General features: G+C 40.8%; 41 protein-coding genes and 1 pseudogene (1 of these 42 running past the window's edge). 33 read left to right on the plus strand and 9 right to left on the minus strand.

Annotation, left to right across the window (positions count from 1 at the left end; all coding sequences use genetic code 11):
- The first annotated feature begins 527 nt into the window (after positions 1-527).
- The 10 genes from BIZ36_RS14760 to BIZ36_RS14805 all read left to right on the plus strand — a co-directional run bounded on the left by BIZ36_RS14760 (position 528) and on the right by BIZ36_RS14805 (position 15,204).
- A complete protein-coding gene (locus tag BIZ36_RS14760; RefSeq protein ID WP_187458662.1) occupies positions 528-3,635 on the plus strand; it encodes a SusC/RagA family TonB-linked outer membrane protein in 3,108 nt (1,035 codons plus the stop codon).
- A 51-nt stretch (positions 3,636-3,686) separates the two neighbouring features.
- On the plus strand, positions 3,687-5,180 hold the full coding sequence (locus tag BIZ36_RS14765) for a RagB/SusD family nutrient uptake outer membrane protein (RefSeq protein ID WP_187458663.1): 1,494 nt from the start codon (positions 3,687-3,689) through the stop codon (positions 5,178-5,180).
- Positions 5,181-5,233: 53 nt separating this feature from the next.
- Positions 5,234-7,921 (plus strand): c-type cytochrome, encoded by a 2,688-nt coding sequence (locus tag BIZ36_RS14770; RefSeq protein WP_187458664.1) that lies wholly within the window; start codon positions 5,234-5,236, stop codon positions 7,919-7,921.
- Positions 7,922-8,131: 210 nt separating this feature from the next.
- Positions 8,132-8,938 carry a 3-keto-disaccharide hydrolase gene (locus tag BIZ36_RS14775; protein WP_187458665.1) on the plus strand — a complete coding sequence of 269 codons (807 nt, stop codon included), beginning with the start codon at positions 8,132-8,134 and terminating at the stop codon, positions 8,936-8,938.
- A gap of 33 nt (positions 8,939-8,971) precedes the next feature.
- Positions 8,972-10,039, plus strand: coding sequence for an aldose 1-epimerase family protein (locus BIZ36_RS14780; RefSeq protein WP_187458666.1), 1,068 nt, complete (start codon positions 8,972-8,974; stop codon positions 10,037-10,039).
- A 25-nt stretch (positions 10,040-10,064) separates the two neighbouring features.
- Positions 10,065-11,279 (plus strand): class I mannose-6-phosphate isomerase, encoded by a 1,215-nt coding sequence (locus tag BIZ36_RS14785; RefSeq protein WP_187458667.1) that lies wholly within the window; start codon positions 10,065-10,067, stop codon positions 11,277-11,279.
- Positions 11,280-11,310: 31 nt separating this feature from the next.
- Positions 11,311-12,339, plus strand: a complete 1,029-nt coding sequence (locus BIZ36_RS14790) for a sugar phosphate isomerase/epimerase family protein (protein ID WP_187458668.1) — start codon at positions 11,311-11,313, stop codon at positions 12,337-12,339.
- Between the two features lie 37 nt (positions 12,340-12,376).
- A complete protein-coding gene (locus BIZ36_RS14795; protein WP_187458669.1) occupies positions 12,377-13,183 on the plus strand; it encodes an alpha/beta fold hydrolase in 807 nt (268 codons plus the stop codon).
- Between the two features lie 20 nt (positions 13,184-13,203).
- A complete protein-coding gene (locus BIZ36_RS14800; protein WP_187458670.1) occupies positions 13,204-14,016 on the plus strand; it encodes a sugar phosphate isomerase/epimerase family protein in 813 nt (270 codons plus the stop codon).
- A gap of 39 nt (positions 14,017-14,055) precedes the next feature.
- Complete coding sequence (locus tag BIZ36_RS14805) at positions 14,056-15,204, plus strand: Gfo/Idh/MocA family protein (protein WP_187458671.1); 1,149 nt, start codon at positions 14,056-14,058, stop codon at positions 15,202-15,204.
- Between the two features lie 79 nt (positions 15,205-15,283).
- On the opposite strand, the pseudogene BIZ36_RS21325 reads toward BIZ36_RS14805, so the two are convergent.
- Positions 15,284-15,352 (minus strand): annotated as a pseudogene (locus BIZ36_RS21325) (hypothetical protein); the annotation flags it as partial.
- A 248-nt stretch (positions 15,353-15,600) separates the two neighbouring features.
- Between BIZ36_RS21325 and BIZ36_RS14810 the strand changes: the two are divergent.
- Complete coding sequence (locus BIZ36_RS14810) at positions 15,601-15,861, plus strand: hypothetical protein (protein WP_187458672.1); 261 nt, start codon at positions 15,601-15,603, stop codon at positions 15,859-15,861.
- 55 nt (positions 15,862-15,916) lie between these two features.
- On the opposite strand, the gene BIZ36_RS14815 is transcribed toward BIZ36_RS14810, so the two are convergent.
- A complete protein-coding gene (locus BIZ36_RS14815; protein WP_187458673.1) occupies positions 15,917-16,525 on the minus strand; it encodes an NAD(P)H-dependent oxidoreductase in 609 nt (202 codons plus the stop codon).
- 91 nt (positions 16,526-16,616) lie between these two features.
- On the opposite strand from BIZ36_RS14815, the gene BIZ36_RS14820 reads away from it, so the two are divergent.
- Positions 16,617-17,525 carry a LysR family transcriptional regulator gene (locus tag BIZ36_RS14820; protein WP_187458674.1) on the plus strand — a complete coding sequence of 303 codons (909 nt, stop codon included), beginning with the start codon at positions 16,617-16,619 and terminating at the stop codon, positions 17,523-17,525.
- A gap of 87 nt (positions 17,526-17,612) precedes the next feature.
- Here BIZ36_RS14820 and BIZ36_RS14825 read toward each other — a convergent pair whose 3' ends face one another.
- Both BIZ36_RS14825 and BIZ36_RS14830 read right to left on the minus strand, forming a co-directional pair.
- A complete protein-coding gene (locus BIZ36_RS14825) occupies positions 17,613-18,155 on the minus strand; it encodes a DinB family protein (RefSeq protein WP_187458675.1) in 543 nt (180 codons plus the stop codon).
- 56 nt (positions 18,156-18,211) lie between these two features.
- Positions 18,212-19,240 carry a substrate-binding domain-containing protein gene (locus tag BIZ36_RS14830; RefSeq protein ID WP_187458676.1) on the minus strand — a complete coding sequence of 343 codons (1,029 nt, stop codon included), beginning with the start codon at positions 19,238-19,240 and terminating at the stop codon, positions 18,212-18,214.
- Between the two features lie 134 nt (positions 19,241-19,374).
- On the opposite strand from BIZ36_RS14830, the gene BIZ36_RS14835 reads away from it, so the two are divergent.
- The 5 genes from BIZ36_RS14835 to BIZ36_RS14855 are packed head-to-tail and all read left to right on the plus strand — an operon-like array spanning position 19,375 to position 26,268.
- Complete coding sequence (locus BIZ36_RS14835; protein ID WP_187458677.1) at positions 19,375-21,201, plus strand: sodium:solute symporter family protein; 1,827 nt, start codon at positions 19,375-19,377, stop codon at positions 21,199-21,201.
- Positions 21,201-22,154 (plus strand): DUF4434 domain-containing protein, encoded by a 954-nt coding sequence (locus BIZ36_RS14840; protein ID WP_187458678.1) that lies wholly within the window; start codon positions 21,201-21,203, stop codon positions 22,152-22,154. The genes BIZ36_RS14835 and BIZ36_RS14840 overlap by 1 nt, the downstream gene beginning before the upstream one ends.
- Positions 22,141-23,316 (plus strand): n-acyl-d-glucosamine 2-epimerase, encoded by a 1,176-nt coding sequence (locus tag BIZ36_RS14845; RefSeq protein WP_286174817.1) that lies wholly within the window; start codon positions 22,141-22,143, stop codon positions 23,314-23,316. The genes BIZ36_RS14840 and BIZ36_RS14845 overlap by 14 nt, the downstream gene beginning before the upstream one ends.
- A gap of 3 nt (positions 23,317-23,319) precedes the next feature.
- A complete protein-coding gene (locus BIZ36_RS14850) occupies positions 23,320-24,414 on the plus strand; it encodes a glycoside hydrolase family 10-like protein (protein ID WP_222937409.1) in 1,095 nt (364 codons plus the stop codon).
- A 3-nt stretch (positions 24,415-24,417) separates the two neighbouring features.
- Positions 24,418-26,268 (plus strand): FAD-dependent oxidoreductase, encoded by a 1,851-nt coding sequence (locus tag BIZ36_RS14855; RefSeq protein WP_187458679.1) that lies wholly within the window; start codon positions 24,418-24,420, stop codon positions 26,266-26,268.
- On the opposite strand, the gene BIZ36_RS14860 is transcribed toward BIZ36_RS14855, so the two are convergent.
- From BIZ36_RS14860 to BIZ36_RS14875, 4 genes are read right to left on the minus strand one after another with little or no spacing between them, the layout of a single operon-like run.
- Entirely contained in the window at positions 26,269-27,636 is a 1,368-nt protein-coding gene (locus BIZ36_RS14860) for a TolC family protein (protein WP_222937410.1), read from the minus strand.
- Positions 27,637-27,662: 26 nt separating this feature from the next.
- A complete protein-coding gene (locus BIZ36_RS14865) occupies positions 27,663-29,012 on the minus strand; it encodes an HlyD family secretion protein (RefSeq protein ID WP_187458681.1) in 1,350 nt (449 codons plus the stop codon).
- Between the two features lie 6 nt (positions 29,013-29,018).
- Positions 29,019-30,683 (minus strand): peptidase domain-containing ABC transporter, encoded by a 1,665-nt coding sequence (locus tag BIZ36_RS14870; protein WP_187458682.1) that lies wholly within the window; start codon positions 30,681-30,683, stop codon positions 29,019-29,021.
- A gap of 3 nt (positions 30,684-30,686) precedes the next feature.
- The gene (locus tag BIZ36_RS14875; protein WP_187458683.1) at positions 30,687-31,361 is read right to left on the minus strand and encodes a TetR/AcrR family transcriptional regulator; all 675 of its coding nucleotides are present in this window, start codon (positions 31,359-31,361) and stop codon (positions 30,687-30,689) included.
- A gap of 726 nt (positions 31,362-32,087) precedes the next feature.
- Here BIZ36_RS14875 and BIZ36_RS14880 point away from each other — a divergent pair.
- The 6 genes from BIZ36_RS14880 (at position 32,088) to BIZ36_RS14905 (ending at position 44,329) form a co-directional block, all read left to right on the plus strand.
- Positions 32,088-35,069, plus strand: a complete 2,982-nt coding sequence (locus BIZ36_RS14880; protein ID WP_187458684.1) for a SusC/RagA family TonB-linked outer membrane protein — start codon at positions 32,088-32,090, stop codon at positions 35,067-35,069.
- Positions 35,070-35,082: 13 nt separating this feature from the next.
- A complete protein-coding gene (locus BIZ36_RS14885) occupies positions 35,083-36,642 on the plus strand; it encodes a RagB/SusD family nutrient uptake outer membrane protein (protein WP_187458685.1) in 1,560 nt (519 codons plus the stop codon).
- Between the two features lie 11 nt (positions 36,643-36,653).
- The gene (locus BIZ36_RS14890) at positions 36,654-37,967 is read left to right on the plus strand and encodes a SusF/SusE family carbohydrate-binding protein (protein WP_187458686.1); all 1,314 of its coding nucleotides are present in this window, start codon (positions 36,654-36,656) and stop codon (positions 37,965-37,967) included.
- Positions 37,968-37,978: 11 nt separating this feature from the next.
- Positions 37,979-40,264: an alpha-amylase domain-containing protein gene (locus tag BIZ36_RS14895; RefSeq protein ID WP_187458687.1), complete on the plus strand. Its 2,286-nt coding sequence runs from the start codon at positions 37,979-37,981 to the stop codon at positions 40,262-40,264.
- Positions 40,265-40,446: 182 nt separating this feature from the next.
- The gene (locus BIZ36_RS14900) at positions 40,447-42,375 is read left to right on the plus strand and encodes a helix-turn-helix domain-containing protein (protein WP_187458688.1); all 1,929 of its coding nucleotides are present in this window, start codon (positions 40,447-40,449) and stop codon (positions 42,373-42,375) included.
- 115 nt (positions 42,376-42,490) lie between these two features.
- Positions 42,491-44,329 carry a glycoside hydrolase family 13 protein gene (locus tag BIZ36_RS14905; RefSeq protein WP_187458689.1) on the plus strand — a complete coding sequence of 613 codons (1,839 nt, stop codon included), beginning with the start codon at positions 42,491-42,493 and terminating at the stop codon, positions 44,327-44,329.
- Positions 44,330-44,384: 55 nt separating this feature from the next.
- Here BIZ36_RS14905 and BIZ36_RS14910 read toward each other — a convergent pair whose 3' ends face one another.
- Complete coding sequence (locus BIZ36_RS14910) at positions 44,385-45,287, minus strand: helix-turn-helix domain-containing protein (RefSeq protein ID WP_187458690.1); 903 nt, start codon at positions 45,285-45,287, stop codon at positions 44,385-44,387.
- Between the two features lie 143 nt (positions 45,288-45,430).
- Here BIZ36_RS14910 and BIZ36_RS14915 point away from each other — a divergent pair, with 143 nt between their 5' ends.
- From BIZ36_RS14915 to BIZ36_RS14960, 10 genes are all read left to right on the plus strand, one after another.
- Positions 45,431-46,213 (plus strand): hypothetical protein, encoded by a 783-nt coding sequence (locus BIZ36_RS14915; RefSeq protein ID WP_187458691.1) that lies wholly within the window; start codon positions 45,431-45,433, stop codon positions 46,211-46,213.
- Positions 46,210-47,325: an aldo/keto reductase gene (locus BIZ36_RS14920; protein WP_187458692.1), complete on the plus strand. Its 1,116-nt coding sequence runs from the start codon at positions 46,210-46,212 to the stop codon at positions 47,323-47,325. The genes BIZ36_RS14915 and BIZ36_RS14920 overlap by 4 nt, the downstream gene beginning before the upstream one ends.
- Positions 47,326-47,377: 52 nt before the next feature.
- The gene (locus BIZ36_RS14925; RefSeq protein ID WP_286174819.1) at positions 47,378-47,875 is read left to right on the plus strand and encodes a cupin domain-containing protein; all 498 of its coding nucleotides are present in this window, start codon (positions 47,378-47,380) and stop codon (positions 47,873-47,875) included.
- 157 nt (positions 47,876-48,032) lie between these two features.
- Complete coding sequence (locus BIZ36_RS14930) at positions 48,033-48,494, plus strand: (2Fe-2S)-binding protein (RefSeq protein WP_187458693.1); 462 nt, start codon at positions 48,033-48,035, stop codon at positions 48,492-48,494.
- Between the two features lie 21 nt (positions 48,495-48,515).
- Positions 48,516-50,786 (plus strand): xanthine dehydrogenase family protein molybdopterin-binding subunit, encoded by a 2,271-nt coding sequence (locus tag BIZ36_RS14935; RefSeq protein ID WP_187458694.1) that lies wholly within the window; start codon positions 48,516-48,518, stop codon positions 50,784-50,786.
- 48 nt (positions 50,787-50,834) lie between these two features.
- Entirely contained in the window at positions 50,835-51,734 is a 900-nt protein-coding gene (locus BIZ36_RS14940; protein WP_187458695.1) for an alpha/beta hydrolase, read from the plus strand.
- Positions 51,731-52,192 (plus strand): putative quinol monooxygenase, encoded by a 462-nt coding sequence (locus BIZ36_RS14945; RefSeq protein WP_286174821.1) that lies wholly within the window; start codon positions 51,731-51,733, stop codon positions 52,190-52,192. Before BIZ36_RS14940 ends, BIZ36_RS14945 begins: the two co-directional genes overlap by 4 nt.
- Positions 52,193-52,217: 25 nt before the next feature.
- Positions 52,218-54,482, plus strand: coding sequence for a xanthine dehydrogenase family protein molybdopterin-binding subunit (locus tag BIZ36_RS14950; RefSeq protein ID WP_187458696.1), 2,265 nt, complete (start codon positions 52,218-52,220; stop codon positions 54,480-54,482).
- Positions 54,483-54,584: 102 nt separating this feature from the next.
- On the plus strand, positions 54,585-57,326 hold the full coding sequence (locus BIZ36_RS14955) for a right-handed parallel beta-helix repeat-containing protein (RefSeq protein WP_187458697.1): 2,742 nt from the start codon (positions 54,585-54,587) through the stop codon (positions 57,324-57,326).
- Positions 57,323-57,671, plus strand: the 5' end (the start) of a protein-coding gene (locus BIZ36_RS14960) for a hypothetical protein (RefSeq protein WP_187458698.1). It continues 353 nt past the right edge of the window; only the first 349 of its 702 coding nucleotides appear in the window; the start codon lies at positions 57,323-57,325; its stop codon lies off the right edge, out of view. The genes BIZ36_RS14955 and BIZ36_RS14960 overlap by 4 nt, the downstream gene beginning before the upstream one ends.

The raw sequence follows: 57,671 nt of genomic DNA on the forward strand, positions 1-57,671 counted from the left end.
ATTTTATTGATTCCTGCAGTACAAATTGAGTGGGCTTTCTAGAAATGGACTAGGAGAATAAGTTCAGATCAATAGCTATAATTACATAAAGTACTTTTTAATTCTTATAATTTTTTAAAATCTAATAGGCGTCATAGGTAGGTTTATGTAGTTAATTAAAAGTAATTCTTCATCCAATAAAAATTCAACAATTATCGCATAAACTAATGGAATATTGACTTTGCTAATCTAGCTGTTTAAAAGGATGTTTTTTACAAAATACTTGTGAGCCTGCAAAATAAGGGATTTGTCATTGTTCTTTTAACTTCTTTTGATTGATTTACATTTTTTGTGTCATTTTGGTGTGTTTTCAATAATTAAATTATATAAAAACCGGGTTGTTATGAAAATTACATAAGCTAAATTATGATTTTAGCAGGATAGTACAGGATAGCGAAAACGTTTGATAAAGATAAATTTGGTCATAATCATTTACAAGCTGAACGTATTTGATTACTCAACTTTTCACTAACTAACTATTTATTATTATGAAACACAATCGATTTGGGTTAAAAACCTTGTATTTGGTTTTAGCCTTGTTTCTATCTGTTAACTCCTATTCCCAAAGTTCTTCCGTTTCGGGAAATGTAACTTCTGCTGATGATGGCTACGGTCTTCCAGGAGTCAACGTAATTGAAAAAGGTACAACCAACGGTACCGTAACGGATTTTGACGGTAACTACAGTCTTAATGTAGAGGACAGTAATGCAATCCTGGTCTTTTCCTATATAGGCTTCACCACGCAAGAAATACCTATTAATGGGGCTTCCTTAATCAATGCTACCATGACTGAAGACGCTACAGCTTTGGAAGAAGTAGTCTTGGTAGGATATGGTACACAAATTAAAAGAGAGGTTACAGGGTCTGTACAAACGGTAAAAGTCGCAGAATTGGCCGATATACCAGTTACCCAAGTAACCCAGAAACTCCAGGGTCAATTGGCCGGGGTTCAAATCAACCAAACTACGGGTAAGCCAGGCGAAGGTATTAATGTTCGTATTAGGGGACAATTGTCTATTTCAGGGGGAAGTGACCCTCTTTATGTGGTGGATGGTTTCCCTATAGCAGGGAATATCAATACCCTCAATCCGGCAGAAATTGAAAGTATTTCAGTTTTAAAAGATGCTGCATCTACTTCCCTGTATGGTTCAAGGGCGGCAAATGGAGTTGTATTGGTGACCACAAAGCAAGGTGTTCCTGGGCAGACCAATGTGAGTTTTAATGTTTCTACGGGTATTCAAAACGTACCTGAAAGAGGTAGAATAGATATGATGGATGCAGTGGAGTTCGCTCAATTTAAAAAGGAGTACTATGAAGACCAAGGGGATCCTGTTCCCGAAATCTTTCAAAACCCATCACAATATGAGGGCCAAACCAACGATTGGTACGATGCCATGCTTCGTACGGCACCTCAATCCATTTATAGCCTTGCAGTTTCCTCTAGCAATGAAAAATTTCGCAGTTCCATGATAGCCGGATTTACAGATCGTACCGGAGTTGTTTTGGGCAGTGATTGGAGGCAATACACTTTGCGGGCGAATTTAAATTATAATCTATCGGATAAGGTTGAGATAGGTTTGAACGTTGCCCCTAGTTGGGTCATAGATAGAACACCCCGTACCGATGGTACCAGGGGTACAGGTATTTTATTCAATGCCTTACATACTTGGCCCATCATGCCTATTTATAATGAAGATGGTACCAGAACAGAATTCAATAGGTTTCCAGCGGAAACCGGAAATATCTTTGCGTACGCAAACTGGTTAAATTCAGCCGAGCGTATTAAGGATGAGACAAGAAATTTGAATTTGTTGTCCAATGCCTATATGGAATGGCGACCAATTGAGGGTTTAAGTATTAGATCAAGCTTAAATGCGGAGTTCTATCGGGAGCGCTACGAGTATTTTAGCCCTACCAATGCAACTTCTGCTATCAACCGTCCAGTTCCTACCAATAATCAAGGGGTCTGGGACAATAGGGATACCTTCTCTTGGTTGAACGAAAATATTGCCACCTATAACAAATCTTATGGTGACCATAACTTCTCCTTGCTGGGCGGTTTTGCTTATCAAAAGTTCCGTTTGGATAGAAACAGGCTTGAAGCATCCAATTTTGCCGATGATAGGCTTCCTGTTGTTCAAGGTGCAGCAGATATCAATAGAAATGGCACTTTTGACCAAATTGAGGAAAATACGTTAGTTTCTGCCTTTTCAAGGTTGACTTATAACTATATGGGTAAATATTTATTTACCGCATCCATACGTAGCGATGGTTCTTCTAGATTTGGGTCGGAGAATCGTTGGGGAACCTTTCCATCGGTTTCTGCCGGATGGGTAGTATCCGATGAGTCATTCCTGGAAAATTCCGAGACCATATCATTAATGAAAATCCGAGGGAGCTATGGTGTCACCGGTAACAATAATATTGGTAATTATACTCAATATGCCTTGGTAGGTAACGAGCAATTTGGTAGAACGGTAAATGGCGTCTTTGGGGATACTTTTGCCCAAGGTGCCGCGGTAAACTCTTTGTCCAATCCTAATTTGGGATGGGAGACCACCAAACAATTTGATATTGGACTCGATTTAAGTCTTTTTAATGACCGGGTTTCTTTCATCTATGATTATTATACTAAGAATACCACCAATTTATTGTTTAACATTCAGGTGCCTAGAGAATCTGGCTTTTCAAACTTTAGTGACAACATTGGGGAAATTAAGTTTTGGGGACATGAATTTTCTCTAAATACTGTTAATACGACTGGAAAGTTCAGGTGGACAACGAGTGCGAACATATCGTTTAACAGAAATGAGGTGGTAGCCTTGGCCGATGGTATCGATCAGGTATTTGGTCCCAGTGGTTGGCATATTACCCAAGTGGGGCAACCCTTTGCCCAATTTTACGGACACCTATCTGATGGGGTTTACTTGAACCAACAAGATTTGGATAGTTCGCCCCAAGTACCTGGTAGATCTACGGTAGGTAGTATTAAACTTATAGATGTGAATGGTGATGGTGTCATAACTAGGGGAGGTATAGATGACGATCGTGCTATTACCGGTAATCCGTTCCCGGACTTTACTTACGGCATCACGAATAGGGTTACTTATGGTAATTGGGATTTTTCCGTAGTTGGTACAGGTTCACAAGGTAACGAGTTATTGGTGAGGCATTTGTACAGTACAACGAATCTAGATGGTGTGTTCAACCTTTTGGATGATGTGAAATACCGCTTTAGGTCAGAAGAAAATCCTGGAAGAGGATTTTACGGTACCACAGTAGGAGGGGGTAATGTAACCGGAATTGAGCGAGATTGGATCAATGACCGTTTTGTTGCAGATGCATCTTATTTCAACATCAGAAATATCACCTTAGGTTATACCATACCAAGTTTAGATAAATATTTTAAATCGGCCCGGATTTATGGATCGATTCAAAATGTGCACATATTCACCAAATATTGGGGTGGACCCAATCCTGAGATTAGCGTTCAGAACAATGGGCAGGGAGATGGTGGAAACCTAGAACCAGGTGTTGATATCTCAGGATATCCCGTACCTCGCATCTTTAACATAGGTCTCAACCTAAATTTTTGATAGATGCTTCAGAAAATTCATTCAATCCCAGGAAATATAAAAATTGATAAAATGAAAAATATACTTATAATTTTCGGTTTTCTTGGCATCCTTTTGATGGGGTGTGAAGATGAGCTTACGGTCTTTCCGGAAGATTCGTTAAGTGTACCAACCTTTTTTCAAACGGAGGAAGATTTTACGCAGGCGATCAACGCCACTTATGAGCCATTACGAAATATGTATAATCTGTCTAAGAACTACCTAACAGAAATGAGTTCCGATAATACATATTATGCGCGAAACACCGCTTTTGGTGCTACAGAACAGCAGGAAGATATTGCGGATCACGCTATTCCTAGTGACAATGGTATTACTGCCAATGTTCATGTACAAAACGTGTATAGAGACCTTTATTCGATTATTGCCCGCGCCAACCAAATTTTGGTAACTATTGATGAAGCCGATTTTGATGCTGGGGTGAAAGCAAACATTAAAGGGCAAGCACTCTTCTTAAGAGCATTTTCTTACTTTGACTTGGTACAATTATTTGGTTCGGTTCCTATGCACCTTGAGCCAGTGGTAGACCGTGAAGGCGCAGCATTGCCTTTATCTACTTCTGATGCCATTTATGCGCAGATCATAGAGGATGCCCAAGTGTCCATTCCGTTATTGCCCCCAAAATCAACTCAGCAGCCCGGTCGTGTCACCTCAGGGGCCGCACGGACTTTATTGGCGAATATTCATATTGTTCGCCAAGAATGGGCCCAAGCAGAAACGCTATTAAAAGAAGTTGTAAGCAGTAATGAATACATGCTAATGCCCAATTACGAAGACGCTTTTTCCGGCAATAGCGATAATAAGAACAATTCGGAATCAGTTTTTGAAGTTCAGTACAGAGAAGGGTCTGATGGACTACAAAGTTCTTTTATGTATCAATTTCTTCCACGTCCTATTGAGGCGGACGAAGTGGGTGCTTTATTCGGTACCTCAGATGCACAACCTATTAACGGGGAAGGAAACAACATTCCAACACCGGATATCATTGCTGCGTACGAAGATGGTGATTTAAGGGAAGATGCATCTATTATGTACATAGAACTTAGGGAAAGTTTTTGGAATGATGGCGTTTATCCCATTATCAAAAAATATGTAGAACAGCATGCCCTACATTTTAATCACGGTGTAAACTTTCCTGTTTATAGATATGCAGAGGTCTTATTGTTTTTGGCCGAAGCCCTTCATGAGCAAGGTAAGGATGGTGAAGCTATTACGTATCTTAACCAGGTTCGTACACGTGCCGGTTTAGGAGCCCATACAGGTGATTTGGGAGAAGCCATTTTTAACGAAAGAAGAGTGGAGCTTGCTTTTGAGAACAAGCGTTGGTTTGATTTGGTAAGAACTGGAAGAGCTGTAGATGTCATAACGGCCTTTGGCAATCGTGTATTTGCAACCCCAAACGATTATTATTATCCGGTTGGGGCAGAACCTAGGGGCAATGCATTTTCAAATATTAAGGAGCTTTATGCCCTTCCTGCTTCTGAATCTGAACTGAATCCTAATTTTTAGTAACTTCAGAGGCGTAAAAATCCAAACTGGAAATAAATTTTAAAAATTACCAAATGATCAAGAATTCTTTTCTGCTCTTAGCTATGCTGCTACTGGTTGTTTCCTGTGGTACGGAAACTTCAAAAGAGGCAGATTCTACCGAAAATCAGGACCCAAAAATTGCCAAACTAAAACTGCAACCTGGTTTTAAGGCAGAGCTTTTATACAGTCCTGGGGAAGCCGGAACGGGTTCATGGGTTTCCATGGCCTTTGACGATAAGGGAAGGTTAATTACATCTGACCAATACGGCTTTTTGTATCGGATGGAAGTACCTGAAATTGGTTCGGAAAATCTGACTCCAAAGATTGAAAAACTTAAGATTCAGACAGGGGAACAAGTGGCAGATTCCGTGGTGCAAATGGGTTACGCCCAAGGTCTTCTGTATGCTTTTAATAGTTTGTACGTGATGATCAATCACTGGGGCAATGAAGATTTTGAGAAGAGTAGTGGTCTCTATAGGCTTCAGGATACGGATAATGACGATCAATACGATAAAGTGACTCTTCTTCAAAAATTAGAAGGGGCCGGGGAGCATGGGCCACACAGTATTGTGCCCTCTCCGGATGGTAAATCACTGTATGTTATTGCCGGTAACCATACAGACCTGCCGGAGGAAATTGATACCTACAGGTTACCAAAAAACTGGGCAGATGACAACCTTTTTCCTCAAATTAAGGATCCACGTGGTCACGCAAACGATAGAGGTGCACCAGGTGGTTGGGTAGCGAAAATCGATCCTGACGGTAAAAATTGGGAATTGGTCGCTGCCGGTTTTAGAAATCCTTATGACTTGGCGTTTAATGAGCTAGGTGATATGTTTGTGTACGATTCTGATATGGAGTGGGATTTGGGCATGCCGTGGTACCGACCCACGCGTATTTGTCATGTAACCAGTGGAGCGGAATTTGGTTGGAGAACAGGTAATGGGAAATGGGCACCTGCCTATCCTGATAACCTGCCACCATTAATGAACATAGGACAAGGCTCACCTACCAATGTGATGTACGGTAGCAATGCCAAGTTTCCAAGCAAGTACAAGCGTAGCGTTTTTGCATTTGATTGGAGTTTTGGAATCATTTACGGTATTGAATTACAGACCCAAGGTTCTTCTTATAAAGGCGTTCGGGAAGAATTTTTGAGCGGATTGCCTTTGCCTCTTACAGATGGTGTCATTGGTCCTGATGGTGCTATGTACTTTATGACCGGGGGCAGAAGATTGGATTCAGACCTTTACAGAGTGTATTATGATGGAGATACAGATACGGAAAGTGCCGTAGCATTGGAGCAAACGGAGGAAAATAAGATCAGGAAAGAATTGGAAACCTATCATCTAGGTCCCAAAGAAGGTGCGGTAGAGGCCGCTTGGCCACATTTGGACAGCGACGACCGCTTTTTACAATATGCGGCAAGGGTTGCCTTGGAACATCAGCCTGTAAATACTTGGCAGCAAAAGGTATATGATGAAAAAGGTGCCGTTAAAAAGACTCAAGGTGCCATTGCTTTGGCAAGACAAGGTGATGCTACACAACAACGTAAGTTACTCGAATCGTTAACGGGAATAGACTATGTAAATCTTAGTACATCGGAACAGGTAGATTTGGTTCGTGCCATTGAATTGACCCTATCCAGAATGGGCAAACCAAATGCCAGTTCGCAAAAGTTGGTGCGTGATTATTTGGCTTCACATTACCCAACGGAAACAGATGTTCTTAACCAGTTATTAAGTAAGACCTTAGTGTATGTGGGGGAACCAACCGTGGTTTCAAAAACATTGGCGCTTTTGGAAAATCCCCAAGGTGAAAATGCGGATGTGATGGCCAATTCGGCCACGGACGCAGCAGATTTGATTTTGCGTAATCCACAATATGGGATGGATATAGCCGAAACCCTTAAGAATATGCCTCCGGCACAAAACACCTATTATGGTACAGTGTTGAGTGGGGCTACCAATGGGTGGACACCCGAATTAAGGGAGAAATACTTTAAGTGGTTCTATAAGGCATTTTCTTTCAAAGCGGGAAGAAGCTACATTGGATTCATAGATAAAGCAAGGCAAGGGGCCTTGGCCAATGTTTCCAAAAGTCAGTTTGAACTTTACAATGAAATGAGCGGCGATTCTCTTTTGAGTAGTTCTGGTAATGATTTGGTTTCCAATGCCGTACAGCCAAAGGGTCCGAGAAAAAACTGGTCAGAGGAGGATATAGAGCCTCTTTTGGCGGGCGGACTTGAAAATCGGGATTTTGAACAAGGAAGAAATATGTTTTTGGCAACCAATTGCATCACCTGTCATAGTATGAAGGGAGAAGGACAGAGTATTGGTCCGGATTTGACCAATTTAGGTACCCGTTTCTCTCCTGCAGATATGATGAAGGCGATAATTGATCCCAATGACGTAATTTCAGACCAGTACAATTCCACGGTATTTACCCTTAAGGATGGAAATTCTGTTGTGGGTAGGTTGATTAGCGAGAACGGTTCCGAATATAAAATCAGTCAGAATCCTTACGCTCCTGATGTTATTAGAAGCATACCTAAGGGAGATGTAGTGAATACTAAGATGTCAACCATTTCATTGATGCCTCCAGGAACAATTAATAGATTGGGGCCGGATGAGGTGAAGGACCTTTTGGCCTATTTAGTGGCCGGTGGAGATAAGGATAATCCAATTTTTGCCGGTGCAGATGAGGCCGTTGCGGAATAAGTGATGCAGATGGCTCAGAAATGTCAGATTTAATGAGGAACGTATCTAAATTTTCATTGTGCATTAAAGAATTGATAGTAAGGTGTTTAAAGTCTAAAAACCTGTGCGGTTAGCGTACAGGTTTTATGACATTTAAAGGTCAAGAAATAGCTTTTGAGCTTATTAATTGAAAATTAACCTGAACCGAATTATAACTAGTAAATAACCAAAATGAAAGCATACAATATTAAAAAAGTAGTTGGGCTTCTCTTTTTGTCCTTAGTGGTATTGCAGTCCTGTAAGGAGTCCAAAAAAGAGGAAAAAGTAACCGAGGAGACAAAGAGTTCATCCACTGATCAAGAGGGGTTTGTTTCCATTTTTGACGGAAAAACATTGGATGGTTGGGAAGGGGATTCCAATTATTGGAGTGTTAAGAACGGAAACCTGGTTGGTGAAGTTACCCCGGAAACGTTATTGGACAACAACACCTTTATCGTATGGCAAGGTGGCCAACCCAGTGATTTTGAATTGAAGTTGGAATTTAAAATTGCGGAAGCGGGCAACAGCGGAATCAACTATAGAAGTGATAAAATTGATACCATCCCACATGCACTTAGGGGATATCAGGCAGATATTGATGGTAAAATAAGATATACAGGTCAAAATTACGAGGAGAAAAAGCGAGCCACCTTGGCTTATAGAGGGGAGAAAGTTATCATTAATACCCAAGACAATCCGGATGAGGAAGGCTCTCTAAGGGCCAATGTACAAAGAAACTGTTGGCAGAGTAGGGAAGTGGTAGATTCTTTAGGTGAATCTGATTCCCTAAAGACCAAAATAAAATTTGAGGACTGGAACGAAGTACATTTGGTCATAAAGGGAAATCGCTTACAGCATTATGTAAATGGCGTATTGATGAGTGACGTAACCGATGAAGATGAGGTAAACAGAAAAAGCTCGGGGCACTTGGGAGTACAAGTACATGTTGGGCCGCCAATGAAAGTGGAGTATAGGAATATTCGCCTTAAGGAGCTTTAATTTTTTTTAAAATACGGTTACTACAACGTTTTCATGATAGAAAAAAATTCCCTCTTACAAGTTAAAAATAAGGTCGGTAATACGGCTCAAATTGGAGGTATTGAGACTTCCGTTTTAGACAATGGCCTTGGCAGAGGTTCCCGCATTGCCTGGATCAATACCGGTACAGGGTTGCGTTACAAGGTTCTTTTGGACAGGGCTATGGATATTGCAGATGCATTTTTTAACCAGTACAGCCTTTCATGGTTAAGCCATTCCGGTGTCATGCCTGCAGACCGATTTTCTGATCAAGGTATTGGCTGGTTGCGAAATTTTGGTGGCGGATTAGTAACCACTTGTGGACTATCGCATGTAGGTGGCCCAGAAGATGATGAAAATGGACACCGGGGTGTTCATGGTCGCATCAGCAATACACCTGCAGAAATTATTGCTATTGACCAACCCGATTTAAGTGCCGGAAAACTAGAAATGAGCATTACTGGTATAATTAGGGAAACCCAAGTTTTTGGTCCGTCTTTGGAATTAAGGCGAACTATTTCGGGTAAACTCGGTGAAGCTAAAATTAAGGTGTCCGACGAGGTAATCAACAAAGGAAATACCATAGTCCCACACATGGTTTTATACCACATTAATTTTGGTTGGCCCATAGTGGATGAAGGAACCCAAATTATTTGGGAAGGTACGTGGGAATCCCCAACACCGGATACGGATAAAAAAGTTTTTAAAGCGGGGAACAATTTCAAGGTTTGCCCGCCTCCCATGAAATCACACTCGGGAACAGGGGAAGATGTTGCATTTATTGATGTTACATCGGATAAGGATGGCAATTGCAAATGTGCTCTTTACAATGAAAAATTAAATCTGGCCGTAGGAGTAAGCTTCAAAAAGGAACAATTGCCATGGTTGGTCAATTGGCAACATTGGGGTGAGGGAGAATATGTTACGGCCTTGGAGCCTGCCACACATCCGCCTATTGGTCAAAAAAAAGCAAAACAAGATGGGAGTATAATTTATTTAGCTCCAGGAGCATCTAAAGAATATGATTTGCAAATCGAGATTTTGAAGAACAAAGAAATACAAGATTTTATTAATTCAATTTAACTAAACCATTTAAACAAAAAATAATATGGCAACATTGGCTGAAAAAGCATTGGAACAAGGCAAGGGAATTTTGCGCTTGACGCCAACTTGGGTACCTCGATCATTTTGTGTGCCGGGAAGAAGAATAAAACTGCATCCAGACGATTATTATGTGTTGGGAGGCGAAAGAGGAGGTATAGATGAGCGCTGGTTTTCTTCCACCACTCCGGCCGAAAATGGACCTCTAACGGGAAAAAACGAAGGATTGAGCCATGTGGTCCTTGAAGATGACGGTAAGGAAGTTCAGATTTTACTAAAGGATGTTATAGATGAGCTTAAAGGAGAAATTATAGGTGATAGATTATGGGACGAATTTAAAAGTTGGCCCATGTACTCCAAATTTTTTGATAATATGGGACCCTTACCACATCATATTCACCACAATGATGAGCATGCCGCCAAAGTAGGGCAGAAAGGCAAACCTGAAGCTTATTATTTTCCACCTCAAGTGAACAATCATGGAGGAGATTTTCCCTATACCTTTTTTGGTATAACGCCCGGTACCACTAAGGAACAGATCAAAGAATGTTTAATGAACTTTGCCAAAGGGGATAATAAGATTACCAATTATTCTTCGGCATTTAAATTGGAGCCGGGGACCGGATGGGACGTACCGCCGGGAATGTTGCACGCACCAGGAAGTATGTGTACGTACGAGCCGCAAAAGGCATCAGACGTATTTGCCATGTACCAATCATTGGTTAATGAAGCTATAATTCCTGAGGAACTGCTTTGGAAAGGCACTCCTGAAGATAGAAAAGGAGATTACGATCAGTTAATGGAAGTAATAGACTGGGAATTGAATACAGACCCGAATATGCTAGAAACCCGTTTTATGGCTCCAATACCTGTGGAACCACTTGAAGAAATGGAAGCAAAAGGGTATATTGACAAATGGATCTGTTATCGTTCCGATGCCTTTAGTGCCAAGGAACTCACAGTACTTCCGGGGCAAACGGTTACCATTAAGGATAGCGCCTGTTACGGTATGATCATGATGCAAGGTCATGGTAAAATGGGAGAGTGGGATATAGAAACTCCTTCTTTGATCCGGTACGGCCAACTGACCCACGATGAATATTTTGTTACGGAAAAGGCTGCTAAGGAAGGTGTTACCATCACCAACCTTAGTTCAACCGATCCCATCGTAATGTTGAAACATTTTGGACCGGAAAATCCGGATTTACAACTCAACCTATAGAAAATGAATGTTGAATTCTAAAAAAGAGAATATGAATACTAATTTTCCAAAACTACATAACGCCACTTGGCCTGGAATCGTGGGGAAGGGACCCGATTCCCAGCCTGTGATTCCATTCGACAAAATGCTTGAAATGACCGCTGCTGCGGAAGTTAATGGTAATAAGTTTGATGGGGTGGATTTAGGCCTTTTAGACCCACATATTAATATTGATATGTCTGATGATGATATCAAAAGGCTTGCGGACAAAATAGCGGGTTACAACTTAAATGTGGGGAGTTTGGTTGCCCCAATTTGGGGCGGACCAACATTAGGTACAGATGATGACAGAAAAACATTTGTAGAACTGGTCCGTAAAGCTTGCCACTTTGGAAAGGTTTTAAAGGACCATGGGGTTCGGCAATATGGTGTTATACGAATTGATTCTGCTTCCGGACCGGAGGACTGGTCCAAAGACCCTAAAAAAAATACCCAATTAATAGCCGAAACATTTAGGGCGGCCTGTGATGTAGCAGCCGATTATGACGAGAAGTTAGCCGCCGAAGGAGAAATCTGCTGGGGCGGTATGCACAGTTGGAAATATATGGTAGAAACGTTGGAAGCTGTAGATAGACCAAATATTGGTTTCCAGGCAGATATGTCACATACATTATTATACTTGTTGGGGTATAATGCACCGGAACACAGAATACTACCTGAAAATTACGATTGGTCTGATAGGGCTACCTTAAAAAAAGGACTCAAAACAGTTACAGATGCTTTAAGGCCTTGGACCATAGATTTTCATGTAGCCCAAAATGACGGAACAGTTCACGGCACTGGCTCCCATGATAAAACCGGTAGACATTGTTTGGCAACTGATCCTAACGGAAAATTGGATGTGGCCAAAGATGCCGGTTTTTGGTTAAGGGACGGTAATGGAAACCTAACCAAGAAGTTTAAACATATTTGTTGGGATGGCTGTATGTTTGATAATGAGGTAATGTATGAACAACAAACGTGGAACGATATTTTGGCCAAGTTGGTGGAAGTTCGTGATATGCACGGCTGGAGCGAATAACCTATGACCACCATTTTAAACTCATACAACTCAACAAATGCCTATCACAACAGTTAACGGAATTAAATTAAACTATCAAGAAAGAGGAAAAGGTAAGCCGTTATTGCTCATCATGGGCATAACGGCAGACCATTCCGTTTGGGAAAAACATGTTTCTTTCTGGGAGCAAAACTATCGATGTATTCTATTTGACAATAGGGGGGTAGGGCTTTCGGATAAGCCCGAGGGGCCGTACACCACAGCTCAAATGGCAGATGACGGTGCTGCGCTTCTCAAATCCTTGGAAATTGAGAATGCCGCCATCGTAGGTGTATCTATGGGGGGAGCCATTGCACTGCAATTGGCTATCCGCCATCAAGATATGGTGAATGCCTTGGTACTTATGTGCCCTTGGGCAAGTTGCGATCGCAAGGCCGAAGCCATTTTTACCCACATGATGCATGCAAAGGCCCATTTACGTCCGGAACATTTTTCAAATTTTGTACAGACCCTCATATTTCACAAATCTACTTGGGATGATGATCAGGAATATGACGGACTCATACAAGGTCAAAAAGAAGCTGCCTTAGCAGAAATTCAGCAACCCTTACATGGTTTGGAAGGTCAGGCACATGCCTGTATCTCCCATAATGTGGTCGCGCAATTGCCAAGCATAAAAGTACCGGCTTTAGTTATTGGAGGTAAGGAGGATCAATTCATTCCGGAGTGGATGGCCAAGGAGGTGGCCCATGGTATTTCAAAAAGTGAATTACATCTATATGAGGATGCGGGTCATGCCTTTCATTGGGAGAAGTTGGACGACTTTAACACGCGGGTGTTGAATTGGTTAAACATGAATTATTAATTGAAAGAATGCATTAGACAATGGGAAAAATACAAATAGGTTGCGAAACATATACCTGGGCAATGTCCGGGGAGACTTATAAAAACAAACTGGAACATATTTTGGGAGTTATGTCCCAATCTGGGTTTAAAAGTATTGAGCCGGACACTGGTTTTATGAACGGTTTTACTGACCCAAAGGTTTTTAGGGAGGCTTTGGACCGAAACAATATTGAACTATCGGTTCTATGTCATGTGGAAGATTGGAGAAACCCTAAAGAAACCGCAGAAGAAAAGCGTAACGCCGACCAGTGGATCGAGTTTATGAAATACTTTCCGGAGGCTATACTTCTTTTGGTACAAATGCCAGGTAAAGACCGAGAAAATCTAATAGAGCGCCAACAAAACCTATTGAGTTGTGTCAATGAAATAGCCAATAGGGCAGCTGGAGAAGGTATTACTTGCTCTTACCACCCTAATTCCCCAATGGGGTCCATTTACCGAACAGAAGAGGATTATAAGATTCTTTTGAACGGATTGGATAGTAAAGTAATTAAGTATACCCCGGATGTAGGGCATATGGCCAAAGGAGGTATGGATCCTTTGAAGGTGATTAAAGAGTACCGAGATATTGTGAATTGTGTACATTACAAGGATATGTTCGAAGATGGTAAATGGGCCCAAATGGGAGAGGGGATCATTGACTTTGAAGGTATTACCAAATACTTGAAGGAGAGCAATTTTGAAGGCTGGATCATTGTAGAAGACGAGTGCGATCGGGCCATTGTAGATCCTGATGGTGTTACAGAACAGGATGGCGTTTATATCGATAAGGTATTACGTCCGCTACTATAACTATTAAAACTACAACTTTAAACTATAAACAGAACTATTATGTCAGACAAGAAAGAACTACGTATTGCAATGATCGGTACGGGGCTCATGGCTAGAACGCATAGCAATGGTTACAACCGAATTAGAGACTTTTTCCCTGAGTTGAAATACAAGCCGGTCATGAAAGCCGTTTGCTCAAGAACGGAGGCAAAGGTAAAGGCGTTCGCCGAACAGTGGGGCTATGAATCCTATGAAACGGACTGGAGAGAAATAATCAAAAGGGATGATATTGATGCAGTGGATATCTGTACACCCAATGATATGCATGCGGATATTGCCATTGCCGCAGCCGAGGCGGGTAAAATGGTACTTTGTGAAAAACCTTTGGCGCGTACTGTTTCGGAAGCCCAACCAATGGTAGATGCCATTGAAAAAGCAGGGGTGCCCAATACAGTTTTCTACAATTACAGGAGAATTCCTGCTGTAACCCTGATCAAGAATATTATTGATTCCGGGAAGCTGGGAAAGATTTTTCACTACAGGGCTAATTTCCTTCAAGATTGGACCATAAGTCCCGATCTACCACAGGGAGGTGAGGCCCTTTGGCGTTTGGATGTGGATGCCGCCGGATCAGGGGTAACCGGGGATTTATTGGCACACTGTATTGATGGCGCCATGTGGTTGAACGGACCGATTAAGGATGTTTCTGCCGTTACCGAAACATTTATCAAGGAAAGGGTGCACCAAGGAACAGGAGAGAAACAAAAAGTAGGGATAGATGACGCCTGTATTTTCCATTGCCATTTTGAAAATGGCTCGCTGGGCCTTTTTGAAGCCACGCGTTATGCTAGGGGACATAAGGCTTTGTACACCTTGGAAATAAACGGGGAGCACGCTTCACTCCGATGGGATTTACACAATATGAATTATCTAGAAATGTTCGATCATGCAGATGATGGCGTTGTAAGGGGCTGGAAGCAGATTTTGATTACGGATGGTGATCAGCCGTATATGGACCGTTGGTGGATCCCAGGTACTTCCATTGGTTATGAGCACTCTTTTGTTCATCAGGTAGCGGACTTCCTAAAGAGTCTGGAAGAAGGCAAACCTTGTGAGCCAACGTTCAAAAATGCCATGATGACCCAAAAAGTATGTGAAGCTGTCATTAACTCCGCCAACTCTAAAAGCTGGAAGGATACTGGATTATAGACTTTAGAAGCGCGTAAGGTTCGTAAACTAAAAATCCCGACGTAGAAATGTGGTGAACATTTCTGGTCGGGATTTTTCACTATTTAGGTGGTTGGTTGTCAGAATAACGATTGGTTTGGTCCGGTTTATATGGTGAAAAAAAGGGACAAAAAACAACATTTGTCCCCTTTACATTAAACTAACTCAAACAACTCAAAAGGGTATCACTCCTTTCGGATACTATATTACTTCAAATCCCTTGGAATACCATCCTGTACTGTACTGCTCTAAATGACTTTTTTATTTTTATCTAGTATTAAATTTTTACGAAGAACTAGAATTTAGAATAGGTGAAATTCAATAAATAAGTAAGAGCAACCGTTATTGGATTAGCGCGTTGCCAACAACAACTTACCTATGGACAAAACCTTAAGAATTCTATTAATGCTGGCGGTGATTGGTGTGGGAATGATACTAGGAGGTATTCTTGGTTTTTTTGGCTTGTTTTGGGTGTGTGAGTATTTAGATGCCCAAGATGCAGAAAGAGCGGCATCCGGAGGAGGTTATGTAGCCGTAGGCTGGATATTTCTTTTTGTTACCATCCCTTTTGGGGCCTTATTGGGCGGGATTTCAGGCTTTTTTGGTTTTAGATGGGTAAGTCCCAAATCCAAGAAATAAATTTCATATAAAACGTAAGAGGACACAAAAAAACCACCAATTTGGTGGTTATATATTATAGTAGAACCGTTTCCTCTTCAAAATGTTTCTTCAAAAACGCAGTGTACCTCTTAAGCTCTTTTGGAACATCCGCATTTTTTTCCATATCATGAAAGTGTAGCGTATCTAACCTTTCCAAACCAATAAACTGGTTCATTTTATGAAAGCCAAACAGAATACCTTGATTAACACTAGTTTGGTCAAAAAACTCTCCGTCCCAAGTAAATGCTTCTTCTGGCGCGTTCCAACTGGTAGTTACCAAATATTTTCGTCCCTGTAATCTGCCACCGGTACCGTAATTAATTGCCGGATTGCTTCGGGTTCTTCCATCACTATCATAAATGCCTTTTTGATGACCTTCGGTAAGAATTACGTCTAAATACTCCTTAAACTTAAATGGTAATTGAAACCACCAAATGGGAGTATGAAAAATTATGAGGTCTGCCCATTTCAATTTTTCTACTTCCTCTTTGGCATTATAGGGCTCCCCAACCTCTGTAATTTTGATTTCAAAGTTTTTAAACTTTTTAAAGTATTGAACATCAGTTTCTACAAGGGTTTTATTGAACTTACCGGGGGAGTGTGCAAAGGGAAATCCGCCGTTTATTATAAAAATTTTCTTCATATCTCGTATTGTTTTAAATCACAAAACTATACGCTCTATTTCTATAAATAAAATAATATAAATTATACCTTTGTATTATAATTATAATAGAATGGTAAACTTTGAATGGTATCGGACGTTTGTAGCAATTTATGAGAACCATACGTTGACCAAAGCGGCCAAGTCCTTATTCACATCTCAGCCAGGTGTTAGCTTACATTTGAATGCTTTGGAATCCTACGTAGGGCGAAAATTGTTTGAACGTACTTCAAGGAAAATGATTCCGACGGAGGAAGGAAAGCAACTGTACAATTTTATAACCGATCCTATTCAGAAGCTTATAAGTGCAGAGCAGCACTTTAAAAAGACATCAAAGGAGAATACCGCATCCGTGCATATTGGTATGTGTACCGAAACTTTTCAAGCTATTCTAGAACCCGAAATAGGCCAATTTGAATTCGATCTAGTAGCCAAATTCGGTAACCATCAAGAATTGATTAAAGACTTAAACAATGGATTGTTAGATTTGGTCATTACACCCAAAATGAACAATAAATCCACCTTGGTGGAATATGAGGCTTTTTCAAAGGAAACTATTGTTCTGGTAGCCGGTAATCAAACAGATGTTCAAAAAATTAATAGGGTTTTGGAAACTAAGGAATTAGCATTGTTTGAAAGTGACTTAAAAAGTAAGACTTGGTACAGTGCCTCCAATGAGATGGAACATTTTGCACGTTTCTGGTTTGACAATTTTAAAAAGCGTCCGGACTTTAAACCTAATTATATTTTGCCCAACATCGGTTCTATTATTAGAAGTCTAAGTGGCAATAATGGTTTGGCCGTAGTGCCGGATTTTTTGGTGGAAAAAGAGTTGTACGACAAGCGGTTAAAGCTTGTTTGGAAGGGAAACACCAAAGTGGAGAATACCCTTTATTTTGCCACAAGAAAAGATTTGCAGTTTAAAAGGGAGGTGAGCAGCATCAAGACTATCTTCAAGTTAAAAATGGGAGATAAACTCTAAATACGTTTTTGCCAATATAATGGACAATATAAATTAACCTCGCATAGTGGTCACAGGACCTTGGCAGAATGCTCAAAAGACAAGTAATTACTGGTAAAGAACGTATCTTGGAGGTACTATGTTATTTAAACGAAGGTAGACCAACATCTGACCTCGGTGATGTGTAATATGGTCAGATAATAAAAGAATTATTTGCCTTTTGTTTCTAGTAAGTCCAAAATAATCGAGTTCATCTCCAAAGCTCTCTGGATTAAATTCTTTAAGGAAGGCAATTGTTTCGTCAAAGGTCTTTTCTATAAGTGAAATCATTTCTTTTTTGGACTTACCTTCTGTTTTGTAAACAGTATCTGTCTGCCAATCTTTAGGAGCTCTTTCACCTAGAAGAGTTTGGCAATGGAAGTCCATAGCAAAACCTACATGTAGCAAATTTTCTGCAAAGCTGAGGGATTCAGGTGTTGGCCTGTAATGATAGGAGTCTTCAGGCATCATTTCGGCAACCAAAACCATGTATTTCTTGGAGTTTTCCAATCGTACCAAAAAGTCATCTATAAAGTCATTTTGTTGCCCTTGCACGGTATGGTATTGGAGGGTGGTTAAAATGACCACCAAGGTACAAGTAAGGTACTTCATTTTTCTAAATTTCTAGGTAATGAATTAATAGTTAGCTTTCTATGGTGCGATGTAAATTAAGAAAATTCATCTAAATTTTCCGCAATCACGATATCTACTCTCAAAAGATTGCGTTTGGGGATAGATTTGGAATAAAGCAATAGCTCGGATAACGAAGTGATTCCTTGATGCCCCTGCAGTTCCGGATTTTGATTTAACAGCACCTTTACGGTTCCCTTCTTGAGACACGCCGTATTTTTTGCAGTTAGATCATAACCAATTGCCTGGATATGGGGATGCTTCTTTAAAATCCCTTCTAATTGATGAATTTTAGAGGTAGTGACATACATGCCGGCCACGTGGGAGAGGTCAAAATCGGTATCTACAAAATCCTCTACACTGGCAGAACTTATCGTTTTAATAGTGGTATTTGGATGATGGGTGGCAAAGAAGTTTCTAAAACCGTCTTCTTTTTCAGTTAAGTGGCTTGAATGACCTGATTTAATTCCCAAATGCATCACCAATAGTTGTTCATCCTCTTTAGGCGAAGTGAGATAGCTCATTAATTGAGCGGCAATTTTTCCGCTCTTTTTGTACGCTTGTCCCAAAAAAGTCACCGGTTCCAAGCCTTCTACTTCAGAATTGATCAAGGCAATAGGCTTTTTTAATTCTTCTGCTTTGTGATATAAATCTTTAAAGGTTTCAGGAAAAACGGGTACAATCAAAAATGCATCCGGGCTTTGTTCTATCGCCTCTATAAATTTGGTTTTAAATTCTTTTAGGGTACTAACATACCTAACATAAGAAATAGAAATCCCAAACTGTCTTAGCTCTTCTTCAGCTTTTTGTACTCCCTTGGCGCATTGTTGCCAATATTCCCCTTCTGAGTCCTCGGGAATAAGGGCGCATATGGTATAGTTTTTATGGGTTTTCAAGGATTGTGCAAATAGATTGGGCTTGTAATCTATATCCTTTAAAATTTTTTCTACTTTCTTTTGGGCTTCCTCTGAAACCCTACCTCTTTTATGTAAAACTCGGTCTACCGTTCCCCTTGAAACGTCCGCTAGTTGGGCAATTTCTTTGAGGGTATAATTCTTTTTGGTCATTAATGTTTAGTATAAAAAATAGTAGCTAAAATACAATTTTTGTATACATTTGTAATGTGTGCTCGTGAACACAGTTGAAAAATTTTACATTTTATGTTTTCTTATAATACTTTGCTACCTTATTTCCTGAGATAATGACATTGCATTACATTGATATTGCCATAGTAGCGGCCTATGTGATTGGAGTACTGCTCCTGGGTTTTTATTTATCCAGCAAAGCTTCCAAAAATTTAGAGTCTTATTTTTTGGGTGGTAATCAATTACCTTGGTACTATTTGGGATTGAGCAATGCTTCTGGCATGTTCGATATATCTGGTACTATGTGGACGGTGGGTATACTTTTTGTCTACGGATTAAAAAGTGCTTGGTTACCCTGGCTTTGGCCCGTATGGAACCAAGTATTCGTTTTTGTGTATTTAGCCATTTGGATGCGCCGCTCCAATGTAATGACAGGTGCAGAATGGATAACCTTTCGCTTTGGTGATGGGCGGGGAGCAAAACTGTCGCACATCATAATCGTTGTTTTCGCCGTAATAAGCGTGCTAGGGTTTATCGCTTATTTTTTTGAGGGTATTGGTAAATATAGCACCACCATTTTACCTTGGGACCTTGGTTTTGAGGTATTTGGTTTTCAAGTGGATTCTGCGAAAAGCTACGCTTTGATTATCTGTGGGCTAACCTCGCTCTATACCATAAAGGGAGGTATGCACAGTGTGGTGGCAACAGAGGTTATGCAATTTGTGGTTATGACTATAGCCTGCATTGGTGTGGGTGTCGTAGCCTATAATACAGTAGATGTAGCTTCCCTCAATCAAATTGTACCTACTGGGTGGAAAAATCTCTTTTTTGGTTGGAACCTTGATTTGGATTGGAGTGGCACGCCCTTTCCACAAGTAGATTCCAAAATTGCGAAAGATGGGTTTGATTTATTCGGACTTTTGTTCATTTTAATGGTGTTAAAGGGAATTTTGGCCTCTACCGCGGGCCCCGTTCCCAGTTATGATATGCAACGAATTTTAGCTACGAAAACCCCGGCCGAAGCTGCTAAAATGAGCTTTTTGACCATTTGCGTGCTATACCTTCCCCGCTACTTTATGATTATTGGCTTTGCTGTTTTGGCCTTGGTACATATGGGGCCGGAAATAACCGCTATGGGAGATGTGATAGATTTTGAGCAAGTATTGCCCATGGCTATCAATAAATTTCTCCCGGTAGGATTAAAAGGACTCATGCTGGCCGGGTTTTTAGCTGCCTTTATGGGTACGTTTGCCGCTTTTGTGAATTCGGCACCGGCCTATATAGTCAATGATATTTATAAGAAATACATCAACCCAAAGGCTACGGATAAGCGCTTGGTACACTATAGTATTCTCTCTTCTCTACTGTTAGTTGTTGTAGGTATTATTTTCGGTTTTAATGCCGGGTCGCTAAATCAATTGATTTTATGGTTAAGCTCAGCTCTTTATGGAGGGTATGTAGCGGCCAATGTGCTTAAGTGGGTTTGGTGGCGATTTACGGGGATGGGATATTTCTGGGGTATGCTTTTTGGTCTCATAGCTTCTACCATTAAATTGTTCTTTTTTCCTGAATACGTAGATATTTTCGTATTTCCGGTCATCCTCTTGTTTTCTATGGTAGGATGTATTATCGGTACCTATTTACAACCCTTGACCAATAGGGAACAGGTAAAGGAATTTTATAAAAGGACAAAACCTTGGGGTTTTTGGAAACCCATACAAGAGGAAGTTTTAGCGGAAAACCCGGATTTTATTCCCAACAAGGATTTTAAAAGAGACAGTTTTAATGTGGTGGTGGGTGTTATTTGGCAAATGGCACAGGTGGTCATTCCCATATATTTTATGTTAAGGGAAAACACTGAAATGATCGTTTGGTGCGCCATACTTATTCTCACTTCGGCATTACTTAAAAAATATTGGTGGAACAACCTAAAGAACCTTTAATGAGCATACAACATCCGCTAAAGATTAGCGGCACTTTTTTAGATGAAATCAGTCACGACATTCCCCACCAGAATTGGGGTGTAAAGGAATGGGATGCAGATTTCGCGCATATGGCCAAAATGGGAATCGATACCGTTTTTTTGATACGCTCGGGTTATCAACGTTTTTTGACCTACCCATCTACCTATTTGATTGAACAACAGGGTTGTTATGAGCCCCTTACGGACTTAGTGGAAATGTACCTTGTACTGGCCGAAAAACACGGTATGGACTTTTATTTTGGCACTTACGACAGTGGTGTTTACTGGGAAACCGGTAACATGTTACATGAGCTTGATTGCAACAAATATGTCATTGAGGAAGCCTACAGGAAATATGGGCATTACAACGCCTTTAAAGGTTGGTATTTGAGCTTGGAGTTAAGCCGAAAAACAAAAGGTTCCGTAGAGGCCATTGCCAGTTTGGGCAGGCAATGCAAGGATGTAAGTGGAGGTTTGCCGGTAATGATATCTCCTTGGATAGACGGTAAAAAAGCCGTTTTAGCCGCGGAAGGTAAGCTGGCCAAACAGGATATGGTGTCCCTAAAAACGCACTATCAGGAATGGGATGAGATTTTTGACGGTATCAAGAATGATGTAGATACAGTGGCTTTCCAAGATGGTCATGTAGACTACCATGAGTTGGAGCATTTTTTAAATATCAACAAAGAATTGGCCGATAAATATGGGTTGAATTCTTGGACGAATATTGAATCCTTTGATCGCGATATGCCTATCAAATTTCTACCCATCAAATTTGAAAAAATGCTTTTAAAGTTGAAAGCGGCACAAAAAGCAGGGTGTTCCAAGGCTATTACTTTTGAGTTTTCGCACTTTATGAGTCCGCAGTCGGCTTATCTACAGGCAGGTCATTTGTACAATCGCTATATGGAATATTTTAATGAAGAGAATTGAAATGGAAATGAAAAAGTATGCCGCATTATATAGAACCGAGTTGTTGAACGAGGTAGTTCCTTTTTGGGAAAAAAAGTCATTGGATACCGTCCATGGGGGATATGTTACATGCTTGAATGAAAACGGAGAGGTCTTTGATACCGATAAATTTATGTGGCTGCAAGCGCGACAAGCTTGGATGTTTTCAACGCTTTTTACTCAGGTGGAAGCAAAGGAAAATTGGAAGGATGCCGCTAAATTGGGAATCGATTTTATGAAAAAAAATGGGCGGGATGCCCAAGGTAACTGGTATTTCTCCTTGACAAAAGAGGGTCGCCCTTTGGTGCAAGCCTATAATATTTTTTCAGATTGTTTTGCGGCCATGGCCTTTGGCGCCTATTATAAATTGGACCCCAAGGAGGAGTACGCCGCCATTGCCAAAGCTACATTTCAAAACATTCTACAAAGACAAGAAAACCCGAAGGGGAAATACGATAAAACCTATCCCGGAACGCGTGAGATGCAAAACTTCGCCTTACCCATGATTTTGTGCAATCTGGCATTGGAGTTGGATCATTTGTTGGAAAAAGAGCAAGTCGCTCAGCTCACAGAAGGAATTTCAGACCTGATTTTAAACAAATTCTACCAAGAAGATTCGGGTTTGGTATATGAGAATATTGCACCCAATGGTACGTTGGTAAATAGTTTTGAAGGACGCCTTTTAAATCCCGGGCATGCTATTGAGGCCATGTGGTTCCTTATGGATTTGGGAGCTAAAAATGGGGATAATGAACTTATCGCGAAAGCGGAGAAAATCATGTTTCAGCAATTGGAGTTTGGCTGGGACAAGGAGCATGATGGCATTTTTTATTTTTTGGATGCCAAAGGAAATCCACCCCAGCAACTGGAATGGGACCAGAAGTTGTGGTGGGTACATTTAGAGACTTTGGTGGCCTTGGCAAAGTCCATTCGACTGACCGGAAACTCCATGGCAAAAGAATGGTTTGAAAAGGTGCATGAATATACATGGAACCATTTTAGGGACTCGGACAAGGGAGGCGAATGGTTTGGCTATCTGAATAGGAGGGGAGAGCCCCTTCTAAAATTAAAAGGAGGCAAGTGGAAAGGCTGTTTCCATGTGCCCAGAGCTCTTTTACAGGTAAGTAAAACCTTGGAGATTTAAGTTATGAAAGGGGTGAAGCAACTTTTATTGATTACATGTATTCTTTTCGGGCTACAGGCTTTTGCGCAAAACCAAAAGGGTTTTTGGTTGACCAATGTGGCCAGTGAGGCATTGGATACCAAAGAAGGAATTATGGAAGTGGTGCAAAACTGTAAAAAATTTGGTATGGATCACATCTACGTTGTGGTCTGGAACCGCGGATATACCTTGTACCCTAGTAGCGTAATGAAAAATAGGTTCGGCGTTGAAATTATGCCACGTTTTGCCAAAAGGGATTTCTTAAAGGAACTTATCCATGAGGCCCATAAGAATCAAATGAAGGTTCATGCTTGGTTTGAGTTTGGTTTTTCCAGTAGTTACAAACAAGAGGATGGCGGACCAATATTAGAAGCCAAACCTGAGTGGAAAGCTTTAAATTACGATGGTAAATTGGTATCCAAAAACGGATTTCAATGGATGAATGCCTTTGATCCGGAAGTACAGGATTTTGTACTGTCCCTAATAACGGAAGTCATTGATACGTATGATATAGATGGAATTCAGGGCGATGATCGTTTACCGGCAAATCCATCTACTGCGGGCTACGATCCGTACACCATTGCGCTTTATAAAGAGGAACATAATGGTAAGCTTCCACCAAAAGATTACAAAGACCCAGATTGGATTGATTGGAGAGCAACCAAATTGGATTCATTTGCAGAACGTATTTATAAGACGGTAAAGGCCAAAGATTCCAATGTTACCGTATCCATGGCCCCAAGTATTTATCCTTGGAGCAAGGAGGAATATCTCCAAAATTGGCCCACTTGGCTTAAAAATGGATGGGTAGATTATATCATTCCTCAAGTGTATCGATATGATTTGGATGCCTATACGGCCACCATAAAGTCGAATTTGGAATTTGTACCAGAAGAATTAAAGGAAAAGTTTATACCCGGTGTTCTGCTAAAGGTAGATGATTATGTCCCCTCGGAATCTTTTTTAGAAGGGATGATTCAAACGAATCGGAAATTGGGATTGGACAGTGAGGTGTTTTTCTTTTATGAAGGATTAAAGGACCATTACCAATTTTTTCAAACTATCTATCCAAAATTATAGACTATGCGCGTATTCCATTTCTTATGGGTGATTTTGATGTTGGTTACCAATTATACTATTGCTCAAAACCAAGTAGATGTGCTCATCATTGGTGGTGGGGCAGGAGGTACTGCTGCCGGTATTCAAGCCGCAAGAAGCGGAGTACAGGTACAGATCATGGAGGCAACACCTTGGTTGGGAGGCATGCTCACCTCCGCAGGGGTTTCGGCCATTGATGGTAATCATGATATGCCGTCCGGAATTTGGGGCGAGTTTAGACAAGGTTTGCGAGATTACTATGGAGGTGCTAAAACCTTGGCAACCGGTTGGGTTAGCCACACGCTATTTGAACCTTCCGTAGGGCAAGAAATTCTAAGAGAAATGGCGCAATTTCCCAACTTGAAATTGACCTTCAATGCGCACTATAAGAACATTCAGAAAAAAGCCGATGGCTGGCAGGTTACCTATGAACAAAACAAAAAAATACACAACGTTTCAGCGACCATTTTAATTGATGCTACCGAAACCGGGGAAGTACTTCCACTGGTAAATGCAGATTTTCGCTTTGGAATGGATTCCCAATCGGAAACAGGAGAAAAAGAAGCTCCTCAAAACGCAAATGATATTATCCAAGACTTAACCTACGTTGCTATTTTAGAGGATGTGTCCCAAACCACATCCGAACGGTCTAAAAAGGGATTGGTCAAAAAGCCCAAAAATTATGACCCTGAAGCATATAAATGTGCCTGTGAGCGAAAAGGAGGCGAGATGTTCGGGCAAGTTTCAGGATGTGAGCAAATGCTAAATTATGCCAAGCTGCCCAATGGCAAATACATGATCAATTGGCCCCATTGTGGTAATGACTTTTATATAGGATGGAAGGACTTATCGAATAAGGAATTGGAGAAAGAGATAAAGAAGGCAAAGGAATTTACCCTTGGTTTTATTTATTACATTCAGCAAGAATTGGGGTTTGACCATTTGCGGTTGGCCGATGAATTCGGAACTAAGGATAAATTGCCCATGATTCCCTACCACAGGGAAGGTAGAAGGGCAAAAGGGAAGGTGTTTTTGACCGTTGATCATTTGGAAAGTCCCTATGATTTCAATTTGTACAAAACGGGCGTGGCTGTTGGCGATTATCCTATTGATCACCATCATGACAAGAATGCTGATGCTCCGGTGATCGACTTTATCAATATAAAGGTACCCAGTTACTCCATTCCCATGGGTGCACTTATTCCTAGGGATACTGACAACTTTTTGGTGGCCGATAAAAATATTAGCGTGAGTAACATCGTAAACGGCACCACCCGTTTACAACCAGTTGTTTTGGGAATTGGGCAGGCAGCCGGCGCTATAGCCGCGACCGCCATCATTAAAGAAAGGAAGGTTTCCGAGGTTTCCGTTCGTGATGTACAACAACTTTTGTTAGAACAAAAGGCCTACTTACTACCACTTTTTGATGTAAAACCTACGGACGTCAGTTTTTCCTCCATACAAAAGATAGCAGCCAGCGGGGTTTTAAAAACGTATGGCATTCCCTATAAATGGGCCAACCAAACCTTTTTCTATCCAGAGCGTATTGTTTCCGAATACGAATTGAAAGAGGGACTATTACCCTATTTTCCACAATTGGAGAAATTACCGGCTTCAGGCTATGGGGTGAAAATTCCTTTTTTGGAAAAAATAATGAAAGTTATGGACCAATCCTTTTCCCCTGCTATTATAGAAAAGCATTGGAAGGATTGGGGAATCGCTCAATCCTTCCATCCCGGCACAGAATTTAACCGAGAAACCGTAAGTATTCTAGTGGATAAGTTGCTGGATCCATTTTCTGTTAACATCGATCTCCAAGGCAACCTACAAAATTGATCATAGGTTCTGCGGAGCCTGACCGATGGAATTAAACAATTTTGCCTTGGCAGAATAGAATTTGTTCTGAATTTCATTCCGCTTCAGCGTGGCATCAATTAATTTGCTTTCACGGGAATTTACCATGAAAAGGGAACTTTCCCCTAGATTAAATTTACGTTCTTCCGCGTTGAGCATCCGTTCGTAATTGTCCACCATATCCAACATCAAATTTTGTTGTTTTTGATAAGAATCCAAGGCTTGGTAGAGTCCCACAATTTTATTTCTTATTTGAATTTGGGCGTTGTCATAATCCAATCGGGCATAATCAAGCTTGATTTTGGCCAATTTTAAATCACCTCGTTCCTTTCTCAAAAATAAGGGTAGACTAAAAGTGACCCCGGCTTTATAATTTTGGTCTTCAAAAGAATTCAGGTACTCCGGAGTTTCCGTTAAAAAATTGTATTCCACATCAATTTTGGGAAGGAGTTTGTTGGTTTTCAATCTTTTATCGATAACCAAACTTTGCACCTTAAAATCAAGCGACCTTAATTTTGGGTGATTTTCCATAGGGAAGCTATCCAAAGGCATTCCGGCAATTTCCAAGGTAGTATCCACAATAGCATCCAAATCAATATCCGGAACCACATTGGGCTGTAATTCTATGGGTACATTGTCCAACCATAAAAAGGAGGAAAGTTCCAAAGAAGAATTGACCAAATCAATGGTTGATTGCTCCAATCGCAATTGACGGTCCTGTACGGTTATCTTTGCTTCAACGGTATCTATGGCCGCCAATTCACCCGACTCGGCACTAATTTTTATGCTTTCGAAGCGCTTTTGGGCATTGGACAAAAACTGACTGAAGGTTTCTTGGTTTCTATAGGCTTCCAACCATTTAAAATAGGCCATGGAGGCTTCATATAATATTTGGTTTACCTGTAAATCGCGCTCCACCTTGGACTGTTCCATAAAAATTTTGGCTCGTTTTAGGGTCGCCATACGGTCGTTCATCCAAAGTCCTTGCCCTACGGAAAGCGAAACACCTGCACTGTACAATCCATCATCAGGTACATTGTCCATCGGGTTCAAATATTCTCCTTCATTACGGTCGTATTTCGCCTTAAAATCCAAACTGTACCAAACAGGAATTTTAAAGGTTGAATTCAACTTTTCGAAGTATTCCGTACCCTTAAAAAGCTTCTTATTATAATCCACTTCCAGTTTAGGGTCAAAGGCACCACGGGCTTTCATGAGCTCCGCTTGTCCGGAATCAATGGTCAATTCGGCTTGTCTGGCTACCGGATGAAACTTTTTAACGTATGCCAAATACTCGTTGAATTGCAACACCGTGGTAGTTTCTTGCCCAAGTACCCAAAAAGTACTCATGAAGAAGATGTAGTAAATCAGTTGCCTCATTTCTTTTGAGTGTTTGCTGCCGTTTCCGGTTGATAATAATTTGGAGGGAAACCACTTAGTTGTCGCCATAACTCGTACCAAATCGGAACATCATCCAACAAAGCAATGGTGCTTGCTCCGGAACCAACACGTAGGTCTTTGGGCCAATCCCTGTCCTCTGGGTCTGGAGCCAACAAAACCCTGTATTTGCCATTGGGACTGATAAAGGTTTCCACTGCAACTACTTCACCACCAAAGGTACCGTAAGAGGTGTTGGGCCATCCACTAAACACAATAGCGGGCCATCCATCAAAAAGTATCCGCACTTTTCCTCCTACATGGATCAACGGCAAATCAATGGGAGATACATAAGTCTCCACGGCAATATCAAAATCTGCGGGCATAATGCTCACCAATTGTTCGCCCTCCTTAAAAGCCTCACCCACACCAGCTTTGATCGCTTTATTGATATACCCGCTTTGGGGAGCCCTTATATAGTGCAAAGAACTACGAATGTCGTAGTTGGAATATTGATTCTCCAACTTGCTTACCTGCGCTTCCGAATCATATTGGTTGGATTGGGCGGTGAACATATCACTTTCAGATTTCGCTATTTTATCTGCATAGGATGCCCTTAGCCGATTGATTTCCATTTCTGCATTGATCACTTCATTTTTAGAGGCCAACAACTTGTTTTCTTGGGAGACCAATTTGGCCTGTGTCTCTTGTAGTTTTAAACGCTTTTCCTCTACATCCTTCACCGCTTTTAAGCCTTCTTCCTGCAATTGAACGGTACGGTTATACTGCCTGTCTGCAATATCAATATTTGTCTCGGCGGCAATTAGATCAATACTGTCGCTTTTTACCTTTAGTTTTGACTGGGCCAGCTTATTCTTGGCCTGCTCCAACTTTAGTCCTCTTTCCTGTTGTAGGGCAACAATCTGCTGTTTGAGGGCTTTTACCTTGCCTTCATAGGATTGAACAGATAGGCTTTTTGCCTTCAGTTGCGCCCCTGTTCTTTCCACCAGTTTGGGATCCATATATTCATTTTTCACCTCGGAAATGAATAGAACGGTATCTCCTTTTTGTACAAAATCACCTTCGTTCACATACCATTTTTCAATTCGTCCGGGGATAGGTGATTGTATGGTCTGAGGTCTGTGTTCGGGACTTAAAGTGGTAAGGTAGCCAGTTCCACGCACGTTTTGCGTCCATGGCAACAACAGGACAATGAGCCCAAAAATGGCCGACCCCAAAAGAAATCTGTTTAAATGCTTGTAGTGTCTTTGATGAAAAACCCTTTCCGTGGAGGCATATCCGGTAAGGTGAACGGTTTTGTTCAGCGGATTTTTAGATATATTAAGCATAGTTTTTTATTTAGAGGAGACGATTCTTCCTTTGTTCATGGTAATGACCTTGTGACAATTCTGTTTCCACCTTGGGTCTTGGCTTGCCACGATAAGCGTCCATGGTTGATTTTTATCCGTAAGGAATTCCATAATTTTTTGAGATTCCACATCATCAAAAAGGTTCAATGGGTCTTTTAGCAAAAGCACTTTAGGTTTGGTTACGATGCTTCGTGCCAAGACAATCTTTTTGGCTACCGTATGGGGAATTTGCATTCCCTCAGGATAAATAATGGTTTTAAGACCTAAGGATTGTTCTTTTACAAACTGTAGGAGACCAACACCTTCAAGTGCCCAATGCAAATCTTTTTGGGAAATTTCCTTGTTACCAAAAGTGATATTCTCCCAAATAGTGCCTTCGAACGGGGTTTCTTCCGTTAATGATTGGCCCAGAAAAGAGCGGTAATGATTAAAGTTGATACCATTCAATGATATGTCGTTTACATATACGTTACCTCCGGTAGGTTCAATAATTCCGGCAATAAGACGTAAAAATGTAGATTTACCCGAACCATTGGGACCTGTAATCAGGTATTTGGAGCGAGGTTCTATCTTCAAAGAAATCTCATTAAGGATTGTTTTACCGCCGGGAACTGTTAAGGAAACATTGTTTAGTTCAATGGTCATATCCTCTTGCTCGGTAAATGGAGTGTCCCCATCTTGATCTTCCAGCTCCTTATCTACCACTTGTCCCATTTTTTCAAGAGAAGTAAGCAAATCATAAAAAGTTTCCAGTCCACGGATTAATTTCTCCACGGAAGTAATCACCAAAAGAATGATGATTTCTGCTGCCACAAATTGCCCGATGTTCATTTCTTGGTTGAGTACTAAGAGACCTCCAATTAGCAGAAGACCGGCAGTAACGAGTACTTTAAAACCAATCATCTGAATGAACTGCAGTAAGAGCACCCTAAAATGGCTTTCACGGGCTTTTAAGTAATGGGTAACCAAGGAGTCATTCTTGGTGACTGCCAAATTGGTTTTACCAGAAAGTTTAAAACTTACCAGGGACCGCGCAACTTCCTGGATCCAATGGGCTACTTGATATTTTAATTTGGATTCGTCCAGACTGGTATCCATACCTTTCTGTGCGGTATACTTAAATACCACATAAATAAGTAGTAACAACAGTAGACCGTAGATGATAAAAAAGGGATGGTAAAACGATAATAGAATCAAACCAAAAATAATCTGAAGAATGGATGCTGGAAAATCCAACATGATTTTGGAAAGACCCTTTTGCACGTTCAAAGTATCAAAGAAACGATTGGCCAGTTCCGGAGGATAATAGTTTCTTAGTTCACTCATTTTTATTTTGGGAAAGCGGTACGTAAATTCAAAAGAAGCCCTTACAAAGATTTTCTGCTGAAGATTTTCAATAATGCGAATCTGCATGATCTGTAAAAGACCTGCAAAGGCCACACCACCCGTCACCAGTACTACTAGTATAATCCAAGAAGTACTTATTTGTGCACCTTGAATTAGGTTGATAATAGCTTGTATACCAATAGGTAGGGATAAGTTTACCAATCCTGCGAAAATGGCATAATAGAAAGTCTGATAAACATCCCGTTTATCAAGTTTTAGCATGCTTATGAGGCGTTGCCAAGCGGTTAGTACATTTTTAGCCATTCATTAATTGTTTAAAGAATTAAAAACCAGGTGTTTAAAAAAGGTGTTTGGACCTTGCTTTTCGCTACAATTGGTGAGCGATGGAAAGTGATTTTTTAAAAAACGTTGATGTAAGGAACCTTCCAATACGGTACTTGCCAAACTACTAGGGAATTCAAAATCGGGATTCACCTCCAAAATCATCTCCTTTAATCTGTTGACCAGTCTTTTATAAATGGCAAAATAACCTTCTTTATTTTCGATATCTACCTCCTTGGTCAAATACGATTTAGAATATTCATTTACAACTATATTATTCAACTTCACCTCATCTATATGGGAATAAGTGGCATCAAATTTTGTGGGTCGGGTTATGATTTCAATGGCCTTTTTCAATTTGTCTTCCACATTGTTCATATTATTAGTGCCAAATACTAGTTGATATTCTAACCAGCCCCAATGCCATGAAGTAAGGTAAAGCAATAGTTTATGTTTGTTTTCAAAATACCGATAAATGGAGCTTTCGTTACTACCTATTTCAGTACCCAATTTCTTGAAAGTGAAGTGCTCAAAACCGATTTGGTCTATCATTAAAATACTTTCTTTCACAATACGTCTCCCTAAATCGCTTGTTTCAGGGTCTTTTATATAAAGTCCTTCATTGACTTGTATTTTAAGGGATTTTAATAGATTCTCCATGTTTTTGAAAATTGAGTCTCGCAAATATAATAGTAACACTATTAAATTATGAAAGATTAACTTTTAATTAGTGTTTTTGTTGAAGCTTTTAAAATGATTTTTAAAAAGGAGAAAAATTGCACTATACTTGGTTTTTACAGGTGTTAGAAGAATTTAATTCCTTTTAATTGCAATTGTCTAGAGTTGAACAGAAGTCTTGAAGGTTTTGGAATATCCATTCAATTTGAATAGTCAAAATTAGGTTGTAGACAAAGAAAATATGAGAAAGCAGTATTGTCTTTAGGTTAAATATTCCTTGTTTTTAAGAAGCATACTTTGGGTTTGTACAATTTATTTTTCTATTTGATTTATATACCTGCTTGTTTACGTTTCAGGATTGACAAATTCTTTTTTTAACACCCTTTTATTTATTTAAATCCGAAATAAGAGGGCATATTTTACGAATACTTAATCAGTCAAATTACACTTTTCTGCCTCTAAGAATCAAAATTTAACGTTGTGGGCCATGTTGGGTTTGTCGTTTTTTAAATGTCCTTAAATTGAATTTAAGTATTTGAATTTCAATTATTTAAAAAATGTAGTTTTTGTCTTTGGAAAAGGTGTCAATTCCGTTTTTATAGGTCATTTTATAAAATGAAGCGAACGAGCTGATGTCTTCAAGTAGTTTTAATTCCGATTTAATGGAGACTTTAAATCATAAACTACTAACTTAAATTCAACTCACACATGCGAGGGAAAATTACAATGTTTTTCTTGGTGCTCTTCTGTGCACCATTATTTGCATTGGCGCAGCAAGAGGTGACCGGTACGGTCATTGACGATTTGGGACTACCCTTACCCGGCGCTTCTATTGTTTTAAAGGGAACTACCAACGGTGTTACCACAGATTTTGATGGAAAGTATTCCATACAGGCCAGCGAAGGCAATGTATTGGTATTTTCATACATAGGTCTAAAAACACAAGAGGTAACAGTAACATCTAATGTAATAGATGTTTCTATGGAAAGTGATATATCACAATTAGATGAAGTGGTTATCATTGGTTATGGCTCCACCACAAAAAAGGATGCCACAGGAGCTGTGCAATTATTAACGGCAGAAGACTTAAACAAAGGTGCTATTACAACCGCAGACCAAATGATAACTGGTAAATCTGCCGGTGTACGGGTGGTCAACAATGGCGGTGACCCCGATGCAGGCATCAACATTCGTATACGTGGAGGCTCCTCTCTTAACGCGAACAATAGTCCATTGATTGTAATTGACGGGGTACCGTTATCCAATCAGAATCCTGCTGGTCAGGCCAACCCTTTAACGCTCATCAACCCAAATGATATTGAATCGTTTTCGGTATTAAAAGATGCATCATCTACGGCAATCTATGGTTCTAGGGCATCAAACGGTGTAATTATTATTACTACTAAGTCCGGTACCAAGGGAGCACCGCAATTCAATTTCTCGTCCAATGTTCAAGTAGGTACCTTAAGCAATCAGATAGATATTTTTGAATCGGCTGAATATGTTGATTTTATTCAGAACACCTATCCTGAAAGTGCAAATTTATTGGGCCTGAACGGTACTATCTACGATACGAATTGGCAGGAGGAAATTTATAGAACTTCCTACACCATCAATAATAACTTAACTGCGAGGGGAAATCTTTTTAATAAGATTCCGGTCAGGGCTTCTTTCGGGCATTCAGAAATCGCCGGTATTCTAAAGGAGTCGCAATTAGACAGATATACGGTCTCCTTGAACATCGCTCCCGAGTTCTTTGACCAACACTTAAAGGTGACAATCAACGCCAAGGGAATCGCCACGGAAAAAGATCAACCCGATACGGGGGCCATTGGAAGTGCCTTAACGGCGAACCCGACATTACCAATTTATGACCCCCAAGGAGGCATTTTTGGTGGATTCTACCAATTGACCGATGATCAAGGTATTGTAGGCCCAGCGAATCCATTGGCTTTACTGAAGCAACGAGAACGAAATGAAGATGCAGACCGTTTTATTGGGAGTGCCGAGTTTAGGTACAAAATTCATGGCTTTGAAGACTTGACGGCAGTAATTAACACTGGTATCGACTATTCGGAATCCAGCATTAACGAATATTTCTTGCCAAGCGCCGTTGGGGCATATACTGTATTTGATGGACTCCCCATATTTAATAACTTCAGCGAAAGCTTTAGGGAAAATCAGATAAAGAGAGATCATCTTTTAGATGCCTATTTAAATTATGCAAGGGATTTTGAAGGGGCGGTCAATAGATTGGACATACAAGCAGGTTATGGATATCAGAATTTTACCACCCAAGGAACTACTTTTCCAACTACTACAGAAAACGGTTTTAGGGAATCTCAGCAGCCTTTTAAATATTACAATATTTTAAACCTTCAATCCTATTTTGCTAGGGCCAACTTAACTCTTTTTGACAGTTTTTTGTTGACCGCTTCGGTAAGGGCAGATGCTTCCTCTTTGTTTGCCAAAGATGATAGGTGGGGGTACTTTCCCGCAGCAGCTTTGGCTTGGAAATTGGATGAAGAGAATTTCCTAAGTGATACCACTTGGATTGATCAATTAAAGCTGAGATTGGGATGGGGTCTCACAGGTCAACAGGATATCACAGGTCCAGTGGGCTATTTCCCGTACACTGCATTATATGATGATGGTGATCCAACGGTGAGTTATATGTTCGGTGATCAATTGATAACCACCTACAGGGCCAATGCCTTCAACCCTAATCTAACTTGGGAAAAGACTTCAACCTACAATGTGGGTATCGATTTCAATTTTTTCTCCAATATGTTAAGCGGTAGTGTAGATGGTTATATCAGAAATACTACGGATTTATTGGCAGAGGTGCCCCAATCAGAAGGAGCTTTAAGAAACCGGTTCGTAAGTAATGTGGGTGAAACGGAAAGCAAAGGTTTTGAGGGTGCACTTCAGTTTAGGCCGGTACAAGCGGATGGTTTCACCCTTGAGTTCAATGCCAATGCAGCTTTTAATGAGACCTATGTTACCGATTTAGATAATATCACACAGTTTTCTAGTGGTGGAGGTATCGGTCGTGGAACGGGTGTCAATATTGGGCAAACAGCAGTTGGTGAGCGTAACCGTACCTTCTGGTTGTATGAGCAAGTGTATGATGCCAATGGTAAAGTGATTGAAGACGCCTTTGTAGACAAGAATGGAGATGGTTTAATTTCTGATGCGGACAGAAGATTTATTCCTTTTGAGCCTAAGTGGACCTACGGTTTCGGAACCTTTGTTCAGTATAAAAACCTTGATTTAACAGCCAATTTAAGAGGGCAATTAGGGGGCAATGTTTACAATGCCAATTTGTTGAATAGGGGCTTTGCTTTGGCGGCCATTCCGCAGACCGATTCTGGTTTTATTGACAATACTTTGAACCTTTTTGATGGTTCGCAGTACGATGGGTTCCCAGAGATGCCGTCCGATACGCAGGCCCTTTCTGATTTTTACCTATCGGATGCTTCTTTCTTACGATTGGATAATATCACCCTTGGCTACAATTTTACACCCTTTAAGGATAAAAAGTTAAGCCTGAGATTCTATGGCTCTGCCAACAACCTTTTTGTTATTACGGATTATGACGGTTTGGACCCCGAAAATTTTGACGGTATAGAAACTTCGCCATATGCGCGTCCACGTACCTACACTTTAGGATTAAACCTTGACTTCTAAAAACGAACTACAGATGATTAAAAAGATAATATTCGGACTATTCACAGCTACTGTTTTGGTAGGATGTATAGATGATTTGGATACCGAGCCAAGGGTGCAGAAAAGTATCGATAACCTATTGGAAGAAGATGAGAATGCAGCCTTAGGTATTCTTGGTAAACTCTATGGTGGCTTGGCTCTGCACGGAATCGGTATTCCTGGCAGTGATAACCAAGAAGCGGATATTGCAGGGGACGACCCAGGAGAAACCGTATTTTTCAGAGCTATTTGGAACATGCAAGAGCTTACTACCGATATAGCCAAAAATCGCTGGGGTGATGGAGGTTTGGACCCTTTAACCACCGCTACCAATTGGGTGCCTACCAATAAGTTCTTTGGTTACCTCTACAACAGAAGTTATTTCAATATTGCGCAGATCAATAACTTTATTATAGACGTTCAAAAGGCGGATGAGCCAAACGCGGATTTATATGTGGCGGAAGCCCGTTTTCTACGTTCCCTTTTCTACTATTATTTGATGGACACCTTTGGAGGTGTGGTCATCGTAACCGAAGAAGATGGGGTTACGGGCGTAAGAAGAGCGCGCAACACCCGAACAGAAGTTTTTAACTTTGTGGAGAGCGAATTGTTGGCCGTAGAGGAGACCATACCTGCGAGCAATGAATACGGTAGGGCAAATAAAGCCGCAGTTCACATGTTATTGGCCAAGATTTACTTAAATGCGGAAGTGTATACCGGTACCGCTAGATATGCAGAAGCGCTTACCTATAGTGAAAAAGTGATTTTGGAGTCCCCTTTTACGTTGGATGATGATTACCAGTCCATTTTTCAGGGTGATAATTTTACCTCACCAGAAATCATTTTTCCAATTATTGGGGATAGAAATACGGTTCAGTCCTACGGAACAGCAACCTACTTAACCAATGGTAGCTTGGGAGATACTACTATGCCCATAGCAGAGTTCGGAAATTCGGACAGTTGGTTTGGTCACCGTTGTACACCGGCCATTTATGGCTTGTTTGGCGATCTGGAGACCACAGCGGATAGTAGAGCCATTTTCTGGACAGAGGGGCATAGTTATGAAATGGACGATTACCGTACCTGGGAAAGTGGTTACCCAACTACTAAATTCCAAAATCAATATTCCGATGGTAGTTCTGGGCAGAGTAGTTTCTCCGATACCGATATACCCTTATTCCGTTTGGGAGATGCTTATTTAATGTACGCTGAGGCATTTTTTAGAGGTGGAGGTGGTTCCGCGGCACAGGCGGTAGATTACATTAATGCGCTAAGAGAAAGAGCTTACGGTGATGCTAGTGGAAATATCACAGAAGCAGATTTAACTGAGCAGTTCTTGATAGATGAGCGCGCACGCGAATTGTACTATGAAGGTCATAGAAGACAAGACCTAATTCGTTTTGGTCGCTTTACTGGAGGAACTTACAACTGGCCTTGGAAAGGTAATGTGGCAGATGGTACTTCCATTCCAGACCATTACAACTTGTTTCCATTTCCTTTAGAAGCATTACAAGCAAATCCATTATTGGAACAAAACCCAGGCTATACTAACTAAAAACTAAGACGATGAAGAAAAATTTAGCATTTATATATGCATCCATCGTAGCAATGGCACTTTTGGTGACAGGTTGTAGCGATGATGATGAAAACATAAGAGTAAGTAGTGAGGCAAGTACACAGCTTACATTATCTTCTACAGATGCTCTAGAATTAACTAGAGATTTGACAGGAGAAACAGTTTTAAGCCTTAATTGGACTGCTCCAGATTTTGGCTTTACTGGTGCAGTGCCTACTTATAACGTGGTTGTAGGGGTAGATGCAGCTACAGAGGCTATGCCAGCCCGTGTAAATGTGGGTAACGTGCTAAGCAAAGATTTTTTAGCAGAAGAACTTAATGAGGCCGTGGCAGATGCAGGTGCTTTAGCTGGCCTAGAAAACGAAGTTAAAGTTTGGGTAGAAGCTATGTTAGGTAAAGATGTAGTGGCAGCTTCTGCAGCACAGACCCTAACAATTACAGGGTATGCAACTACGTTCGATTTAAGTTCGCCTTGGGGTCTAGTAGGGTCTGCAACACCTAACGGTTGGGATGGTCCAGACGTACCTGTTTACAGCACAGCAATCGCTAACGAATTTGTGGCTTATGTTACGCTTGTAGATGGGGAGCTTAAAATCCGTGAAAACAACGATTGGACCGTTAATTACGGGGATACTGGTGCCGATGGTGTCTTAGATTTAGACGGAGACAACATACAAGTAACAGCTGGCACTTACAAGGTAATGTTTAGTTTAAACGACTTTAGCTATAGCATAGAGCCATTTACTTGGGGCTTGGTTGGTGACGCTACACCAAACGGTTGGGATGGTCCAGATACGCCCTTAACGTATGATTCTTCTTCTGACCAATGGAGGGCAGTGGTAACTCTTACAGATGGTGAAATGAAGTTTAGACAAAACAATGATTGGACTGTAAACTTTGGTGATACCGGTGCAGATGGTACTATTGAAACCAATGGTGATAATATTATGGTAGAAGCTGGTAACTATCTAGTTTCGGTAGACTTTACCAATAACCTATATACTTTAGAACCTATTGATATTTGGGGCTTGGTTGGTGATGCTGCTCCCAATGGGTGGGACGGTCCTAACGTACGTTTTACACCAGATTATGCCAACGAAGGCGTTTGGATTTTGGAAAATGTTACGTTGTTAGACGGTGAAATTAAATTTCGTACCAATGATGCTTGGGATTTTAATTATGGAGATGATGGTAATGACGATACGTTAGAGGTAGACGGAGCCAACATTCCAGTAAGTGCAGGTACGTATACCATAACATTGTATTTGGCAGATGCCGATAACCCAACCTACACTATCGAATAAATCAAGAAATTATGAAAATCAAAAAATATATACATCTAAGTCTGGCTGCGTTAACCTTTGTGTTCGCAGCTTGTACTAACGATGATTTTTCGCCCTTAAAAGTTAAAGAAGCTAACGATGCAGAAGATTTACCTTCTGGCTCGGCAGCCGGTAGAACAGATGCATTAGTACCGGGTAATGGTGTTATGATGCAAGCCTTTTATTGGGACGTTACCGAGGGGGGAATTTGGTGGAACAATGTAGAATCTAAACTAGACAGCTGGGCAGCCAACGGAATTGATGCTATTTGGATTCCGCCAATCTCTAAAGGTCAAAGTGGTGGTTTTTCTATGGGGTACGACCCGGCGGATTACTTCGATTTTGGTGACTTTCAACAGCATGGAACTGTAGAAACCCGTTTTGGTAATCGTGCAGAATTGGAAAATATGATTGGTACTGCGCACGAGAATAATATTGCGGTTATTGCAGACATCGTACTAAACCACAATTCTGGTGGACAGTTAGAGTACAACGAGTTTAGACAAATTGAAACCTATACCTTGTTTGAACCGGCTTCTGGATTATTCAATAGAACTTGGTTGAACTACTTGCCTAATGCAGAAAATTTAAAGGATGAAGGTAGATTTGGTGGTTTTCCAGACTTGGATTTAAAGAATGACTATGTGCGCGATTGGTTATGGCAGTCCGAAGAATCGGTAGCCAATTACTACATGAATACGTTGAAAATTGACGGTTGGAGATTCGATTTTGTAAAAGGTTTTTCTCCAGATGTTGTTAAAGATTGGATAGCTACCGTTGGAGGTTATAGCGTAGGTGAAAATTTTGATGGCAATGTAGAAGGTGTAGTTGGTCCATGGGTTGAAGCCTCTGGTGCCAACGCTTTTGATTTTCCTAACTTCTTTAATATGCGCAATGCCTTTTTAAACGGTAATTTAAACGAGTTGGTAAAACCTAGCTTACTATCTACCATGCCAGAGAAAGCGGTAACTTTTGTGGGTAACCATGATACGGAAGCTAGAGATGGTAGTAATGAATTTCCAGATGCGTTTGAAACCCATGCTTATGCATATATTATGAGTGCTCCAGGATATCCTTGTGTATTCTATTCGCACTATGAGGATAGCGGTGAAGAGCAAAAAGCTAAAATCAACCAGTTAATTCAGATTCGTTCAGAATTAGCTGCTGGGGATTGGACAGTGAATCATGTTTCTAACCAAGAGTTTGTGGCTACTCGTGGTGGCGATGCAGAAAAACCAGGCTTGGTATTATATATTAACTTAAGTGGAGAAGAAGTATCCAGAGAAGTACAAACGCATTGGGCTAGTGCCAATATTAAAGATTACACAGAAGAATATTTAATTTTTGAGCAATCAGATGCTAGTGGTTTGGTTACATTAAAAGCCCCAGCCAACGGTTATGCCATTTGGGCAGCTACAGAAGACGAACAGTTGGCTTTCCCAGAAGTATTATATGTGCCAGGAGGTTACCAAGGATGGGACCCATCATCTGCTCCTGCCTTAAATGCTGTAGAATTACCAAACTTAGCCGGTACGTTTAGCGGTCACGTTCGTTTTACAGAAGCAAGTAACGAATTTAAATTTACAGATGCTCCAAATTGGGATAATGGAATTTACGCAGATGCTGGAGATGGTACTACAGGTGTATTGGATTCGCCTGGTAATAACATAGTTTTGGCAGGACCTCAAGATTATGAGATAAATGTTGACTTGGCCAATAATACCTGGTCTGCCAACACTTGGGCAATTATAGGTAGTTCTACGCCTAACGGTTGGGACGATCCAGATACGGATATGTCTTATGATTTTGATAGAAACGTTTGGACGGTAACAACTACGCTTACAGATGGTGAATTAAAATTCCGAGCCAATAATGGATGGGATGTAAACCTAGGGGATACTGGCGCAGATGGTGTGTTGGATAATGGTGGTGATAATATTGCTGTAACTGCGGGTAGCTACCAAATAGACTTAGATGTGGCAAACAATTCATTTACCCTTGGTAATTGGGGTGTTATAGGTAGTGCTACGCCTAGTGGTTGGGATGCTGATACCAACATGACATATGATACTATTAATCAAGTTTGGACCATTACCTTGGATTTAGTGGCTGGTGAAATGAAATTTAGATTTAATGATGATTGGGCCGTTAATTTAGGAGATAATAACGCAGATGGTAGTGTAGAACAAGATGGAGCAAATATTGCCGTTGCCGCTGCTGGAAATTATACCCTTACATTGAACTTAAATGCAAATACCTTTAATATCGTTCAGAATTAAAGATAGAAGATAGTTGGTTGTTTATTAGTTTTAATTGAGAGGGGTTGCCGTAATTGGCAACCCTTTTTTGGTTTCGTCCTTTTTACTTCAAATTCCGTTGAAAGCCCGGCGAATCGGAGCATAAAACTGATTCTAATTTGTAGCTTTGCAAGCATTCAATCAGAATCACCTTTTAAATTAAAATGGACGCTAATAGTATTCCTAATAAAGGTAGCATGGTAGGTCTTGAAATCTTTTTAAAGATTTCGAGAGCTATGTTTTTAATTGCCTTTTTCCTACTTGGCGCGTCAAAATTAGGTGCCCAGACTACATTTGTGGTGGATTATGTACCGCCCGAAACAAGCGTTAACGATACCCTATTCCTAACAGGCTCGTTTAATGACTGGAATCCATCGGATAAAAAGTATGCTTTCAATAGACAAGCTGATGGAACGTATAGGCTTTCTGATAAGCGGTTCTTGAATTCTTGGATTTCCTATAAAATTACGAGAGGTAGCTGGGAAACTGTGGAGGTACAAAAAGACGGTCAACCTCTGAAAGTTAGAAAGCTTTCCTTCAATCAAGTCGGTCCGCAAACCGAAACCCTACAGGTAGCAGGATGGACGGATAAATTGAATACAGCTGCGGAAAAACAATGGCTGTCCATCAAAGTGGTAGACATTCCTCAGAATACGCCCCCCAACACATCCCTTTACATCTGTGGTAATTTTAATGGATGGGTTCCTGGTGATGAGCGTTACAGGTTAAAATCTAAGGGAAACGGTGATTATGAGATTGCCATACCTGTGTATTATGATAGGTTGGAGTATAAATTCACCAGGGGAAATTGGTCCACCGTAGAAGGAAACAGTTACGGTAGACCGAGACCCAATAGAATTATTGAACTCTCTGAGGTCAAGCCCGATCAGGTGGTTGAGGACACCATTTCTTACTGGGAAGACCAATCGTACGGTATTTTCAATCCGTATACCTTACTATTGGTTTTAACCGCACTCCAAGGATTTTTCCTCATTTTCATCATTAATTCCAATCAAAACAATAACAAATGGGCCAACCAAGCGCTTAGTGTGCTCATCTTTGTAATCTCCTTTACATTAATTGCCAGGGTGGTTATTTACGACCGAGTTATTTATACCAATTATCCAAAACTATCCTTGTTGACAGATTTGGTTTTTTTCCTATATGGGCCAACACTATTAATTTATATCAAACGATTACTGCATCATGCCAAAAAAACAATTTGGGACTATTGGCCACATTATATACCCTTTCTGGTGCAATGCATTATTTATATCAGTTTCTTTTTTAAACCTACACACACCTTTATAGAGCAGAATTTGTTTCAGTCTATGGATTCTCCTCCCTATTCTGTATATGAGGTGATTGTATTGCTGGCATTAGTATTTAATGTTTGGTATTGGTTTCGGATTAAGGGTATTATCAGAAACTACTTTAAAAATATTGAGCATACCTTTTCCACGGACCAGAATATTAGATATCTCAATGCAATTCTAATCATATTAGGGATTTGCCTGATATTATGGACGGTCATTGTTTTAGTGGACGTATACGGTACGTTTACGGAGCAACCTGTCAATACTCTTACTAATTTCTTTATTGATGGTATTTGGATAGTTTTCTCAGTAGTGGTATTCTTTTTGGGGTATTTTGCTATCAAACAGCCACAGATTTTTAGGATGCCGGAGCAAGAAGACGAGGAGGCACCAGAAGCAGAGAAGCCGCAAATGGAATCTGAAGAGCTTGAAGAACTAAAGGAAGCATTACATAAAATGATGACCGAAGAGCAGGTTTATTTGAATCCAGAGTTAAGTTTGCCTGAATTGGCGGACCGGATGAATTCAAATGTTCACACGCTTTCCCGGACCATAAATTCCGGTTTCAACAAGAATTTTAGGGATTTTGTGAATCACTACCGAATTCAGGATTTTATTGAAAGGGCACAAGACGAAAAATATAAGAACCAAACCTTTTTGGCCATCGCTCTGGCAGTTGGTTTTAATTCCAAATCCTCATTTAATCGGTCTTTTAAAAAGGTTACGGATAAGTCGCCGCGCGAATATTTTAACGATTTGGAGCAAGCATCCACTTAGATGTCCTTATAAAAGGTGTCATTTTATGGATAAGACTGCCCATTTTATAATTTAAGTCGATACCACGGCAGGTTCTCAGTAGTTTAGCTATCTCAACTTAAATTGAAATACTACAATGAAAACTGCAACCACCCTGCTAATGGCATTGGTGTTTTTCTGTACACACCTTACCGCCCAAAATTCCATAGAACGAGTAGAACCGCCCAATTGGTGGGTGGGTATGGAATATAATTCGGTAGAATTGTTGATTTATGGAAAAGACATTGCGGCCAACGATGTAAGACTAAAAACCTATGAAAACGTACAATTACAAAGCGTTAAAAAAGCAGCCAACCCCAATTACCTATTTGTAACCATTGCAATAGGTGAACAGGCCCAACCGGGAAATTTGCAATTGGACTTCCGGAAAAATGGCACTACTGAATTCGTTCAATCCTATGAGCTGAAAGCACGTGAAAACAACCGTAAAAACATAGCCGGTTTTAATAGTGCTGATGCCATTTACTTAATAACGCCAGACCGTTTTGTAAATGGAGACCCAGAAAATGACGCAGTTGTGGGCATGGTAGAACAACCCAACCGAAAAGATAAAGGCGGTAGACACGGCGGGGATGTGCAAGGTATTGTTAATAGTTTAGATGCGATTAAGGATATGGGATTTACCGCCATTTGGACCAATCCTATCCTCGAAAACAACATGCCCAGCTATAGCTATCATGGGTATGCCATCACGGATTTTTATAAGGTAGACCCACGTTACGGAAGCAATGCGTCTTATAAAGAGATGGTAGAGAAAGCTTCTGAAAAGGGAATGAAGGTAATTATGGATATGATTGCTAACCACTGTGGATTGGAACATTGGTGGATGAAAGATTTACCATCGGAAGATTGGATCAACCAATGGGATACCTACACCCAAACCAATCATAAAAAAACGGTAGTGTTGGACCCCTATGCTACTAAAAAGGACACCAAAGAATTTTTTGATGGCTGGTTTGTGCCCACCATGCCAGATTTAAATCAGCGTAATGCGTCTATGGCCAACTATTTAATACAAAATACCTTGTGGTGGATAGAATATTCTGGTATTGCCGGTATTCGTATGGATACCTATCCATATCCAGATATGTATTTTATGCGAGATTGGACGGCCGCTGTGATGAAAGAATATCCAGATTTTAATATAGTAGGGGAAGAGTGGGTGCTGCGCCCCACTATTGTATCGTATTGGCAAAAAGGCAAGGAGAATACCAATGGCTACACTTCTGAATTAAAAAGTGTGATGGATTTTCCAATTCAACACGCCTTGAGTACCTCTTTAAACGACGCCCGTTCTTGGAATGCGGTTTATGAGGAGTTGGGTCAAGATTATTTATATCCAGACCCAAATAACTTGGTGGTTTTTCCAGATAATCATGATATGAGCCGTATTTACACCCAACTAAATGAAGATGCAGATTTGGTAAAATTAGCATTGACGTATGTTGCTACCGTTCGCGGTATACCTCAAATTTATTATGGTACGGAAATTTTAATGGGAAACAAAGGCACCGAAGATCATGGCATTATCAGAACGGATTATCCTGGCGGATGGGCAAAAGATAAAGTAAATGCCTTCACCGGAGACGGACTCACAAAAGAACAAAAAGATGCAAAAGCTTATTTGAGCAAGTTATTTAATTGGCGAAAAAATGCTGAGGTTATCCACAACGGAAAGCTTATCCATTTTGCTCCAAAGGATAACATTTATGTTTATTTTAGGTACAATGAGCACAAAAAGGTAATGGTTGTTTTAAATAAAGATGCGAAAGCCAAGCTATTAGATGTTGCTGATTATCAGGAAATATTAAAAGGTAGTGTAAATGGTAAAGATGTGCTAACCGGTAAACAATTTAAGAATGCCAATACGATCAATGTACCTGCAAAAACGGCCATGATCATTGAGATAGACTAACTTATGTTAACCTTTTTACACCGTCTAAAATCCAGTCTTGTACTGGATTTTTTTATTAATTTAACTGCCTAAACTCCTTAGGCGAATGCCCCACCTGCTTTTTAAAAAGTCGGCTAAAATGTTGTGGGTATTTAAAGCCCAGTTCATATGCAATTTCACTAACGGATTTATCAGGATTAAACACTTTGCTTTTAGCTACATCTATAAGTTTGGTCTGTATGTATTCTTGGGCAGAGTTACCCGTTTCTTTTTTAACCAAATCCCCAAAATAGTTGGACGATAAATTTAACTGGTCCGCAAAATAACCCACAGAGGGTAAACCATATTTTTGGGGCTTTTCAGAGTTTAAATAATCGTTCAATAAACTATCGAACTTTTGTAAGGCACTTTGATGCGGAATTTCCCGGGTCAAGAACTGTCGGTCGTAAAAACGAAGGGAATAATCCAACAGCAATTCAATATTGCTAACAATCAATTTTTTACTGTGCTTATCCAGGTTCTGTTCCAACTCAAACTGAATCTTGTCCATAACACTCAACACCAACGCCTGTTCCCGTTCAGATAAATGCAAAGCTTCCTTAACCCCATATGAAAAGTATTTGTAGCTCTTCATCTTGCGGTCCAAGTCTGAGCCCAACAATAAATCTGGATGAAAAATTAGTGCATACCCTTTGGGTACGTAATTGGGGTCATAGCTAATTCCGGCCTGTTGTCCGGGCGCTAAAAACACCATGGAACCTTCGTCAAAATCATATGCACCACCTCCGTATTTTAGCTTGCAATTTTTGGCCATTTTTAGAAAAATGGCATAGCAATCAAAGTGTAATCCATCATAAGAATAATCTGGGTAGGCCGTGGTTTTTTCGTAATCTAAAATTCCCACCAAAGGATGTGTAGGTTTCGTATTTCGCCATGCAAAATAATCAGCAACAGATTTAATGTGGTAAATGTTTTCCATGATTTTCTAGGCTTTATAGCTTAAAGGTAAACATTTGCCTATCAAATAATACCAAATCCGTAATAATGGTATAAACATCCGTAATCTGGGTAGTACTTGCTCTTAATTAGTTGGTTAGTTTTGGTCTAAATTGAAAAAAGCACATGAAACCTTTTCATTCTAAGCAACTTATAGCTGTACTTGTTTTTGTGGTCACTGCTGCAAATGCCCAAGAAGAAGAACAAAAATTTCTGGATGATTTTAGGGGAACGGCCAGCATAACCCATAACGGAATTTCGTTGGTGCCTTCTTTTTCGTTGGGCGATCCTGCGTTGTTGTTCGACTTGAAGTTTACCAAAGGTCGGGTAAGTTTTGAGCCCGATATGCGCTTTGCATTGGAAGGTAAACCGTGGTCTTTTTTATTTTGGTTTCGCTACAGGGCAATTCAGACAGAAAAATTCTCCTTGCGGGTCGGGGCGCATCCAGCCTTAAATTTTAGAACCATTAGCATAATCCGTAATGATGTTCAAGAAAACATATTAGAATCTCGTCGCTATGTAGCTGCAGAGATAGTACCCACCTATAAGTTGGGCAAAAATATAGGTATTGGCTTGTATTATTTGCACGGTCGTGGGTTTGATGATGGTGTAAAACAGACCAATTTTGTAGTGTTCACTTCCTACTTTAATAACATAGGTATAGCAAAAGACTATTACTTAAATATATCACCGCAAGCCTATTATTTACGTATGGACAGCATAGACGGGGTATATGTGGTTGGTTTTATCACCCTGGCAAAAAAGAATTTCCCCCTTTCCATTTCGTCCATTTTAAACAAAGCCATAGACACCCAAATTGTTCCCGAAGACGATTTTACATGGAACATCTCCCTAAACTACAGTTTTGGAAGTACTAATTTAAAAGCGAACAAAAAACGAAAGATATGAAAGACTCTAAACAAACAAATGAAGGTAGAAGGGATTTTGCCTTAAAATCTATTTTAGGATTAGGTGGATTGGCCATTGCGGCCAATGCAACGGCAGCTGCGCCAAAAAGAGCAAGCAGCAATTTAACCCTGCCAGAAGGAAAACGTATGTTGGGTAATTTGGAGGTTTCGGCAATAGGTCTAGGTTGTATGAGTATGAAAAGCGGTAGTTACAATCCGCCAAGGGATAAAAAAGAAATGATTCCGGTTATACGCGGCGCCGTAGATTTGGGGGTTACTTTTTTTGATACCGCAGAGGTTTATGGCCCATTTACGGATGAAGAATTGGTTGGCGAAGCCTTGCAACCAGTGCGGAATGAGGTGGTAATTGCCAGCAAGTTTGGATTTGATTTTACCAATGGAAATCGCGCTGGTAGAAACAGTAAACCAGAACACATTAGAAAAGCAGTGGAAGGGATGTTGAAACGGCTGCGGACAGATAGGATAGATTTATTGTATTTACACCGTGTAGACCCGGATGTTCCAGTAGAAGAAGTGGCCGGAGTAGTCAAAGAATTGATTAAAGAAGGCAAAGCGTTGCATTTTGGATTGTCTGAAGTTTCTCCCACTACCATAAAAAAAGCACATACGGAACTAAGGGTTACCGCCGTACAGAGTGAATATTCTTTAATAGAGCGTGTGTTGGAAAATCAGGTAATCGATACTTGTGGTGAACTAGGTATTGGTTTTGTGCCCTGGGGCGCGGTCAATAGAGGTTTTTTAGCCGATAAGTTCAATGAATACAGTCGTTTTTCAGATGATTCCCGTTTTTCTTCTGTGCCTTATTTTACTCCAGAAGCTATTAAAGCGCACATGCCCTTGCTCTCTTTGGTACGCGAATGGGCTCTTAAAAAACAAGCTACCCCGGCGCAAATTGCCTTGGCTTGGGTCATGGCACAAAAACCGTATATCGTACCCATACCTGGTACTACCAAATTACATCACATGAAAGAAAATATGGGTGCCCTTACGGTAAAATTCACTCCAGAAGAACTTCTTGAGTTTAGAACCCAATTTGAGAAAATACCATTGGTGGGGGTAAGAACTCCAGAAACGGCTTTGGTAGATAGGTAATACAATTTACCATAGGGATAATCTGTAATTTTAAAAATAAAATCAAAATACAATGAAAACAACAAATAGCAATTTTAGAAAATTTACAATGCTAATGCTAGGTCTTATCTGTTATACCACGGGTGTCTTTGCCCAAAAAACAGATTATGCCATATCTTCTTACCAAACTGAAGGGGTAAAAGCACCCAACACCCACTACATTGGAGCCGCATGGTTAAACCCGTTGCTACGGGCAGATGGTGATTTGGACTACAACATTACCAAAGCAACGTTTAAAGCCAATTCAACATTAGATTGGCACAAACATGAGTCGGTTCAAGTATTGATTATTGTGGATGGGGTAGGGTATTACCAGGAAAAAGGAAAAGAAGCAGTACTGGTAAAAGAAGGAGACGTTATTAGGTGCGAAAAGAATACGGAACATTGGCATTCCTCATCCAAGCATAAAGATGTAACCTATTTGGCCATTTATGGCGGAGAAACCCCTACGGTTTGGACCGAAGTAGTAAGCCAAGCATATTATGATAAGGTGGCAGAACGGTTAAACTAATTAATGGTTGAACCATTACGCAGTTTACGGGTATTTTAGTTGCCAATAACTGTAAAGGTTCAATTATGAAGATTTAACAGAATAACAACGGGAGAATCAATAATTTAGAATGCATCCAAAAGGATAATTCAGTACCTTCAAACAAACACTCAAAACAATGGCAACATTCAATCTAAAAATCAACGGAAAAACCCAAACGGTAGACGTAGATGGGGCTACACCCATGCTCTGGGTGTTACGAGACCACTTGCAAATGGTAGGTACCAAATTTGGTTGCGGTATTGCCCAATGTGGGGCCTGCACGGTTCATTTAGGCGATAATGCGGTTCGCTCATGCCAACTGCCTGTATCGGCCGTAGGGGAACAAGAAATTACGACCATAGAAGGATTGTCCGAACATGGCGACCATCCAGTGCAAAAAGCTTGGCTAGAAGTTGATGTGCCACAATGTGGGTACTGCCAGGCCGGGCAAATAATGACCGCTTCTGCCTTATTGAAGCATAATCCTAACCCTACGGACGATGAGATTGCCAGTGCTATGCACGGAAATATTTGCCGTTGTGGTACGTATACACGTATTAAAAAGGCCGTGAAAATAGCTGCTGAAAACAATTCGTAATTCACCCTAAAACGAAAAAAGATGACACTAGTAAAATCAACATTGGGCCGTAGGGCCTTTATCAGAAATACCGGTTTGGCCGGGGGTGGATTGGTTTTAGGATTCAGTTTTTTCAATTCCTGTAAGCCTAAAGTTGCCGAGGCCGTTGGCATGGAATTGGAAATGCCCAAAGAGTGGTTCGAAATTAACGGATATCTAAAGATAGGGGATAATGGCGTGGTCACCATCATGTCTCCAAATCCCGAAATAGGGCAGAACGTACGCACGTCTATGCCCATGATCGTTGCGGACGAACTGGAGATAGATTGGAAAAACGTGGTGGTAGAACAAGCACCCTTGAACACTAATTTATACAGCTGGCAGGTAGCCGGTGGTAGTAGGTCTATTAGTAGCTCTTGGCAAAATTTGCGTATGGCAGGTGCAACGGCCCGTCAAATGTTAAAAGAGGCTGCCGCAAAGGCATGGCAAGTACCTGCAAGTGAGATAACCGCTATTGCAGGTGTTTTGTCCCATGAGGCTAGTGGTAATACGGCAGGTTATGGCGATATGGCCTCCGCTGCAGCCCAATTAGAGGTGCCGGAGCAAGTGGAACTCAAGGAGATTACCGATTTCTCCATCATTGGCACCACTCGAAAAAATGTAGATGGAAAAAAAATAGTGACCGGAAAACCTTTGTTTGGTCTAGATGTTCAAAGAGAGGGAATGTTGATTGCCGGTTTGGTGCATCCGCCAGCATTTGGAAAAAGGCTCAAGTCTTTTAATGCAGATGCGGCTATGGGAATGCCGGGTATTAAGGAGGTATTTTCCCTAAAATTATATGAAGACGATTTTGATAAAATGGCGTTCCATTTTACGGCGTTTAATGAAGTATTGGTGGTAGTGGGCGAATCTACATGGCAGGTATTTCAGGCAAAAAAGGCAATTGAAGTGGAATGGGAAGACGCTCCTGATGTTACCCAAAAAATGTCCATGTTCGGTAATCAAATGGAAGTGAAACACCCTGCTGGAATGGAAAATTCTGAGGGGCACATGTCCAAATTGAAGGAATTGATAGCGCGCAATGCTAAAGTGGCCCGCAAAGATGGTAATCCTGAAAAGGCATTTAAAAATGCGGCCAAAATTGTGGAACGCAGCTATAGTTGCCCTTTTTTGGCACATAATACCATGGAACCAATGAACTTTTTTGCCCATGTGACGGAAGACCATGCAGAATTGTTGGGGCCTACCCAGACCCCGGAATGGATGGAACCTGCCGTGGCAGAACGTTTGGGCCTACCCTTAGAAAAAGTGGATATACAAATGACGCGTCAAGGAGGTGGATTTGGGCGTAGGCTTTACGGACATTTTATGGTAGAAGTGGCCGCCATTTCCCAACGGATGAAAGCGCCGGTTAAATTGGTGTACACCCGTGAAGATGATATGACCCAAGGAATTTATCGCCCAGCGTATTATGCTACTTATAGGGCGGCCTTGGATGCAGATAATAACCTAATTGGTTTTCACGTAAGGGCCGGAGGCATCCCAGAAAGTCCTTTGTTTGCCAACCGCTTTCCGGCTGGTGCCATTGATAATTACCTAGCAGAAGATTTTACGGTAGATACCAACATCACTACAGGGGCATTTAGGGCACCGCGCTCCAATTTTATTGCTGGAGCAGAACAATCGTTTCTTGATGAACTGGCAGAGGAGATGGGAAAAGACCCAATTGATTTTAGACTGGAACTGCTCAAACGTGCAGAGGAGAATCCTGTTGGTAATCCAGAATCCAATGATTATGATGCTTCGCGTTACGCAGGGGTATTGGAGTTGGTACGGGAAAAGGCTAATTGGGGTCAAAATCAAGAAGGTATTCACCGTGGGGTATCCGCTTATTTCTGTCACCAAAGTTATGTAGCCCAGGTATTGGATATTGTAATGGAAGGCGATAAGCCCGTGGTAGAAAAAGTTACGGCGGCAATTGATTGTGGCATTGTGGTAAACCCGGGTGCAGCGGCCAACTTATCTGAAGGAGGGGCCGTAGATGGTATTGGGCATGCTATGTATAGTGGATTAACTTTTAAGGATGGTTCTGCAGAACAAACTAATTTTGATAGGTACCGTCTAATTCGCCATGCAGAAGCACCTAAAGCTATAGAAACGCATTTTGTAAAGAACGATATAGATCCAACTGGTATGGGCGAACCGCCTTTTCCTCCAATTATGGGCGCCTTGGCCAACGCTTTGTACAAGGCAACGGGTAGACGTTATTATAACCAACCTTTTATAACGGATAAGCCACCTTTGGTAGGCTAATAAATTTTATAGGAAGGAAAAGGGGCGAAAATTATAGTGAATCATTATATGAGAGAAAAAGGGATAATTACTATTTGCTTTGTATTCGGCTTTTTGAGTTGGTCATGCAGCCAAGAGAATAAGGTGATCGATTGGTTTCCGAAGGGTACGGTACTGCATGGTAATATCAATTATAATAACGATACACTTCAAAAGCATCTCTTGGATATTTACTTACCTCCCAAGCCTGAAAAAAGAATGCCTCTCATTGTTTTTGTTCATGGCGGTGGCTGGATCGTAAACGACAAATATGCCGATATGGGCTACATGAAGAAGACCGTATCGGAAATTATAGAAAGTGGGTATGCATTGGCATCCATTGATTATCGTTTTGCAACACAGGCAAAATTTCCAGCTCAGATACAAGACTGTAATGCAGCGGTATCATTTTTGGTCGACCATGCTGATGAATATGGTTTTGACGCGGACAAAATAGCGGTGATGGGCTTTTCAGCCGGTGGACACCTAGCTTCTATGATGGGGCTCTCAAAAAATAATAAAGTTGGGGAATTTTTTATGCCAGGCACGAGCGATGATTTTCAATTTAAGGCGGTAGTCGATTTTTACGGCCCAGCTGAATTAATACTATTTCCTGGTGCGAATGACCCCGAGTCACCCGAAGCTTTGCTTATCGGTGCAACACCGGTAGAGCGCCCTGATTTGGCCAAAATTGCTAGCCCCACCACATACATTGATAAAGGAGACCCTCCATTTCTTATTATTCATGGGGAAAAGGACGATATGGTAGACCCTAGGCACTCACAATTAATTAGCTCGTGGCTTACCACAAAGGGTATTGAAAATGAATTGATCATTGTTAAGGATGCGCCTCATTACGGTGAAATGTTCGATGCGGATGATATTCGCAACAAGGTTATCGATTTCCTGAAGGAACATTTGGATCAATGAAAATTACTGGTACGAAAATAGGGTTCCGGTTTTCGATGGTAATCATGGGTCTTATGCTGATGTTCTCATCACTCGTCAGTCAGACCATAGAAAAAAGTACAGATGATTTCACTGATGCGAGCATGATGGTGAGAATTGCCGTACTTGAAATTTATCCTGAACATTTACAGGATTATCTGACTATTTTAAAAGAGGAAGCTGAAGCTTCGGTGCGATTGGAAAAGGGGGTAATCTGCATCTATCCCATGTACATAGAAGAGAATGAGAACCAGATTCGTTTATTGGAAATCTATGCCAATAGAAAGGCCTATGAAGAGCACTTGAATTCACCACATTTCAAGCATTACAAAACGGCAACTTTAAAAATGGTCAAGAAGCTAGAGTTAATTGACATGAAGCCTATAGATAAAGAAACGATGCCAGATATATTTAAGAAGATGGGGCAATTGAGTGACTAAAAAGTTTAAACCTAAAGTAAGAATTATGCCGACTACAAAAATTAAAATGGGAAGACGTTCCTTTATCAAAAATGCGGGTATGGGTAGTGGGGCTCTTATATTAGGTTTTAGTTTCTTGAATGCTTGTAAGCCTAATGGTTCTAAAGAAAATTCCATTGACAGTGCCCCAAAGGAATGGTTTAAAATAAATGGCTATTTGAAAATAGCCGATAATGGTGTGGTAACTATTATGTCTCCCAATCCGGAAGCAGGTCAAAACGTTAAAACCAGTATGCCCATGGTTATTGCAGATGAGTTGGATGTTGCATGGGAAAACGTGGTGGTAGAACAAGCGCCATTGAACACAGATGCCTTTAGTTTTCAATTTATAGGTGGTAGTCAGGCAATTCGCCGTGGCTGGCCAGGATTGCGGAAAGCAGGGGCTACAGCAAGGCACATGTTGAAAATGGCCGCTGCAAAACAATGGAACGTTGGTATCGATACTATCAAAACAAAAGACGGACGGTTAATACATGAATCTTCTGGTAAGTCCGCTGGCTATGGTGAATTTGCCAATGCAGCATCAGGCTTAGAAATTCCGGAAGAAGTTCTTTTGAAAAATCCTGATGAGTTTCACATCATTGGAAACTCAAAGAAAAATGTTGAAGGTATAAACATTGTAACAGGAAAACCACTGTTTGGAATAGATACTATTAAAGAAGGAATGTTGATTGCCATGGTGGTGCACCCACCGGCATTTGGTCAAGAGATAAAATCAGTCAATGACGCTGAGGCCAAAATAATGCCTGGTATTAAAGACATTTTCACCATTAAGCTTTACAATGATGACTACGTAAAAACACATTTTGACACCCGAAGTTTCAATGAAGTTGCCGTAATTGTTGGTGAAAGAACGTGGCAAGTTATGCAGGCCAAAAAAGTACTTGAAGTAGATTATGTAAACAGTAAAGAGTCCATCACAAAAAGAAAGCATTATAGTGGCCGTAATTTTGAAGAACGCATCCCCTCAGGTATGGAAAGTTCTTCTGAGCACTATAAAGCAATGGAACGGCATGCCAAGCAAAATGCTGAAACAGTTAGAAGGGATGGCAATCCGGAAAAAGCGTTTTTACAAGCCAAAAGGATTGTTGAAAGAACATACACCGCTCCTTTTCTAACCCACAATTGTATGGAGCCCATGAATTTTTTTGCAGATGTGCGTAATGGCAAAGCGCGATTGAGCGGACCTGTGCAAAAGCCAGAATTTACGGAACAAACGCTCTCTGCCCGAACAGGGATTCCGTTAGAAAATATCGAGATTGAAATGACCCGTTTAGGAGGTGGTTACGGCCGTAGGTCATATTCTCATTGGGCGATTGAAGCCGCATTAATATCCCAAAAAATGAACGCTCCCATAAAATTAGTGTACAGCCGTGAGGACGACATGACTGCCGGAATTTACAGGTCTATGTATCATGTTACCTATAAGGCTGCTATTGATGCGGAAAATAACCTAACTGCGATACAGGTAAACGCAGGCGGAGTGCCAGAAAGTCCGTTATATGCAAATAGATTTCCGGCAGGAGCCGTATCCAATTATTTAGCGGAAAGCTGGACCATAGATTCCAATATAACTATAGGCTCTTTTAGGGCACCACGTTCCAATTTTGCAGCATTTGCCGAGCAGGCTTTTTTAGATGAAGTGGCAGAAACACTGGGGAAGGACCCAATTGATTTTAGGTTGGAGTTACTAGAAAGGGCAAAAAGTAATCCTGTAGGTGAAAACAATGATTATGATCCCAATAGGTATGCAGAAGTTTTAAAACAGGTTCGCGAAAAATCAGGTTGGGATACCATTTCTGAAAGATCAGGCAAAGGCGTTTCAGCTTATTTCTGTCATAATTCTTATGCCGCTCAGGTTTTGGAGCTAAAAATGGAAGCAGGTTTACCTTCTATAAGTAAGGTTACCTGTGTCTTGGATTGCGGTATCGTTATAAATCCAGATTCTGCCAGAAATATGGCAGAAGGGGGTATAGTGGATGGAATTGGGAATGCTTTATTTGGCGAAATGCCTATTGAAAATGGCGTTCCTCAAAAATCCAATTTTGACACTTACAGAATGATACGAATGAAAGAGGTACCCAAGGCAATTGAGGTCCATTTTATTACGAATGGTGAAAACCCAACTGGGTTGGGAGAACCAACGTTTCCACCAATTTTTGCGGCTTTGGGCAATGCAATGTACAAAGCAACGGGTAGACGCTATTACCACCAACCTTTTATAACGGATAAGCCACCTTTGGTAGGATAAAATCATTTCAGGTAGCTTAAAAATCATATGCCATAGCGCTTAGAAAAGAATAGCACTAGCTTCGGTTCGGTAAACTTAACGTACTTGCTTAAACCGAAACTTATGGTATTAAAATCAACTTGTTTTTGGGTCTTGGCCCTAATGACTATCTCTTGTAATATATTTGCCAAGGATATTTATGTGGCAAAGAATGGGGACGATACCAATGATGGCTCCTTGGAAAATCCTTATCTTACCTTAAATAAAGCGGCAAGTGTAGCTGTTGCGGGTGATGTCGTTTTTATTAGGGAGGGCACCTATGAAGAGACGTTGATACCTTTAAATTCTGGAAGTGCCGGACAACCGATAATTTTTCAGTCCTTTCCCGGAGAACGCGTCATTATTTCGGCTATGGAAGCACTTAGTGGTTTCACACAAGAAGGAGGCGCCATCTACAAAAAGGTCATTCCGTTTTCCTCTTTAGGCCAGCAGAATTTTGTGATGCACCAAGAAACTGCCTTGGATTTAGCCCGATGGCCCAATAAAACGAATACCGACCCCTTTGCTTTGGGAAGCGTAAGAAATACGGGAGGTAGCGGCGGAGAGGTAGTTAACGATGCCTTTCTTTCAGAGGTCTCTATACCCGGTATTGATTGGACAGGAGGGGCAGTTTGGTTCTACGGAGACAAGCCTGGTAGTGGTTGGTTGGCCTGGAAAAGAGAAATATCGAGTAGTTCAGCTGGTAGAGTAAATTTTGATTTAACCACTAACCAAAATGAAAGTTGGGTACGAACTTTCCATGCCCCTGCAGATTTGGGTGATTTTTATCTGGAAGGCGTAAAAGGGGCGTTGGACTATGAAAATGAATGGTATTTTGATGAAACATCAAGCACGCTCTATGTGCAACTACCAAATGGTACTGCCCCTGCTGATGGTTCTGTTCAAATGCGCAGACGGTTGGAAACCATCAACCTAAAGGATAAATCCTACATAGAAATACGAAATCTTGCCGTGTTTGGTGGGTCTATAAACATGGAGGATAGTAGTACTTGGTGGGGAACGAACGCAAATAGTAAAACCACCAATAATGTACTTTATGGAGTAACTAGTTTATATGGGGACCACACTCAAGGTATCACGAATAGTTCTCGCTCCAACAAGGCTAATATAACGCTACAGGGTTCTAACAACCGAATTGAAAAGTGCGAAATAGCTTTTAATTCCGCCGCAGGATTGGTGGTCCGTGGCAATAATCAGCAAATATTGGATAACTACATTCATGATTTCAATTTCTATGGATTATATGATGGTCCTTTGGTGGTTAGGGGAATCAACAACAGCCTAATCAAAAATAATACGGTCTTTAGGGGAGGGAGGGATGCCATTCAATATAGTGGAACTAACAATGAATTTGCCTTTAATGACGTTTCGCAAAGTAATTTGGTTGCTGATGACTGTGCCCTGTTTTATACCGTAGGCGCGCAATACACCACAGAAATTCACCATAATTGGTTTCATGATACTTCATCCAGTGGCAGTAAATACAAGGCCGCAGGGGTGTATTTGGATAATGATGCAGCGGGTTTTGTGGTACACCACAACGTTATTTGGAATACGGAATGGACCAATGTGCAAATCAACTGGGACGGTACAGATATTGATATTTTCAACAACACCTTATGGAATGGTTCTGAGGTTATGGGTGCTTGGCACAAAGATGGTACGGCCTTTAGTAATGTACGGGTGTGGAACAACCTAGGGAAAGATGGCAATTGGGAGCCACAATCCGATAAACAAAATAATCTAATAGTAAGTTCAAGTGTTTTTAACGATGCTGCTGCAAGCAATTTTTATTTAAAGCCTAGCAGCAGCCCCATAGACCAGGGAAGAGAAATTGCCGGAATAACAGAGGGATTTTTAGGTAACAAACCGGATGTTGGCGCTTACGAGTTTGGAGGTGCTTATTGGACTGCCGGCATATCATGGAATCCAAAATACGGGCCATCTGGCATAGGCTGTTATGGTTTACCGGGAGAAAATTGTATAGCACTCGATCCCAATGATACGGACGGCGATGGCGTAAAAAATGAGGAAGATCTCTGTCCGGAGACGCCATTAGGTGAAACGGTCAATACTACCGGTTGTGTGGTGTTTACGTTGCCCGCAGATAATTTTAAAATCAAATCCATTGGCAGTAGCTGTGCGGCGAATAACGATGGGGTCATTGCCATTACCTCTATTGAAGCTAATACCAATTTTACAGCTAATCTCAAAGAATCCAATGCCAGTCTAAATTTTACTTCAGAAACCAGTTTCAATGATTTGTTAGCGGGCACATATACCGTTTGTATAACTACAGATGTTGACCCCACCTATGAACAGTGTTTTTCGGTGGTTTTAGAGGATCCCGAACCACTTGATGTAAATGCTGAGGTAAACACCCTTAAAGACCAGCTTAACTTGAACATGAAAGGTGGTCAGAAATATGTGGTTACCCATAATTCTAAGACAATTGAAACAACAGATTCCACTTTGAAAATTGACTTACAAAATGGTGAAAACAAAGTTGTTGTTAGGACGTCCAGGGATTGCCAGGGGGTTTACGAAGAGACATTTATGGTACTAGAGGATTTTATGGTATTCCCAAACGCTTTTGAAGATAAGTTGACCGTGGGCATTTCTAATCAACCGAAAGAAAAAATGATCTTACAGATCATAGCTATGAACGGAATCATAGTCCATGAAAGTCAAACAGATTTAAAGGGATTTAAGGAACTTGATTTGGGCCATTTGAGTGCTGGAGTTTATTTTTTGTTACTTACGGGAGGCAAGTTTAAAAAGCAAACGAAAATTGTAAAGATGTGAATTTGAAAGTACGTTTTTCCACAATCCTATTTTTGACCGCTTTTCTGGTCAGTTGTAGTAATAATAATGAAGCCAATAAGGAGGTTGAAAAAGTGGTACCACCTGAATCTGCAACCTTGATCTTTCCAGTGAATGGGGAGGAGTGTTTGGAGGGCAATGTCATTTCAAGTTCCAAAAGTCGTCTTGTTTTTGATTGGAACAGTTCCGCAAATACGGATAGGTATACGTTGGTGATCAACAATCTAATCTCTGGCGAAATTATTGAAACCAATACGCTTGAAAATTCCATCGGTGTTGTTTTAGACCGTAATACTCCCTATGAATGGTATGTTATATCAAAATCTG

Origin of the sequence: Cytophaga sp. FL35 (assembly GCF_014349235.1) — a bacterium.
Classification (GTDB): Bacteria; Bacteroidota; Bacteroidia; order Flavobacteriales; family Flavobacteriaceae; genus Euzebyella.

Excerpts from the sequence above, each read along its gene's own strand:
- BIZ36_RS14850 (WP_222937409.1), top strand. The coding sequence starts at position 23,320 with ATGAAAGGGGTGAAGCAACTTTTATTGATTACATGTATTCTTTTCGGG.
- BIZ36_RS14800 (WP_187458670.1), top strand. The coding sequence starts at position 13,204 with ATGGGAAAAATACAAATAGGTTGCGAAACATATACCTGGGCAATGTCC.
- BIZ36_RS14950 (WP_187458696.1), top strand. The coding sequence starts at position 52,218 with ATGCCGACTACAAAAATTAAAATGGGAAGACGTTCCTTTATCAAAAAT.
- BIZ36_RS14830 (WP_187458676.1), bottom strand. The coding sequence starts at position 19,240 with ATGACCAAAAAGAATTATACCCTCAAAGAAATTGCCCAACTAGCGGAC.
- BIZ36_RS14835 (WP_187458677.1), top strand. The coding sequence starts at position 19,375 with ATGACATTGCATTACATTGATATTGCCATAGTAGCGGCCTATGTGATT.
- BIZ36_RS14790 (WP_187458668.1), top strand. The coding sequence starts at position 11,311 with ATGAATACTAATTTTCCAAAACTACATAACGCCACTTGGCCTGGAATC.
- BIZ36_RS14785 (WP_187458667.1), top strand. The coding sequence starts at position 10,065 with ATGGCAACATTGGCTGAAAAAGCATTGGAACAAGGCAAGGGAATTTTG.
- BIZ36_RS14880 (WP_187458684.1), top strand. The coding sequence starts at position 32,088 with ATGCGAGGGAAAATTACAATGTTTTTCTTGGTGCTCTTCTGTGCACCA.
- BIZ36_RS14810 (WP_187458672.1), top strand. The coding sequence starts at position 15,601 with ATGGACAAAACCTTAAGAATTCTATTAATGCTGGCGGTGATTGGTGTG.
- BIZ36_RS14955 (WP_187458697.1), top strand. The coding sequence starts at position 54,585 with ATGGTATTAAAATCAACTTGTTTTTGGGTCTTGGCCCTAATGACTATC.
- BIZ36_RS14870 (WP_187458682.1), bottom strand. The coding sequence starts at position 30,683 with ATGGCTAAAAATGTACTAACCGCTTGGCAACGCCTCATAAGCATGCTA.
- BIZ36_RS14805 (WP_187458671.1), top strand. The coding sequence starts at position 14,056 with ATGTCAGACAAGAAAGAACTACGTATTGCAATGATCGGTACGGGGCTC.
- BIZ36_RS14795 (WP_187458669.1), top strand. The coding sequence starts at position 12,377 with ATGCCTATCACAACAGTTAACGGAATTAAATTAAACTATCAAGAAAGA.
- BIZ36_RS14925 (WP_286174819.1), top strand. The coding sequence starts at position 47,378 with ATGAAAACAACAAATAGCAATTTTAGAAAATTTACAATGCTAATGCTA.
- BIZ36_RS14825 (WP_187458675.1), bottom strand. The coding sequence starts at position 18,155 with ATGAAGTACCTTACTTGTACCTTGGTGGTCATTTTAACCACCCTCCAA.
- BIZ36_RS14820 (WP_187458674.1), top strand. The coding sequence starts at position 16,617 with ATGGTAAACTTTGAATGGTATCGGACGTTTGTAGCAATTTATGAGAAC.
- BIZ36_RS14930 (WP_187458693.1), top strand. The coding sequence starts at position 48,033 with ATGGCAACATTCAATCTAAAAATCAACGGAAAAACCCAAACGGTAGAC.
- BIZ36_RS14885 (WP_187458685.1), top strand. The coding sequence starts at position 35,083 with ATGATTAAAAAGATAATATTCGGACTATTCACAGCTACTGTTTTGGTA.
- BIZ36_RS14910 (WP_187458690.1), bottom strand. The coding sequence starts at position 45,287 with ATGGAAAACATTTACCACATTAAATCTGTTGCTGATTATTTTGCATGG.
- BIZ36_RS14920 (WP_187458692.1), top strand. The coding sequence starts at position 46,210 with ATGAAAGACTCTAAACAAACAAATGAAGGTAGAAGGGATTTTGCCTTA.
- BIZ36_RS14855 (WP_187458679.1), top strand. The coding sequence starts at position 24,418 with ATGCGCGTATTCCATTTCTTATGGGTGATTTTGATGTTGGTTACCAAT.
- BIZ36_RS14840 (WP_187458678.1), top strand. The coding sequence starts at position 21,201 with ATGAGCATACAACATCCGCTAAAGATTAGCGGCACTTTTTTAGATGAA.
- BIZ36_RS14875 (WP_187458683.1), bottom strand. The coding sequence starts at position 31,361 with ATGGAGAATCTATTAAAATCCCTTAAAATACAAGTCAATGAAGGACTT.
- BIZ36_RS14815 (WP_187458673.1), bottom strand. The coding sequence starts at position 16,525 with ATGAAGAAAATTTTTATAATAAACGGCGGATTTCCCTTTGCACACTCC.
- BIZ36_RS14765 (WP_187458663.1), top strand. The coding sequence starts at position 3,687 with ATGAAAAATATACTTATAATTTTCGGTTTTCTTGGCATCCTTTTGATG.
- BIZ36_RS14900 (WP_187458688.1), top strand. The coding sequence starts at position 40,447 with ATGGACGCTAATAGTATTCCTAATAAAGGTAGCATGGTAGGTCTTGAA.
- BIZ36_RS14915 (WP_187458691.1), top strand. The coding sequence starts at position 45,431 with ATGAAACCTTTTCATTCTAAGCAACTTATAGCTGTACTTGTTTTTGTG.
- BIZ36_RS14940 (WP_187458695.1), top strand. The coding sequence starts at position 50,835 with ATGAGAGAAAAAGGGATAATTACTATTTGCTTTGTATTCGGCTTTTTG.
- BIZ36_RS14780 (WP_187458666.1), top strand. The coding sequence starts at position 8,972 with ATGATAGAAAAAAATTCCCTCTTACAAGTTAAAAATAAGGTCGGTAAT.
- BIZ36_RS14770 (WP_187458664.1), top strand. The coding sequence starts at position 5,234 with ATGATCAAGAATTCTTTTCTGCTCTTAGCTATGCTGCTACTGGTTGTT.
- BIZ36_RS14935 (WP_187458694.1), top strand. The coding sequence starts at position 48,516 with ATGACACTAGTAAAATCAACATTGGGCCGTAGGGCCTTTATCAGAAAT.
- BIZ36_RS14860 (WP_222937410.1), bottom strand. The coding sequence starts at position 27,636 with ATGAGTACTTTTTGGGTACTTGGGCAAGAAACTACCACGGTGTTGCAA.
- BIZ36_RS14760 (WP_187458662.1), top strand. The coding sequence starts at position 528 with ATGAAACACAATCGATTTGGGTTAAAAACCTTGTATTTGGTTTTAGCC.
- BIZ36_RS14905 (WP_187458689.1), top strand. The coding sequence starts at position 42,491 with ATGAAAACTGCAACCACCCTGCTAATGGCATTGGTGTTTTTCTGTACA.
- BIZ36_RS14890 (WP_187458686.1), top strand. The coding sequence starts at position 36,654 with ATGAAGAAAAATTTAGCATTTATATATGCATCCATCGTAGCAATGGCA.
- BIZ36_RS14945 (WP_286174821.1), top strand. The coding sequence starts at position 51,731 with ATGAAAATTACTGGTACGAAAATAGGGTTCCGGTTTTCGATGGTAATC.
- BIZ36_RS14775 (WP_187458665.1), top strand. The coding sequence starts at position 8,132 with ATGAAAGCATACAATATTAAAAAAGTAGTTGGGCTTCTCTTTTTGTCC.
- BIZ36_RS14895 (WP_187458687.1), top strand. The coding sequence starts at position 37,979 with ATGAAAATCAAAAAATATATACATCTAAGTCTGGCTGCGTTAACCTTT.
- BIZ36_RS14865 (WP_187458681.1), bottom strand. The coding sequence starts at position 29,012 with ATGCTTAATATATCTAAAAATCCGCTGAACAAAACCGTTCACCTTACC.
- BIZ36_RS14845 (WP_286174817.1), top strand. The coding sequence starts at position 22,141 with ATGAAGAGAATTGAAATGGAAATGAAAAAGTATGCCGCATTATATAGA.